We start from the raw sequence: 57,671 nt of genomic DNA, 5'->3' as shown, positions 1-57,671 counted from the left end.
GCTACAAAGTGAAGCGGCACAAACCGTTAATACCATGAATAACTCTTGCGAAGAAGCAGACGAAAGAGCTGTGCAAGTTAAGCAAGTAGCTAAAGCATTACGTGATATTTCTTCACAAATGAGTGAGATAAACCAACTTAACGTGCAAATTGCTGATGCCACTGAACAGCAAAACCTCGCGGCTGAAGAAATTAACCAAAGTGTTATCGCAATTAGTGACAATGCCGAGCACTCATTAGTCGATGCCCATGAAAACCAAAAAGTCAGTGAAGAGCTGTTGTCGTTAGCTCGTTCACTTGATGAGCAAGTAAGACGCTTTAAATTAAGCTAAATTGCGCACTTTTCGTGCAACTGCTAGAGTTGTTTTATGCATTTCATAGTAAATAAGGATGTTTAAATGAAATTTATAACAACTCTTTTAGTCTGTATTGGAATTATTGCGGCGCTATTATTTACCTATCAGCACAGCGTTAACGATACTGCTGATCAACTAAGCACTGTTAATGAATATATACATCGTGATGATATTCAACAGATTGCTCAATCTCTTCTCAGCCAAGATAAAACCTCACAAAGCGATAAGTATGAACAAAGTATTGTTGGTGGTTTTGATAAGCTTATTCAGCACCCTGAATATTTTGAGGTGAAACTTGATTTCTATGCCTGTGATATCAGTCAATGCTTAACACAGGTTAGCGCCCCCATTGATACAACACCTGATAAGCTAAAGATATTAAAAGCAGAAGTGCTATTTAGAGTATTGGCAGAGCTGCCAAGCAGTGAAAGTGTTGCCACCCTCGTAGAGGGTGACAACGCAATGTTGGTTCGAGTGGTTTCAATACTTGATTAAAGCTGCCATTGACGTGCAACTAAATCAGATTCTTTGCTATTTAACCAATCTTGCGGGCGTAAATAGTACTGATATAGCTTAGCTTCTGGGCTATCTGCAGCAGGTACATAGTTATATTCCCAACGAGCTAATGGTGGCATCGACATCAAAATTGATTCAGTACGTCCACCGGTTTGTAAGCCAAATAATGTGCCGCGGTCCCAAACAAGATTAAACTCAACATAACGACCACGACGATACAGTTGGAAATCGCGTTGCTGTTCGGTTGTTGGCGTGTCTTTGCGGCGCTCAATTATAGGAAGGTAAGCATCTAAAAAACCATTTCCTACCGCCTGCATAAAGGCAAAGCTTTGTTCAAAGCCAAGCTCATTTAAATCATCAAAGAATAAGCCACCAACACCACGTGTTTCACTGCGGTGTTTTAAATAAAAGTAATCATCACACCAGTTTTTATATTTATCGTAAACCTCAGCACCGAATGGCTGACATAAATCGCTAGCCACCTGATGCCAATGTTGTACATCTTCAAAAACAGGGTAATAAGGGGTTAAATCAAAACCACCACCAAACCACCAAATTGGCTCTTCGCCTTCTTTTTCGGCAATAAAGAAACGGACATTGGCATGGCTAGTTGGAATATGTGGATTATTAGGGTGAATCACTAATGACACACCACATGCATGAAAACTACGACCAGCGAGCTCTGGACGATGTGCTGTTGCTGATGCTGGCATTGAAGCACCAAACACATGCGAGTAGTTTACCCCACCCTGTTCGATGACATTACCACCTTGGATAACACGCGTACGGCCACCACCGCCTTCTGCACGTTGCCAATTGTCTTCAACAAATTTTGCTTTGCCGTCAGCATTTTCAAGGCCCTGACAAATTGTATCTTGTAAGGCCATTAAGTAGGTTTTAACTTGTTCGAGTAGCTCGCTTTGCATGTTTATCCTCTAAATACTTTACCGGTCGCTGCGTCTTTAATCACACTTGGTTGGCTGTTGCCACCTAACGGCTCATCAACATAAAAATCTACTGTGTCTGCAAATTCGCTTTTCGCTTGTGCGATAGTCATTACCGTTTCTTGACCGGTTAAGTTTGCACTTGTTGAAACCAACGGCTTACCAAATTGCTGACACAGGGCTTTTACTGTTGGGTGATCAGTTACACGCACTGCAATAGTATCAAACTGACCCGTTAACCACTTTGGCGTTTCTTTTGCTGCTGGCATCACCCAAGTGATAGCACCTGGCCATTGTGAAAAGATATCAGCACGTTTATCCATGGGGATTTTGGCATCATCTACATACTTTAATAACTGGCCATAATTGTCAGCAATTAAAATTAAGCCTTTTTCTACAGGGCGTTGTTTGATGGCTAAAAGCTTTTCAACCGCAGCTTGGTTATCAGGATCGCAACCAAGACCAAAAACAGCTTCGGTTGGGTAAACAATTACACCGCCTTGCTGCAAAGCGTCAATTGCATTGGCTGGTTGTGCAACAGGATCAGACAAAGAAACTCTCCTAAATAAACAAATTACAAGTGCATTAAGATTCGACTAACTTATGCATACACGACTTCTGCGGGCATTGTAACACAACACCTGAAGCTGTTTTCTTTTCGGTCATAATTGGCCACTGGCAGGCCGGGCACTCGGTCGCCACAGGTTTGTGATTAAGGGTATATTTACAGCGCGGATAGCCATCACAAGAATAAAAGGTTTTGCCAAACTTATTACTACGCGCAACCAGCTGGCCTTTTTTGCATTTAGGACAAGCAGGTAATTGAGGAGCATCGTCAGGCTCTTCATCATGAGCAATATAGTGGCACTCAGGATAGCCAGTACACCCAATAAACATACCGTAGCGGCCATTTTTAATTACTAATGGCTTACCACACTCTGGGCAGGCACTGTCTTCGAGTACTTTTATTTGTTGGCTATCGTGATGAGCTAATGGGCGGATAAAGTCACACTTTGGGTAACTGGCACAGCCTAAGAACGGCCCTGACTTTGAGTTGCGCATAACCAATTCAGAACCGCATTTAGGGCAAACCTCATACTCTTTTTCGAGTGCATGTTTATCTGCAGAAAAAAGAGAATGGTCGATTTTACTCATAAGATTCCTGTGGGGTTGGCTAATTTTCGCCTAATATACCCAAACTCAACAAAGATACAAGCAAAGTCGAATTAATGTAATACATCGGCTGGCTCGTCAAATATTAAGTCTTCCATTTGTGCGTAAGCTTGCTCTGACCCTGGTACATTAAATAACACCATTAGCACCACCCACTTTAGGTCTTCCAAAGAAATAAATGGTTTATCTAGAGCACAAAGTCTATCTATCACCATTTCGCGAGTTACGGTGTTAATTACACCTATTTGCTCGATAAACATTAAAAAGCCGCGACACTCAACACTTAACATTTGGCATTCACTATCAGTGTAAATACGCATAGCATGTTGTGGTTGGGCATTAAGGTACGGGTAGATATCGCTTTGTTGTAAGTCAGCAAGTTGCTCTAGCCAATCAAGGGCTTTGTAGATTTCAGGTTTATTGAAGCCAGCACGAACCAACTCATCGGTAAGTTCGTTCTCTTCAGTAAAGATTTCAGCTTCACTATGGATATAGTTTTCAAAAAGATACATGAGGATGTCAAACATGTTTATGTCCTCCTAGTCTTATATAACCATCTAGTACTCGTTCGATTTTATCTGCGAGCTCTAGGTCGAGTAACCGAGCTTGTACTTCGTCTACAGGTAATTGGCTGCGCTGTGTTATTTGATCAACACTTGTTACCTCATACCCTATACTTTTGAACACTGGGCAGTCGGGTTCATCTGCAATAGGCTGTTCTATACTATATAGACTGTTTTCACAGAAAAAGCTCACTTCATCAAGAATATCAGTAATATTTTCTGTCAATTTAGCGCCTTGCTTAATTAAAAAATGGCTTGCCTCTGATAGTGGGCTTTTTATCGAACCCGGCACGGCAAACACCTCTTTATTTTGCTCAAGCGCATAGCGCACTGTCACCAATGAGCCACTTTTAATTTGCGCTTCGACAATCAACACTCCTAATGATAATCCAGAGATAATACGGTTTCGGCGCGGAAAATTAGCGGCATTAGCAGCCGTTCCCGGTAAGAACTCAGAAACCAATAAGCCCCGCTCAGCAACCTGTTTAATGAGTAAGCGATGGCGTTTTGGATAAGCAATATCGATACCCGTACCAAGTACGGCAATGGTGTTTCCTGACCCTGCTAATGCGCCTTTATGGGCTGCACCATCAATTCCCATAGCCATACCTGTTGTCACCGTCATGCCAACAGCAGAAAGTTGATGGGCAAACTCAGCAGCGACTTCAAGCCCTGTCGGTGTGGCATTACGACTACCGACAATTGCTATTTGCGGTGACAGTAATAGTTCTGTGTTACCTAAACAAAATAATAAGATAGGTGCATTGGCTATTTGCTTGAGTAAGGGCGGATAGCTGCTATCAAAATAGCTTATGACTTTGATTTTAAGTCTTGCTATTAACTCTTGGTAGTGGGCTACTAACTGCCAGTCAGTATTAACTAAGTTATCGGCTTGGCTTTGTGATAAACCCAGCTGCTGAAGCTCTAAACTAGATAGCTTAAATAGCTCATCCAGTGGCTGTCTTTGACTTAATGCAATAAGGCTTTTTATTCCAAGCCCTTTACATAAATAAAAGGCAAGCCAATGGGATAGCTTGCCTGAAACCTGTGCCATGCTCCCTCCTTAGAGCGCCCAAATTGTGAGTTAGTTTATAACTGCATAATCTCCAACTCGGATCGGGTGCTGATTCTTCACAATCAATGCGTAGCTAACGTTGTCATATACCTTAAACACCATTAACTCACCGACTTTTTTCTTTGGCATGTGCCATACATTACTGTCTTCATCGCTTTCAATTCCTAACACATCATTTGCATCAGTCATGAATTTCTCAAGACTGTTAGAATCTTCGCGGTAACGCGGACCATTGCGGCCGTCATACACTTCAGGTGATTGACGCTGAATATCAAGTACAAAACCTGGTTTCACTTGGTCTGAACCTAAGTTTAGTACAACAATGTCCATGGTACTAAATTCACGCATTTCATTAGCTGCGGCGATAATAGTGCCATCTAAAGTAGCTTCAGGGCGTTTCATAGTGAAATAGGCTGGCAACATTTGCCCTTCCATCGCCGGCATTAAAAAGTCATGCGGCTTAATTTCTTGTTTTACCAGTTCAACTTTAACTGAGGCAGGTACGCCGTTTTCTACGTCACCGCTTCTAAATGCGCGAACAATCGCCACTAATTCCGCTTTATTCGCTAGTACTTCATTGGTATTTGGATCAACAAGATCATTGCCTTTACGGTATACGCCATAAGCTTCGTTAAGTGTTAAGTCACCTTTAACGTAAAGCGTATGGCCCATAGTATTCATTTTGGTATTAACACTGGCACCCAAAATATATGGTTTTTGTGCAATAACATCGGCGCTAATCGCTTGCTCATAACTCAAATATGGGCGCAGCAACTCCAAAGGCAACGTCGGCACTGCTTGCTTGCCTTTTGGTGTAATTCGCCCTTCTGGAGAGAGTTTTTTATAACGCGCATTTTTAACTAAACGAGGATTTCCGTCTTTATCGTAAATTAAAGTGAGCGCATCACCCGGGTATATTAAATGCGGATTCGCAATTTGCGGGTTCATTTGCCATAAATCAGGCCATTGCCAAGGTTCATCAAGATACACGCCCGAGATATCCCAAAGCGTATCGCCTTTTTTGACAACATATTGTTTTGGTGCATCTTTTTTAATTGTTAAAACATCAGCAGCTACCGGAAAAGCACAGCTAATGGCTAACAAAGCCGCAACTAGTGGGTATCTCATTTGGCTTCCTTGAGTTGTTTTTAGATTATTATCGACCAAAACCTGTTAAAGGTGAACACGAATGGCTAAAATAAGAGCATACAATACCCTAAATGAATCACAAGTGTAAAAGGTAACTATGGCTAGGTTAGAAGTTTTGAGATTTCCGGATGAGCGTTTACGTACAATCGCGAAAGAAGTACCAGAAGTAAACGATGAAGTTCGTCAAATCGTAAAAGACATGCTTGAAACTATGTATGACGAAAACGGTATCGGCTTAGCAGCGACGCAAGTAGATATCCACCAGCGAATTGTGGTGATCGACGTATCTGAAGAGCGCGACCAACCGTTAGTGTTAATCAACCCAGAAATCACCAAAAAAGATGGTTCAACGGTGAGTGAAGAAGGCTGTTTATCTGTTCCTTACTCATACGCAAAAGTTGACCGCGCAGAAACAGTTACTGTTAAAGCGCTTAATGAAAACGGTGAAGAGTTTAGCCTTGACGCTGACGAGCTATTAGCGATTTGTATTCAGCATGAGCTTGATCACCTTAAAGGCACCCTATTTATTGATTATCTATCGCCTTTAAAGCGCCAACGTATCCGTAAAAAGCTTGAAAAAGAAGCTAAGCTGGCTGCTAAATCATAAGTTAATCAATAGGAATATCTGTGACACAACCATTACGCATTATTTTTGCTGGTACGCCGGATTTCGCTGCGCGCCATTTACAAGCACTGATTGACTCAGAGCACGAAGTTGTTGGTGTATATAGCCAACCGGATCGACCAGCGGGCCGAGGTAAAAAGCTAAAAGCCAGTGAAGTTAAAGAACTGGCACTTGCTCATGATTTACCTGTATTTCAACCGCAATCACTAAAATCAGATGAAGCACTTGCAGAGCTTACCAGCCTGAACGCCGATATTATGATTGTGGTGGCGTACGGCTTACTGTTACCAAAAGCGATTTTAGATGCACCGCGCTTAGGCTGCTTAAACGTGCATGGCTCTATTTTACCGCGCTGGCGTGGTGCTTCACCGATCCAACGTGCTATTTGGGCTGGTGACAATGAAACCGGTGTAACAATAATGCAAATGGATGAAGGCTTAGATACCGGCGATATGCTGCATATCAGCCGTTGCCCGATTGATAGCACAGAAACCAGTAGCTCTTTATACGATAAATTAGCTGCACTTGGTCCTGATGCACTGATCAGTACAATCAATCGTCTTGCTGCAGGTGAAATCACCCCAGAAAAGCAAGATGACGCACAAGCAAATTACGCCAAGAAGCTATCAAAAGACGAAGCCAATATTGATTGGTCAATGGATGCTGCGCAAATTGAGCGTAATATCCGTGCCTTTAATCCATGGCCTGTTTGCTTTACTGAAATGGCAGGACAAACGGTAAAAATTTGGCAAGCCGAAGTTGTATCGCAAACTGCACAAGCCGGTAAAATCATTGCTGCTGATAAGCAAGGTATTACCGTTGGCTGTGGGCAAGATGCACTTAAAATCACCCTTCTTCAACCACAAGGTAAAAAACCAATGGCTGTTACTGACTTTTTAAATGGTCGCAGTGATTGGGTTGAACCTGGCTCAGTATTAGGTCAAAGCAATGAGTAATGTAAGAGCACTTGCTGCTGAAACCCTCTATAACGTGGTCGATAAAGGTGCATCACTAAATCAAGAACTACCTTTTGCAAGCCAAGGATTATCGCCGAAAGATAAAGCCCTACTACAACAAATTTGCTACGGTGTGCTGCGCTATTTACCTAGCCTAGAAAATTATTGTCAGCAACTTTTAGATCAACCACTTAAAGGTAAGCGCCGTATTTTCCAGTTCTTGTTGTATGTGGGTATTTACCAACTTCAACACATGCGTGTACCGCCTCATGCAGCCATCAGCGAAACGGTTAATGCGCTTCAGCAAATGCGCGCACTGGGTTTAAAAGGCCTGATTAACGCTATTTTACGCAGTTTCCAACGTGAACAAGTTGAGCTTGAAGAAAAAGCAAAGCAAATTCCTGTTTGCAAATTTAACCACCCAGGTTGGTTTATCAAACAAGTAACCGCAGCTTACCCTGATAACTGGCAAGAAATCCTTGAAGCGAATCAGCTGCAAGCACCTATGTGGTTACGTGTAAACCAAGCGCAATATAGCACCCAAGAATACAGCGAGATGCTTAAAGCAAATGATATTGAGCATACCCTTAATGCTGATTTTCCTGATGGTATTAAACTAGCTAAACCGTGTGATGTATACGCACTGCCAGAATTTGATACCGGTGCCTGCTCAGTTCAAGATGCAGCGGCACAATTAGCAGCACGCTTTTTAGATCCTCAAAATGATGATGTCATTTTAGATGCGTGTGCAGCGCCAGGTGGTAAAACGTGTCATATCCTAGAGCTTGCTGATGCCGACGTATTAGCACTTGATAGCGACAGCGAGCGCCTAGAACGTGTTAAGCAAAACTTAGTGCGTATTGGTTTAGCTGCCGATTTACAATGTGCCGATGCTTCACAACCTCACATCTGGTGGGATGAGCAGCAATTTGACCGTATTTTGCTTGATGTGCCTTGTTCAGCAACTGGCGTGATCCGTCGTCACCCTGATATTAAATGGTTACGTCGTGCATCTGATATTGAAGATCTGGCTAATTTACAAGGCGATATCTTAAATAGCATCTGGCCTCTACTTAAGCCTGGTGGTACGTTAGTTTATGCGACCTGCTCTGTATTACCGCAAGAGAACCAACAACAAGTTGCTAAGTTCCTTGCCAATAATCCAAGTGCTGAACACATACCTTTGCATGAAAACGACACCCCTACTTTACCTGGCCTGCAATTATTGCCTGGTGAAAGTGACGGTTTCTATTATGCAAAGCTAGTTAAAAAACACTAATAAGAACAAGCTATGAAAATAATCATACTCGGTGCCGGACAAGTTGGTGGCACACTGGCAGAAAACCTCGTAGGTGAGCAAAATGAGATCACCGTTGTCGATATCGACGGTAACCGTTTGCGTGAGCTACAAGATAAGTACGACTTACAAGGTGTTACTGGCCACAGTGCGCATCCCGATGTATTGCGTCGCGCAGGCGCAGAAGACGCCGATATGATTATTGCCGTAACCAGTTCAGATGAAGTGAACATGGTTGCTTGCCAGGTTGCTTATAGTATTTTTAACACGCCAACCAAAATTGCCCGTATTCGCTCAGAGCAATACTTAAAGTACCGTGAAAAGCTATTTCATAACGACGACTTACCTGTTGACCACTACATTGCTCCAGAAGCGCTGGTAACTAAGTATATTCGTCGCTTAATCGACTATCCGGGTGCTTTACAGGTATTACAATTTGCCGATGGCATGTTATCGCTAGTTGCGGTGAAAGCCTATTACGGTGGTTTGCTGGTGGGTTATGCACTTTCAGCCTTGAAAGAGCACATCCCGAATGTCGAAACCCGGGTAGCGGCTATTTATCGTCAAGGTAAAGCGATTAAACCGCTTGGCACAACGGTTATCGAAGCGGACGATGAAGTGTTCTTTATCGCTGCAACAAAGCATATTCGAGCAGTTATGAATGAGCTGCAAAAGCTCGAACGTTCATACAAAAAGATCATGATTGCTGGTGGTGGTAATATCGGTGCGGGCCTTGCGCGTTCACTTGAGAAAAACCACAGTGTGAAGCTGCTTGAGCGCAATAAAGAGCGCGCAGCACAGCTCTCTGAAATGCTTGATAACACCGTGGTATTTTGTGGCGATGCTTCTGATCAAGAACTGTTATCTGAAGAACATATTGAACAAGTGGATGTGTTCATCGCGGTTACTAACGACGATGAAGCAAACATTATGTCTGCGATGCTGGCAAAGCGTATGGGCGCACAAAAAACCATGGTGCTTATTCAGCGTGGCGCTTATGTAGACCTAGTTCAAGGTGGTGAGATTGATATTGCTATTTCACCTCAGCAAGCCACTATCTCGGCGCTGTTAACACACGTTCGCCGTGGTGACATTGTTAATGTTTATTCGTTACGTAAGGGCGCAGCAGAAGCCATTGAGGCTGTCGCTCATGGTGATGAGCATACTTCTAAAGTTGTTGGCCGAGCAATTGCTGATATCAAACTACCTGCTGGAACAACCATTGGTGCAATTGTGCGTAACGATGATGTACTGATTGCCCATGACGATACGGTTATTCAGTCGGGCGACCATGTAATCATGTTCTTGATTGATAAAAAGCACATTACAGTTGTTGAAAAGCTGTTCCAAGTAAGTGCTATCTTCTTGTAAAAAAGCTTATAAACGAAAAAAGCAGCCATGACAGCTGCTTTACGACTCTTGAAGTGAAAGTACCTAACTTTTCTAAAAGATTCTATTGAATTTGAGCGAACTCTTCTTTTGAAAGTTCGCCATTACCATCACTATCTAGCTCTGGAAATAACTTTTCAAGCTGCATATTTGCAGACGCTTCCTCTTTGCTGATCACACCATCACCGTCAGTATCGAATGTTGAAAAGCTTACGCCTTGTGCAAAGGCTGCTGATGACGTTGCTAGTGCTAAAATTGCGATTGTTGTGCTTAACTGTTTCATAATAACTACCTTAAATTTGAAAAGAGTGAAATCCGTTTCTGAGATCCCTGTTTAGTGGAAATTGGTATAACTACGTATTAATTCAGTTATTCGGCTTCAGAGAACTCAGCTTCTGTAAGAACGCCGTCGCCATTCACGTCTAATGTTTTAAACTGCGACATAATTTTTGCGTCAACGGCTGCTTCACTTTTGCTAACCACGCCGTTACCGTCTACGTCTAAGGTGTCAAAATCAGTTGCTGCAAAAGCTGCTGAAGAAGATGCAAGAGCGATTAAAGCTAATGTTTTGTTTACTGTTTTCATAATCATATTCCTTCAATTTTAAGAGTGTTAGCTGATCACACTTCCAGTGTTGTCCTTTGTCATGGATTCCCTTATCCATTTAGGCTGTCTTTGGCAGCTCAGAACTAATCAGCTAAATAAACTGGTTTTGCTTAATCACATTAAGCTTTTGAAAATTCTTGTTTCGATAACTCACCGTTACCGTCAGTGTCTAATTCACTGAATTTGCTCATTAGCTCTGCATCTACCGATGCTTCGCTTTGGCTGATAACACCATTGCCATCAACATCTAGAGTATCGAAATCACTCATCGCAAATGCTGCAGATGAAGATACAAGTGCCATAAGTGCTAGTGTTTTATTTACTGTGTTCATAATGTCATTCCTTCAAAATGTGCTGTCTTGAGTTAGAAGTCCTTTTCAGCGTGTCCTTACAATGAAATTAAGCTTTTGAGTACTCTTGTTTAGACAGCTCACCGTTGCCGTCTGTATCAAGCTCTTTAAATTGGCTCATTAACGTTTCGCTTACTGATGCTTCGCTTTTGCTGATAGCGCCATCGCCATTAACATCCAGTGTGTCAAAGTCAGCGGCAAACGCTGCTGATGAAGTTGCAAGAGCTACAAGTGCTAAAGTTTTGTGTAACGTTTTCATAATCACTATTCCTTCAATGTTGTCTCAACTGTGATAAAGGATATGTTCCTGAATCAGTTTTTCTCTGTGTTCGCTAAGACTATTTCAACTTCGATGCCAAAGTTAAAAAGAACAATAAAATCAGTGCATTAAATTAAAATATCGAGAATTAGGGGGAAATAACGCGATTTTTTTGTTGCTGTTTTGCAACAAGCTCGGTGGTTGGTTTTACGCTTCTTTTAAAATCAATAAGTTACCAAGATTAAAATGGAGACAATAGCGATTAACTCGGATTAGAAAACAGAAAAATTAGAAATTTGAAAATAAACTCTATCTGAACAACAAAACTTGAAGAAAAAAATCGAAATTAATTTAATTAATAACATATTGATTTAATTTGTTATTTTAATTTATTTATAAATTAATTTTAATATTTATAGGTTTAAATCGAGGAAAATAGCCATTTTGTTGCAAAATGGCGAATTGGTATTAGATATCCAACACAGAAAGGTCAATTAAGTGCTCTTTCATAAACGCTTTCATTTCATCTTCACTCGTATCAAGCTGTACACCGAACATAAAACCGCCTGCTCTTTTGCGCACGCTACATACTGTGCCATTAAACTCACGTTTACTAAGTGTGATTTGGCAGCTTTGCCCTTTAAAAGCGCTTAAGTCCTCCTTGCTATTAAGATCAAACTGCACGCCTGTGAGTGAAATATCTTTAATAAGCCCTGCCAGTTTTTGCTCTGCAATGACTAAGTTTGCAGGGAATAACGTAGGAATACGTGCTTCACTACGTAAGCTATAAAGCTGCACTTGCTTAGGAAACTCGAGAAAAATTAAACGGTGAGGATGCGATGCCAAGGCGCTTATTTGCTGACGAAAAGCAATTACTTGCCCACCACCCGCTTCAAGTACCGCGCGTATAACGACCATCACCCCATCTTTGATGAAATCACTACCATTTGCTAAACGCTTTGCTGATGGGTAATTGATAATGATGTACTGATCATTCATCAAACCAATAAATTCTGTTTTTACGCGTTTACTGTCGGTTGGTGTGGTAATTTCAACATCTACCAAGCTACCCGCAGGGATACAGGTTAGCTTTTCTAGATTACGTTGTTTTTGAGTTTTTGGCACAGTAATGCCTCCACTTCTAGATAATCACCTTACTATGGTTAGCCTCGCCAGAAGGTTGGCGTAAACAACACTAACAGGGTGAATATTTCTAAACGACCAAATACCATCGCAATAGTAAGTAGCCATTTTGCCGTATCAGAAATCGCTCCGTAATGAGCAGCGACTTCACCTAAACCTGGGCCTAAGTTATTTAAGCAAGCAGCTGTTGCTGAGAATGCACTGATGTTATCCATGCCGGTGCCCATCAGCGCCAACATAATAATGACGAACACTAACGCATACGCAGAGAAGAAGCCCCAAACAGCTTCTACAACTTTATCTGGAAGTGCTTTTCGGCCTAATTTAATTGAATAAATAGCTCTTGGGTGCACAAGACGATTGAGCTCACGAATACCTTGTAAGTAAAGTAAGAACACCCGCACTACCTTCATACCACCGCCGGTAGAGCCGGCACAGCCGCCAATAAAACTTGAGAAAATAAGTAAAATAGGTAAGAACAGTGGCCATGCTGAGAAGTTATCAGTCGCAAAGCCCGCGGTAGTACTCATTGATACCGCTTGGAACATAGCTTGGTCGAGAGTCTCATCACCATCGGCATAAATATTATTTGATGACAGCACAGTAAAGCAGACAATGACCAATGCTAATTGAATCAATAAGAACACTTTAAATTCAGGGTCGCGTAAATAAACACGAATATTGCGTGAAGCTACCGCCGCATAATGCAGCGAGAAGTTAATGGCTGCGATCAGCAAAAACACTACGCAAATAAAGTTAATTAATGGGCTATCAAACTGCCCCATTGATGCATCGTAGGTAGAGAAGCCGCCTATCGCAATCGTAGAGAACGCATGACAGATTGCATCAAACCAATCCATTCCTGCAGCCCAATACGCAAGCGTACAAGCTATCGTCAGCGATACATAGATATACCAAAGATGCTTTGCGGTATCGGCAATACGCGGTGTCATTTTTGAGTCTTTAACCGGACCAGGTGTTTCTGCACGGTATAGCTGCATACCACCGACCCCTAGCATAGGCAGTACCGCGACTGCGAGTACGATGATCCCCATACCACCTAGCCATTGCAGTTGCTGGCGATAAAAGAGGACTGATTTAGGTAGGTATTCTATGCCCGTAAGTACGGTAGCCCCTGTTGTTGTCAGCCCAGAAAAGGCCTCAAATACGGAGTCAGCTAAGGAAAGATTAGGCTCTTGTAAGAACACTAAAGGCACCGCAGCGAAGGTACCTAGTACCAACCAGAACAAGACTACAATCAAGAAGCCTTCACGGGCTTTAAGATCACCATGCTCATGACGGTTTGGATAATAAGCTGCTAAACCAATTACAACACTAAAAATGAAAGCGAGAACGAATGGCACACCACCACCGTCTTTGTAGATCAAAGACACCAGTGCCGGAGGCACCATAGTGATACTAAATAGCGCCACCAGCTGGCCGAGAATTTTTATTATGGTACGAAATTGCATCTAGGCGTATCGCTTTCTTATTAAATGTTTAGCTAATACAGTTTATTGTCTTACAGCCTTAATTGTAAGTAAACGGAATGTATTATTTTTACATTTCAAACTTTTCTGACTTTTAGGCTAACTTCGCCATGAGTCAATTCATGGATATCATCAATCGCTTGCTCTGCCTGACGGCTATCGATTTCAATTTGCCATGTGATGTTCTCTGCAAATTGTTTTTCGATATTAAGCACCTGATACTGATTTTTTAATAACTGCTCAATTGCACCTTGTACGCTGTAATCACTTTGACCAACTAGTTCAACACTCGGTACCTTGGTAATGGTTTTAAGCTCGCGCATGGCATTATTTAAACTACCGCCGTAAGCGCGAACTAGCCCACCTGTACCAAGCTTGATGCCCCCGAAATAACGGGTTACCACCGCTGTAATTTCACCAATACCAGAGCCTGTTAATACATTAAGCATTGGCTTACCTGCTGTGCCATTGGGCTCACCATCATCAGAAAAGCCATACACATGACTACCACCGGGATTACCCGCAACATGTGCCCAGCAATTATGACGAGCATCGCTGTATTTATCTTGAATCTCTTTGATAAAGGCTTTTGCTGCCGCAAGATCTGGGGTGTGGGCAATATGCACAATAAACGTGCTTTTTTTAATTTCTTCTTGGTAAAAAACCGGCTCAGCCGGATATTGGTATTCAGACATAATTGCTTATCTAAAAAAATGGGGCCTATTGGCCCCAATATTCACTAACCTTTATCGTTAATCTAAGTGTAGATCACGAGTCATGTTTTCTAGGCTATCTTCATGAACGATAATATTATCTTCAATACGGATACCGCCAAATGGCTTAAACTCTTCAACTTTTCCCCAGTTAATAAACTGTTTGTTGTCAGTTTGCGCAAGGTCACCTAATAACGAGTCGATAAAGTATAAACCAGGTTCAATAGTAAATACTTGGTTCTTTTCGATTAAGCGAGTGCAACGTAGGAACGGATGACCTTCAGGTGGTGCTTGGTGCGCACCTGTATCATCAGCCATAAAGCCACCCATATCGTGAACTTGTAAACCAAGATGATGACCAAGACCATGCGGGAAGAACGTCGACGTAATACCACGCTCAACAATTTCAGCGGCTGGTAACTTCACAATATTAAAGTCGCTTAGTACTTGCGCTACACGCTGGTGACAATCTAAATGCAATTCACCGTATAACAAGCCAGGCTTTAATGCTTTACCTAAAGCGATTTGATGCTCAGTCATTACTTTAATTAAGTCGCTAAACTCACCTGACTTTTTAAAGTCATAAGTACGTGTGATATCAGCAGCATAACCATTAAAGTTTGCACCTGCGTCAATAAGGAAAGAGTGATGCGTTTGCGGCGCTTTAGGCTCAAAATGCGTGTAATGTAAAATTGCACAATTCTCATTTAGTGCAACGATATTGCCGTAAGGCATCTCGTTTTCACTCTGGCGGGTAGCCATGAGGTAAGCTTGCTGAATATCAAACTCTGAACCACCAGCAAAAAACGTATCGCGTGCTGCTTTGTGGCCATCTACCGCGATACGGTTAGCTTGGCGTAAACACTCAAGCTCATACTGCGTTTTATAAGCACGATGAAAATGAAGGTAGTTCATAACTGGCTCTGGGTTCATAATACTAAAGCCCAGCGCTTGCGCTACTTCTAGGTATTCACCGATATAGGCAAACTTTTCTTTATCGTAAGGCAGTAGCTTTTCTACCTGATCTGGCTGTACTAATAATTCAATATCAAAATACTCAGCCCAAAAATCACGTGGTTCGTCAGGCACTTTATGCCAAAAGTCGACAGGACGATAAAAAATCAGTTTCGGCTTAGATGCACCATCAACCACAATCCAACAATGTGGGTTGTCGATCACTGGTAACCAAGCTTTAAATTGCGGATTCACCTTAAACGGATAATACATGTCATCTAAAAACTGACGTTTAGCCTGACCTGAGTGAATTACTAATCCTTCTAAACCTTCACGCTCTGTAATTGTTCGAGTGCGTTGTTGCAAGGTTGCAATATGTTCGGCGTATAACACCGCTAATTTATCCATAGTAAACCCATCTTTAGTAAATTTAACTTGTTGGCAGTCTATCATAGCCAGCACTATCCCCCAACTGAGGGAGGATAGTGTGACAAATCGAGTTTAACCACCCATCGACATATCAAGAATTGGCGCTAGAACATTGCCATCGCGTCCTAATCGAGTGTGATAAACCTGTCTGTAAGCAAATACATTCTTAACGTAGTTTCGTGTTTCTGTATAAGGAATTAACTCAATCCACAGCTCAGCTGGCATAGCTTGCTCTGGGATCCAGCGTTTAATACGATGATAACCCGCATTATAAGAAGCCGTTGCCAAGATTTCGTTGCCATGATTTTTCTTTTTCAAATACTGCAAATACTCACTACCTAGGCGAATATTAGTACGAGGCTGGTATAACTGTTTTCGTGATACAGAGCTTTTATTCATATACTTAGCAGTGCTTGGCAACAACTGCATTAAACCATGGGCATTGGCATGAGAACGCGCATCGGGCGCAAAAGAACTTTCACGGCGTGAAATTGCAATGCTCCAAGCAACATCAATATGGCTGCGACTGCTATATGTTGCAAATACATCTTTGAACGCAAATGGGAAACGTAAGTCGACATAGTCCCACTCTTTTAACTGCGCCAAGGTGTAGATAGTACTGTCGTACCAATCAAGTTCAGCAGCAAGCAATGACGCAGCAAGCTTTTCTTCTTTGGTTGATGTACCCGTTAAATAATTCCACTCACGACGCGCAGATGTAAAGCGCTCAAGCTCATATAAAGCACGAGCTCGCTTAAAGCCTGGAGCATTCGCCACTTCAAGCTTTAGCTTATTACTAATATTTATCTCTTTATTATTTAAGCTAACCGGAATACCTAAGCGTGCAGATGCTAAAAAGCCGTAATAATCACGCTCTTTAGCCACTGTTTGCCAGATTTCACGAGCACGCTCGACTTCACCACGTTGGTTTAAGCTATATGCCAACCAATATTGTTGACCTAGGCTCAGGTTTTCTTTGCCTGTAAAAAACGCCACAATACCAGACCAATCTTGTCTCTCTAACATATTGCCAAGTTGCCATTGCATTAACTTTCTAGTTTGACGGTCTTTAGGCACTTTATTTAACCAAAAGCGCGCTTGTTGGTGGCCACTTGAAGCAAGCGACAAGGCAAAACTGTAGTAAACATCCGCTTTTTGCTCGTCTGTGTAATCGAACATGGTTTCGAGCTTTTCCCAGGCACGCAGTGCAAGGTCTTTATCTCGCCATACTAGGCGCTTAACTCCATAAATCGCAATCTGCCCTTCTTTAGCAGATTTTTTCTTGTAGCGATAAAGGCCCGCTGAAGCACTCGGATCTTTGCGTACCTTTAAATATAAATCAGCTAAATATTGGTCAGCACGAGGCAGTAATGTTTTTAAGTATGGAATTAAACTTGATGAGCCCCCTTCGGCAGCCAAGCTAATGCGCTGCCAAACCCGCTCTTCGGTCTGGTAACCTTTTTTCTTCCAAAGAGAGAACAACTTATCGCACTCTTTTGGTTGTGATTTTCCTACCACCCATAAATCAGTCACTTGATTCATGATGGCTTTTTCAGGCGCACCTAAGTCCAATTGAAAACTTAAATAAGGACAGGTCAATTCGTTATTGCTTGTTTCGCGATAGTTACGAATATAAGCCGCTTTTTTGTTGTACTTTTTTAAGTAATTAAGCCATGCCTTACGTACAGGCCACTCTAGTGGCGTGTTTTGGTAAACATTGAGGTAGTTTTCGATTTCTGTCTGGTGTTTAAGGCTCGGATTACGTTGCCAATAAGCCTTTTCGACATAAGGCTTCAAAGGGTGGTCAAGCCCACTTGCCGCCTCTTTCATGTCTTGATAATCACCGTAACGCGCCTTTTTTTCTGCTTTTAAAAAAGCGTCATGTTTATCGTTGGCTTCAGCTGCAAAAAAAGGAAAAAGTAATGCGGCAGCTGTCCAACCAAGGAGTTGTTTTTTCATGATGACCTTTAACAAAAATTAAAGAATTAATAACAAAAAACTTCTCCTACACCTTAGCACCAAACCAGCTATATTTTAACCAATCGCGATAAAGCGCAGTAAATTTTTCGTTGCATTTTCATTTTAAAGCAAGCACACTGATTGAAATGCAAACTCATCGTACCAGTCTTAGTTAATAAACTAGGGAGAATAATAATGTTATATAAAAGCGATTCATTTGAAGTTGCTTTCATCAAGGACAACATCGCCGAGTTTAAGTTCTGTGCAGACGGCTCAGTAAATAAACTTTCGCAGCAAACCTTGCAAGATTGCGCTTTAGCATTAAAAGAATTGGCAACAAACTCAGATATCAAAGGCATGGTGTTCACCAGCGATAAAGATCATTTCATTATCGGTGCCGACATTTTCGAATTTTTACCTACCTTCACTAAACCTCAAGAAGAACTTGTTGCATGGATCAAAAATGCAACTGACGTTTTTGATGCAATTGAAGATTTACCTTTCCCAACGCTAAGTGCTGTAAACGGCATGGCGCTTGGCGGTGGATGTGAGTGGGCACTTGCTACCGATTACCGCGTTGCTAGCTCTAACGCTAAAATTGGCCTACCTGAAGTTAAACTAGGCATCATGCCTGGTTTTGGTGGTACAGTTCGCCTTCCACGCCTTATTGGCGCTGATAATGCGATGACATGGATCACTACAGGTAAAGAAAACCGCGCTGCTGATGCCTTAAAAGTAGGTGCTTTTGACGCAGTAGTTAGTGCTGACAAACTTTTAGAGTCAAGTATTGCAACACTTGAGCAAGCAATTGCTGGCAAGCTAGATTGGCAAGCAAAACGACAAGTAAAATTACAGCCACTGAAAATGAACCGTGTTGAGCAAGGTATGAGCTTTGCGATGGCTGAAGGCATGGTAATGGGTCAGACAAAAGGTCACTACCCAGCACCTGTTATGGCTGTAAAAACAATCAAAGCTGCAGCAAACTGTGAACGCGCTGAAGCAATGGCGATTGAAAACGCTAACTTTGCTAAATTAGCAGCAACAAGCGAAGCTGCTGCACAAACAGGTATTTTCTTAGCTGACCAATACATTAAAGGTAAAGCGAAGAAGCAAGCTAAACACAGTGAACTTGAGATCAAACAAGCAGCTGTATTAGGCGCAGGTATTATGGGTGGCGGTATTGCATATCAGTCTGCTTATAAAGGTACACCTATTATCATGAAAGACATCAACCAAGATGCACTTGATTTAGGTATGGGTGAAGCATCTAAGCTACTTGGCAAAAAAGTACAACGTGGCCATATGGCGATGGATAAGATGGTTGCTACCTTAGGCAAGATCAAACCAACACTAAACGATGCGGACCTACAAAGCGCAGACATCGTTGTTGAAGCTGTGGTTGAAAACCCTAAAGTGAAGCAAGCTGTTCTTGCGGGCCTTGAAAAAGACTTACCAGCGGGCACTATCCTAACTTCAAATACCTCAACAATTCGTATTGACGAGTTAGCATCGGCACTTGAAAAACCAGAAAACTTCTGTGGTATGCACTTCTTTAACCCAGTGCCAAAAATGCCATTAGTAGAAATCATTCGTGGTGAAAAAACATCAGAAGCTACTATTAATGCGGTTGTTGATTACGCATTAAAACTTGGTAAATCACCAATCGTTGTAAACGACTGTCCTGGTTTCTTTGTAAACCGCGTACTATTCCCTTACTTTGCAGGTTTCAGCAAACTTGTTGTTGAAGGTGCTGACTTCACTAAAGTTGATAAAGTGATGGAAAATGTATTTGGTTGGCCTATGGGTCCTGCATATCTTCTTGATGTTGTAGGTATCGATACAGCTTACCACTGTACAGGTGTAATGGCTGACGGTTTCCCTGAGCGTATGGCTCGCCAAGATAAAGACCCTGTTACTGTATTTGCAAACGAAAAACGCTTTGGTCAGAAAAATGGTGCTGGTTTCTACCAATACGCGCCAGACCGTCGTGGTCGCCTGAAAAAAGCAAAAGATGCAACAGCAACAGAGTTACTAAGTGCTATCACTGATGCACCTAAAGATTTCGACAAACAAGAAATCATTGACCGTTGTATGATCCCTATGATCAACGAAGTACTACTTTGTTTACAAGAAGGTATCGTAGCGTCTCCACAAGAAGCTGACATGGCGCTAATTTACGGCATTGGTTTCCCTCCATTTAGAGGCGGTGCATTCCGTTACTTAGATCAAACTGGTTTAGCGAACTTTGTTGCGACAGCAGACAAATACGCTCACTTAGGTGCGATTTACCAAGTATCAGATGAAACTCGCAAGTGGGCCGAAGAAGGCCGTGTATTCTATAAGGTGGAAGGATAAGAAACATGAATAATCCAGTAATCGTAGATTGTATCCGCACACCAATGGGTCGTTCAAAGAACGGCGTATTCAAAAATAAGCGTGCGGAAGATTTAAGTGCTCACTTAATGAAAGGTTTGTTAGACCGTAACCCAGCCGTTGATCCAGCATCAATTGATGATATTTACTGGGGCTGTGTACAACAAACTTTAGAGCAAGGTTTTAACATTGCTCGTAACGCATCACTACTAGCCGGTATCCCTCACTCAGTACCAGCTGTCACAGTTAACCGTTTATGTGGTTCATCAATGCAAGCATTACACGATGCAGCACGCGCTATTATGACTGGCGCTGGTGATACCTACATCATTGGTGGTGTTGAGCACATGGGTCACGTACCTATGACTCACGGTAATGATTTTCACCCAGGTTTATCAACGTCTGTAGCACAAGCTGCTGGCGTAATGGGTTTAACTGCCGAATACCTTGCTACGCTGCACGGCATTAGCCGCAAGCAACAAGACGAATTTGCTTACCGTTCACACCAACGTGCACACGCAGCAACTGTTGAAGGTCGTTTCCGTCGTGAAATCCTGCCAATGGAAGGTCACGATGCAGATGGTTCTTTAATCTTAGTTGAAGACGATGAAGTAATCCGTCCTGAGACAACTGTTGAAGGCTTATCGCAACTACGCCCTGTATTCAATCCAGCATCAGGTAGCGTAACGGCAGGTACTTCTTCTGCACTTTCTGACGGCGCGTCAGCAATGCTTGTAATGAGCGAAGAGAAAGCAAAAGAACTTGGTTTACCTATTCGTGCGCGTATTAAATCAATGGCTGTTGCAGGTTGCGATCCATCAATCATGGGTTACGGCCCTGTTCCTGCATCGCAAAAAGCACTTCAACAAGCAGGTATCACTATTGACGATATCGATGTTGCAGAGCTTAACGAAGCATTCGCAGCACAATCTCTACCAGTGTTAAAAGACCTAGGTCTGATGGATGTGGTAGATGAAAAAGTTAACCTAAATGGTGGTGCAATTGCACTTGGTCACCCACTTGGTTGTTCTGGTTCACGTATTAGCACAACGCTTGTTCACCTAATGGAAGACAAGAACGCTAAATACGGTCTAGCAACTATGTGTATTGGTTTAGGCCAAGGTATTGCAACTGTATTTGAGCGCGTAGAATAACGAGCTCACACCAAACATCTTGGTGATAAAAAGGCGCACTGAATTGCTCAGTGCGCCTTTTTTATTTGCTTTGCTTTCACTTATTGAAACTGGCGGCAATAGAAAGTTAAAATAGCCGCTTAATAATCGTCTCTTTCACCTAAAAGGTCAGCCATGAGTTTTGATAATCCCGATCACCAATTAGATGCACTTGGCCTTCGTTGTCCAGAACCTGTCATGATGGTGCGTGGCGCAGTACGTAAAATGAAAGATGGCGAAACATTACTGATCATCGCCGACGACCCATCAACCACCCGTGATATCCCAAGCTTTTGTACTTTTATGGATCACACTCTCGTGGCAAAAGATGTAAAAGAAGCACCGTATAGATACTTGGTGAAGAAAGGGTTATAACAACGAGTTTCGAGTTTCGAGTTTCGAGTTTCGAGTTTCGAGTTTCGAGTTTCGAGTTTCGAGTTTCGAGTTTCGAGTTTCGAGTTAATCAATTAAAATTAAAAGTGAGCATTTATCAATATTAAACGCTCACTCGATCGGCTTAAAACTGACAGCTGAAAGCTTAAAGCTATTTCTTTGTTACTGTCACTTTTGGTTGATTACTATTGCGGTAATCAAAGCTCACTACATACACACCTTTTGCAGCGGGTTTAAAGCTGAAATAATTGTAGATGGTATTACAGTCGGCATTGGCGGCTTGGCCTAGAACCAATGATTGCCCTGCTGGGTCCATATCACTGTAACCACAGTTATAGCCTTCGCTAAAATCAGCATCTGCTACTTTGAATTCATATACCTTACCAGGCGTTGAAAACTTAACCTCGGTTTGAAATATGCCTGGTGCAACTTGTTCTAATTTATACTGCGGCTCAGCATCCCACAAGGTAAAATCACCACGTAAGTACATAGTACGGTCAAGCTCTTTGCTTGGCAGAATATCGTCGATGCTTGGCATTTGCATTTGGCTAGAACAGGCTGTTAATAAGCCCGCTAATGCTAAAGTAATTACACGTTTCATTACTGTTCCTTATGCTACAAAAAAGCCAGCACTGAGCTGGCTTTTATTAATTGGCTACTGCTTACTTCTGAAGTACAGAAATATCAGCAATATCTAAAAACAGACGGCTTAGTTGGCTTAACAATGCTAAACGGTTTTGTTTAACCGCTTCGTCATCAGCCATTACCATGACGTTATCGAAGAAGTTATCAACACTCTCACGGATACCCGCAAGTTGTGATAATGCTTCTTGGTAATCGCCATTTGCATACAGAGGTGCAAGCTCAGTTGCAAACTTAGCAACGTGTGATGCTAATACTTTCTCTGCATCATCGCTTAATAGGCTCTCATTTACATCACCTTGTGTTGTGATGTCATTTTTAGCCAAGATATTGCTTACACGTTTATTTGCTGCTGCAAGCGCTTCTGCTGCGTCTAATGTACGGAAGTGACTTACCGCTTTAACACGACGGTCGAAATCAACTGGTTTAGTTGGGCGACGTGCTAGCACTGCTTGAATGACATCAACTTCGATACCTTCATCTTGATACCATGCGCGGAAACGACCTAGCATAAACTCAAACACATCTGTTGATACGTTTAGGTTCGTTAGCTTTTCACCGAATAGCGTTTGTGATTTAGCAACAAGGTCTAAGATATCTAGCGGTAATGATTTTTCAACCATGATGCGTAATGCACCAATTGCTGCACGGCGAAGTGCAAATGGGTCTTTGTCGCCTTTTGGTGCTTGACCAATACCAAAAATACCCACCAGCGTATCAAACTTATCAGCAATTGCGACCGCACAGCTGATCACATTTGTTGGTAAGTTATCACCCGCGAAGCGAGGCATATATTGTTCGTTTTGCGCTAGTGCAACTTCTTCAGCTTCACCGTCGTGACGAGCGTAATGCATACCCATTACACCTTGTACGTCGGTAAACTCCATGACCATTTCGGTCATTAAGTCTGTTTTACTTAATAAACCTGCTCGCTTAGCCAGCTCTGCATCAGCACCTAATTGCTCAGCAATGTAACCTGCAAGTTCACTAATACGCTCAGATTTGTCTTTCAACGTACCAAGTTGCTTTTGGAATAAAACAGTATCTAGAGACTCTAAGCGACTCTCTAGCGTTTTCTTCTTATCTGTTTCGTAGAAGAACTGCGCATCAGCTAAACGAGGACGAACAACTTTTTCGTTACCAGCAATTACCACGCTTGGATCTTTACTTTCGATATTAGAAACAAATAGGAACTTGTTAAGTAAGTTGCCATCTTGGTCTAATAACGGGAAGTACTTTTGATCGTCCTTCATGGTATAGATAAGCGCTTCTGAAGGAACATCTAAGAATGCTTCTTCGAATGTTGCAGTCAACGTTACTGGCCATTCAACCAAGGATGTTACTTCTTCAAGTAAGTCTTCATCCATCGCTACTTTTGCATTTACAGCGCTAGCTGCTGCTTCAATTTGTTCGCGAATTTGTGCTTTACGCGCTTCGAAGTCAGCGACAACGTAAGCAGATTTCAGCACATCAAACACATCATCAGCGTGGTTGATTGTTACTTTTTCTGGATGATGGAAACGGTGACCTTGTAATTGGTTGCCAACTTGCTTACCAAGGATCTCGCCTTCAATTAGCGTGCTACCAAATAAGATAGTCGCTGTGTGCACAGGGCGAATAAATTGTGTTTTATTTGCCCCCCAACGCATTGGTTTAGGGATAGGTAATTTTGCAAGAGCTTTGTTTACTGCATCACTCATAAGCGATGTAGTTGCTTGACCTTCAACCTGTGCTTTATGTAATAACCAAGCGCCTTTATCTGTCTCAAGTGTTTGTGCATCGCTTACATCGATACCACAACCACGAGCCCAACCCATTGCTGCTTTAGTTGGATTACCATCGGCATCAAAAGCTGCTGCAACTGCAGGACCACGCTTTTCTACAACCTTGTCACTTTGTTTTGCTTCAAGTGCACTAACACGTAAACCTAAACGACGTGGTGATGCGTACCAGTTAACGCCTTGGTGATTTAATTCTAAGCTTGCAAGCTCAGTTGCTAAGTTCTCAGCAAACGACTCAGCAAGTTTACGAAGTGCTTTCGGTGGCAACTCTTCTGTGCCAATTTCTACTAATAAATTTTCTGCTGACATGCTAATTCTTAATCCTTACAAAGCGGGAAACCAAGAGCTTCACGGGCATCATAGTAACTTTGCGCACATGCTTTAGATAAAGCACGAACACGTAAGATATAACGTTGACGTTCTGTTACTGAGATAGCGTGACGAGCGTCTAATAAGTTAAACGCATGTGATGCTTTCATTACTTGCTCATAAGCTGGTAATGGTAGGCCTGCTTCAATTAGCTTTTCGCTTTCTTTTTCACAGTGATCGAACTGTGCAAATAAGAACTCAACATCCGCTTGTTCGAAGTTATAAGCTGACTGCTCTACTTCGTTTTGATGGAATACATCACCGTATGTCACACGACCCATAGGACCGTCTGCCCATACTAGGTCATAGATACTATCTACGCCCTGAATATACATAGCTAAACGCTCAAGACCATAAGTGATTTCACCGGTTACTGGTGAGCACTCTAAGCCACCTACTTGCTGGAAGTAAGTGAACTGAGTTACTTCCATGCCGTTTAACCAGATCTCCCAACCTAAACCCCAAGCACCTAGTGTAGGCGACTCCCAGTTGTCTTCTACGAAGCGAACTTCATCAGTTAGTGTATCAATACCAACAGCAGCTAAAGAGCCTAAATAGAGCTCCTGAATGTTTTCTGGTGATGGCTTTAATACAACTTGGAATTGGTAGTAATGCTGTAAACGGTTCGGGTTTTCACCATAGCGACCATCAGTTGGACGGCGGCATGGTTGAACATACGCGCTCGACATTGGCTCTGGGCCAATCGACTTTAAGAAAGTTAACGGATGAAATGTCCCTGCTCCCACTTCCATATCGAGTGGTTGAGCAATCACACAGCCTTGCTGTGCCCAATAGTCCTGTAAAGCCAGGATCAAACCTTGAAAGGTTTTAACGTCATATTTTTGCATATTTGGCTTATAGTATCTGGTGCGTTTAGTCTGAAAATTGCTCTCAGTATACCTTGTGTGCAGTAAGGTTTTAAGCAGTTTGTGCTTTTTCAGCAATAAAAAAAGGAGCCAGTTGGCTCCTTTTTAATTCTTAATTTCGCGTTATACGTCTAGGTTAACTACACGTAGCGCATTCGTTTCGATGAAGTCACGACGCGGCTCAACTTGGTCACCCATTAGAGTCGCAAACAATTGGTCTGCCGCTACTGCATCTTCAATTGTTACTTTCAACATACGACGAGCATCTGGGTCCATAGTGGTTTCCCAAAGCTGATCTGGGTTCATCTCACCAAGTCCTTTATAGCGTTGAATATAAAGGCCACGCTTCGATTCATTGATTAACCACTCTAATGCATCCACAAAGTTATCAACAGCAAGAGTTTTCTCACCGCGTTGAACATATGCCCCTTCTTCAAGTAAGTTAGCAATGTTTACGCCTGTCGCTGCAATGCGTTTGTAGTCACGCGATGTGATGAAGTCATGGTTTAGTACATGAGCTTTATCCACACCATGCTGACGAATATTCACAACAGGATAATACATGTTGCGCTCAGTATCGTGCTCAGTGCCCGCATGGAAGATAGTTGCATCTTCATCACGTGCAATTAAGTCGTCAACTAGAGTATTAGTCCACTCTTTAACTTTTGCTTCATCTGCTAAATCAGCTTCGGTAATTTCGCTTTGATAAATTAAACGTTCCATAACCGAGTTTGGATATTTACGTTTTAAGCGCTCAATCACTTTAACTGTATTTTGATAGTCGTGAACGATTCTTTCTAGCTCTTCACCTTCAAGTGCAGATGCACCTTCGCTTGTATAAAGTGCAGCATTGTTTAATGCTAATGATGTTAAGTAATCAACAAGCGCTGGATCATCTTTAATGTAGCGTTCTTGCTTACCTTTTTTCACTTTATAAAGTGGTGGTTGCGCAATATAGATAAAGCCTTTTTCTACAATCTCTGGCATTTGACGGTAGAAGAAAGTCAGTAGTAAGGTACGAATGTGAGAACCATCCACGTCCGCATCGGTCATGATAATGATACGATGATAACGTAGCTTTTCTGGGTCATATTCATCACGACCAATACCACAGCCTAATGCAGTGATTAGAGTTGCTACTTCTTGAGAAGAAAGCATCTTATCAAAGCGTGCTTTTTCTACGTTAAGAATCTTACCTTTAAGTGGCAAAATTGCTTGGTTTTTACGGTTACGACCCTGCTTAGCTGAACCACCTGCAGAGTCACCCTCCACTATGTATAGTTCAGAAAGTGCTGGATCTTTTTCTTGGCAGTCTGCCAATTTACCTGGTAAGCCAGCTAAATCCATTGCACCTTTACGGCGTGTCATTTCACGTGCTTTACGTGCTGCTTCACGAGCTCGTGCTGCATCAATAATTTTGCCAACAACTGTTTTAGCATCAACAGGGTTTTCTAATAAGAACTCTGTTAATTTTTCTGCCATTGCTTGTTCTACAGCAGACTTAACTTCACTTGATACTAGTTTGTCTTTAGTTTGTGATGAGAACTTAGGATCAGGAACTTTAACACTTACAACCGCAGTTAAGCCTTCACGAGCATCATCACCCGTTGCATTACTTGTTGTTTTCGCTTTTTTGTTAAAGCCTTCTTTTTCCATGTAGTTATTTAGCGTACGTGTTAATGCTGCTCTAAAGCCAGCTAAGTGCGTACCACCATCACGTTGTGGAATGTTGTTTGTGAAACAGTAAATGCTCTCTTGGAAGCCATCGTTCCATTGCATTGAAACTTCTACACTAATACCGTCTTCTTCACGCTCATGGGTAAAGTGGAAAACACTTTTATGTACAGGTGTTTTGTTACGGTTTAGATATTCTACGAATGCTTGGATACCACCGTCATATTTGAAGTGGTCATTCTTAGATTCTTCGCGCTCATCAGTAAGAATGATACTTACACCAGAGTTTAAGAACGAAAGCTCACGTAAACGCTTTGCTAAAATATCGTAGTGGAAGTTAAGGTCAGTGAATGTTTCACCACTTGGCCAGAAACGTAATTCAGTACCTGTGTCTGTTGCATCACCAATTATAGCTAATGGCGCATCTGGTACACCCATAGTATATGTTTGTTGGTGAATTTTTCCTTCACGACGAATGGTCAGTTGCAGCTTTTCAGATAGTGCATTTACTACCGAAACACCTACACCGTGTAAGCCACCAGATACTTTATATGAGTTATCATCGAACTTACCACCAGCATGAAGTACCGTCATGATAACTTCAGCCGCTGAAACACCTTCTTCTTCATGAATAGACGTAGGAATACCACGACCGTTATCTCTTACAGAGACTGAACCGTCTAAGTGAATCGTTACAAAAATATCATCACAATGACCAGCTAAGGCTTCATCGATAGAGTTATCAACAACCTCAAACACCATATGGTGAAGGCCTGTACCGTCATCGGTGTCCCCTATATACATTCCTGGACGCTTTCTTACTGCGTCTAATCCTTTAAGTACTTTAATACTCGACGAATCGTAATTCTCAGACATGGTTAATCCCACTTATCTTGTTATTAGGTTGCCATGTTTCACGTGGAACATTTTTAGTTCTCGTTGCATGGGTTCCACCACAGCAGAAATACTTTCAGATAAAATTGAAGAGATAAAAAGTTGCGAATCGCAATGAGTCAAAAGTTGACCCACTTTTTCTTTTGTATCTTCACCTAGTTCTGAAGGTAAGTCATCTATTAGCAATATAGATTGCTTATCTGTTTCTGACTCAATTAAGCTATTTTGCGTTACTTTTAACGCATAAAGCAAGAGCTTCAATTGACCGCGAGAAAAGGTATTTTCTACACTGTTACCAGAAACACTAAAACTAAAATCAGCTTTATGCGGACCTTTACTTGTGAAACCTTGTTTGGCATCACGTTCAAAGCTTTGCTCAAGCGCCTCTGAGAGCGTTTCACTCTCTTTCCAACCCGCATGAAAGTTAATTTCTAAATCGCTTACAAGCGTTAATTCTGCACACATTTTATCAAAAAACTGCTGCTTAAACCTACTTATATACGCGATTCTTAGATTATTTATTTGTTCAGCTAGTCTAACAAATTCTTTATCCCAAAACTTGATCTGTTCGAAATAATCTCGAGGTTTACTTTTTAATAAAGCATTACGTTGTTTCAGTACTTTATTAAAAGACTGCCACAAGTAAAAAAAGTCATGTTCCACGTGGAACAATCCTAAATCGAGAAATTTTCTACGCTCTTTTGGGCCACCAAAAAACAACGAATAGCTTTCTGGAGTAATAACTTGCACCGGCACTAGTTGAGCTAATTCAGATATTTTACGGCTCGTTTTTCCCTGAATCTTTAAAGACGTTTCACCCGCTTGGTTTTTACTTATACCAATCGGAATAGACAAATCATGCAGCGCTTTGCGACCATGAATCACAAACTTGTCTTGTTGATGCTGAATGATATTTTTATGTTTGGCGGTACGAAATGATTTACCGTGAGAAAGGAAATATATCGCCTCAAGGAGACTGGTTTTTCCGCTGCCATTTTCGCCATAGATAATGTTTATGCCATTAACCGGCTCAAGTGTCAGCGCCTCAATATTCCGAAAATTATTGAGGCTTAAATGACTTAAACTCATATAAGCTTATAGGCGCATCGGCATTACAACGTACATAGCTTCTTCGTCACCTGCACCTTCAATTAGCGCACTGCTATTAGAGTCTGCAAGCGTAAAGGTTACATCTTCTGTTTTTAATGTATTCAGTACATCAAGCACATAAGAAACGTTAAAGCCAATTTCAAGTTCGCCGCCTTGGTACATTACTTCAACCACCTCTTCAGCTTGTTCTTGCTCAGGGTTGTTTGCTGTAATTTTTAATAAACCTTCAGACAGATTTAAACGTACACCACGGAATTTTTCATTCGATAAAATAGACACACGTTGGAAAGCACTACGAAGCCATTCACGGTTAGCAGTAATCACTTTATCACCACCACGTGGCAATACTCGACGATAATCAGGAAAACGACCATCAACTAGTTTACTAGTAAATGTAAACTCAGTATCAATAATGCGAATATGGTTAGCACCAAATTGAATGGTTACTAGCTCATCATCAGCCACCATTAGGCGCATAATTTCTTGTACACCTTTACGTGGAATAATTAACTGACGTTGTGTATTTAAAGACTGTGGCAATTGCTTTTGTGCAATTGCCAAACGGTGACCATCTGTAGCCACTGTTTTGATATCTGCGTTATCAACTTCAAATGACATACCGTTTAAGTAATAACGTACGTCTTGATTCGCCATAGAAAAGTGCGTGCTCTCTAAAAGTTTACGCAACTCTAAACGCGTTAGTTGAAACTCAACTTCACCATCCCACTGCTCAAGATTCGGAAAATCTTCAGCGGCCAGCGTAGTTAAAGAAAAACGGCTTTTACCACTTGTTAGTAGTAACTGATGATCTTGGCTACTTAACGTAAGGTCTGAGCCATCAGGTAAACTTTTACAAATATCGAGTAACTTTTTAGCTGGTAAAGTGAGTTGCGTATCTGTGGTATCTTCACCGACAAACACACTCGCCACTAACTCAATTTCAAGATCGGTACCCGTCATCGAAAGTTGTCCGTTTTCAACAACTAACAGTACGTTCGATAAAATAGGTAAGGTGTGCTTACGCTCAATCGCACCAGACACTTGAACTAAAGGTTTTAAAAATTGCTCTCTTGATATTGTTATTTGCATAATAAAGTCGGCCTTAAGATGACAAGGTTCTTATTAAGTTTTGATAATCTTCTTTCACTTCGTGGCTTTCGTCACGTAGTGATTTAACTTTACGACAAGCGTGTAATACAGTTGTGTGATCGCGACCGCCAAAAGCGTCGCCAATCTCAGGTAAACTGTGATTTGTAAGTTCTTTTGATAATGCCATGGCCACTTGACGTGGTCTTGCTACTGAACGGCTACGGCGTTTAGAGAGTAAATCTGACACACGAATACGGTAATACTCAGCAACAGTACGCTGAATATTATCTATCGTTACCAGTTTATCTTGCAGCGCAAGTAAGTCACGTAGCGCTTCTTTTACAAAGTCGATCGAAATCGGACGACCAGTAAAGTTTGCATTAGCAATAACGCGGTTTAACGCCCCTTCTAATTCACGCACATTTGAGCGTAATTTTTTCGCGATAAAAAAGGCAACTTCGTGAGGTAAATTGATTTTACTTTGCTGCGCTTTTTTCATCAAAATAGCAACGCGCGTTTCAAGTTCTGGCGGCTCAATAGCAATGGTTAAGCCCCAACCAAAACGTGATTTAAGGCGATCTTCAACCCCTTCTATCTCTTTAGGATAGCGGTCTGAAGTTAAGATAATTTGTTGATTTCCTTCAAGTAAAGCATTGAAGGTATGAAAGAACTCTTCTTGTGAGCGTTCTTTATTAGCGAAGAATTGAATGTCATCGATCATCAATGCATCAACACTTCGGTAATAACGTTTAAATTCTTCTATGGCATTATTTTGTAGCGCTTTAACCATGTCTTGCACAAATCGCTCTGAGTGCATATAAACAATTTTCGCGTCTGGCTTATTAGCCATAATACCGTTGCCAACAGCATGTAATAAGTGAGTTTTACCTAAGCCAGTACCACCGTATATAAATACAGGGTTAAATGCAGAACCTGGGTTATCTGCAACTTGAGTCGCTGCGGCTTTTGCTAATTGATTTGATTTACCTTCAACAAAGCTATCAAAGGTATAATTTTCTTTAATGTTTGATTTATAGCCTGATTTTGGTGCAGGTTCGACCGCTGCTTTTTCAGGTTTTGGTTGTTGCTTTTCAGCAGCTTGTTGTGGAACAGATGCACTTGCTTCTGTTGCAGCCGGTGCAGATGCCACTTGGGCATTTAAAATAGGTTTACTACCAACATCAAAACGTAATTCAGGTGCTTCATCACCACAAATTTCAACGAGTAGTTCATTAATACGGTTTAAATACTTTTCTCTCACCCAATCCAAAACAAAGCGGTTAGGTGCATATATAGTCAACGTATCTTCGGTACTTTCTGCTTGAAGTGGTCTTACCCACATACTGAATTGCTGTGAAGGCAATTCATCTTGCAATACATATAAACAACTTTGCCAAACCGACAGATACACAGTTAAACTCCCAGAGATTTAATTTTTATTCCCGTTCATCTTTAATGATGGAAAATCAAACATTTATTGCTAATCTTTGACCAACTTTCTTGGCCCAGACCGACTATTATGAAGGTACTTTATCCACAAGTACAAGATTGATTTTTATGAAAAATATGATCTCAGCAACATAAAACAATAAAACACTGATTTTTAAGAAAATTATTTTTTAAGCTCGAACAGTGATCATAACAAATCTGCAGCCAGATCGCGATCAAATTCTACGATCGAATTGGCTTTTCCCAAGCTTTTATTCACTTTTTATACAGAGGCTGTGGAAAACTTCTTATTTATGATGATCCTATATGATCAGTTAAAAGGATCCTTTATAATTACGGCCTCTGCAGCGTTTTAATGATTGACTTTTGTTGTCTTCATCTATAATATCTCGCGCTCGCAATGGCACCTGTGCCAGGATCGCGACCTGCATAGGATGTTTTAACCTTAACCGATCGGATGGAATTGTTATGAAAAGAACTTTTCAACCTAGCGTTTTAAAACGCAAACGTACACACGGTTTCCGTGCTCGTATGGCAACAGCAAATGGCCGTAAAGTATTAGCTCGTCGTCGTGCTAAAGGCCGTAAAGTTCTTTCTGCTTAATATATAAGTGGAAGACTTTAGCTTCAGCAGGGAGTTACGTCTGTTAACTCCCTCGCATTACTCTCGAATCTTTAATGAACCAGCACGCGCTGCGACTCCTTTCTTTACCCTATTAGCTAAACGCAATGACCAAACTAATCCTCGATTAGGTCTTACGGTCGCAAAAAAACGCGTTAAAAAAGCCTGTCAACGTAATCGAATTAAACGACTTGCTCGCGAAAGTTTCCGTTTAAATCAACATAAACTCGATAACATTGATATTGTGCTTATGGTTAAAAGTGGTATTGATGAACAGTCCAACGAAGAGCTAACAAAGCAACTAAATAAATTGTGGCGAAAAATTAACGAACGCTGCAAGCCTGGTGCACCTAAACCACCACCATTTAAAAAACGCCCGAATAAATCAGCTAAATCTAATAAACAAGCCTGATAGCAATAGAATTACAGGCTTAATTAAGGTATCTTTAGCTCACCTTTTAATCATGCATTTAAAATTCTACGATGGGAATTTAAATTCATGGTATCCATTGACTAAATTAACGCAGGGGCAGACACATCATGAGGTTACTTAAACCACTTGTTGCTATTCCAAAGCGCTGTTTAGTCATGCTAATACGCGGCTATCAAAAATGGATAAGCCCACTATTAGGCCCGCATTGTCGTTTTAATCCAACCTGCTCTAGTTACGCTATTCAAGCAATTAATTTGCATGGAAGTGTAAAAGGCAGTTGGTTAGCTGTTAAACGCATATTAAAATGCCACCCTTTACATGCTGGTGGGGATGATCCCGTACCGGCAAAAAATCATATTAACCACCAACACGAGAAATAAGAGCTGTTATGGAATCGCAACGCACGTTTTTATTAATCGGCTTGATGCTTGTGTCGTTTTTATTATTTCAAGAATGGAATAACGACTACAACGCACCAAAGGCTGATCCAAGTGCCACAACACAAACACTAGGCGCAACAACACCAGAATCTGATGACTTTATTCCTGCATCATCTGACGGTGAAGTTCCAGCTGTAACGACAGCAAAGCGCTCAGTTATCGATGTAACAACTGATGTATTCACTGTTAAAATTGACACCCGTGGTGGTGACATCATTGAAACAGACTTACTTCAGTACGAAGAAGAAAAAGGCAGTAACACACCTTACATGCTATTAGGTGAGTTCGATGGTAAGCAATACTTCTCGCAAAGTGGCTTAATTGGTTTAAATGGTCCTGACGCAACTGTTGCTGGTCGCCCTGTTTATAAAACCACACAAAAAGCATTCACTTTAACGGGTGATGAGCTACGTGTAACACTTGAGTTTACTGACAGTAAAGGTGTGACGTTTACTAAAACTTATATCTTCAGAAAAGGCGACTACGCTGTAGATTTAGAGTACACAGTAAACAACGTAACAGCTGATCCAATTCAAGTTCAGTTATACACGCAAGTAAAACGCACAGTACAAGAAAAAGGTAGCTTAGTAGATCAAAACTACTTAGGCGCAGCATTTGGTACTGAAGAAGAGCCATACGAAAAGTACAGCTTCTCAGACATGGCTGATAAAAACCTTAACATCACTACAGCTGGCGGCTACATTGCATTTATCCAACACTACTTTGTAAGTGCGTGGGTACCAAAGCAAGACCAACAAAATACCCTTTACAGCAAATTAGTTGCTGGTAATGCGGCAATTATTGGTACTAAAGGTGAAGCAGTTAACGTACAAGCTGGTACGCAAGCAACACTTAGCTCAACTTATTACATGGGCCCGAAAGAGTCTGACGTACTAGAAGCAATCCACCCAGACTTAGACCTAACTGTAGACTATGGTTGGTTATGGTTTATCTCACAACCATTATTCGTACTACTTAAGTGGTTACACAGCATCCTAGGTAATTGGGGTCTAGCTATCATTGCAATCACGGTTATCGTTAAAACGGCAATGTACCCGCTTACTAAAGCACAATACACGTCAATGGCTAAGATGCGTGCCTTACAGCCTAAAATGGCTGCACTAAAAGAGAAGTATGGTGATGACCGTCAAAAATTCGGTCAAGCTATGATGGAAATGTACCGCAAAGAAAAAGTGAACCCTATGGGTGGCTGTTTCCCACTGTTACTACAAATGCCAATCTTCTTAGCGTTATTCTACGTATTCTTAGAATCAACTGAGCTACGTCATGCTGAATTCGTTTTATGGTTAAATGACTTATCAGCAATGGACCCATACTACGTATTACCTGTTTTATTTGGTTTAAGTATGTTCATCACTCAAAAGCTGCAACCTATGACGGTTACTGACCCTATGCAGCAAAAAATGATGACCTTTATGCCAGTTGTATTCTCTATTTTCTTCTTATGGTTCCCATCTGGCCTAGTACTTTACTGGTTAGTATCGAACCTTATCTCAATCGCACAGATGCTAATCATCTACCGCGGTATGGAGAAAAAAGGTATTAAGGTAAGAGGCTAAACTCTTAACCCAATAAAAAAGGCGCTAACTGCGCCTTTTTTAATGCCTGAAAAAAAACTAACCGAGAATAGGAGAATAAACTTGATTGGGCACACTGCGTTCAGTAAAGCTCAAACTTGTTGTTAGTAACGAAGCAACTACCAAACCGATTGCAACCACCCCAGATAAACCAAGCCACTTTACAGCCGTTGATTTACGCTTAACCCTAAGCCAACTCATATAGATGCCAGCAGCGCTTACAAAGCTCATCAATGCACCAAATAGCCCCCAAATAAGCTTGGTACCAATTCCTGCAAAGTTACCAAAGTGCAGCGGATCAGCGGTGTCTTTAATTCGTGGAAGCAGGTTGAGTTCTTCCCCTTTTTGTATGCCTAGAACTTCACCGGAACTTGGTTTTAAATAAACCCGGTTAGCACGAAGGCGTAGTAAAATATCATCGTTATAACCACGTACTTCAATAGGCTGTTCCGCTTTATTAGGATAACGAATATAGCGAATATCAAGGCTAGGAAATGCCTGTTGAGCAGCTGTATAAGCTGTAGCTAAACTAATTGGCGATAGATCTTTGCGAGGGCTTTGTTTCTTAAACTCACTCACGGCTGGTGGACTAGAGACATAGTGAGGTACCTTCGCAGTTTGCAGCCCATGTTCTACCAGATACCAAATCCCTGTGATGGCCATCACAGCAATAAACCATAAACTCCAAAGCCCTAACAGCTTATGCCAATCAGACCAACTACTACGTTTATCAAGGCTTAGCGCAGCAGGCTTTTTCATAAAGCCTTGCCACCAGCGCCGATACACATAAAAACTCGAGACCAATAAAATAACGAGTAAAATACTCAAACTGGTGACGATTAGTTTACCCATCCAGCCCATCGACAAGTTCATATGCCAGTTACGTAAAAACCGCGATATCCGCGCCCACTCTCCTTCACCGAGTAAGCGACCCGTTGCAGCATCTAAATAAACAAAGCGAAATGAATCACCGACTTTAAGAGCCGCTTCAATGGCAAGGTAATCTTGCTTATGACGTTGGATATAAAGTAACTGAGCTTGCGGATAATGCTTATTAAGAGTGTTTTCGAGAGCTGGGTAGTTAGTCGAAGCAGAAGAAGTTAAAGCACGGTACTTAGCGTCTGTTAAGTACTCGAGTTCATGACTTAACGTAGCGAGTGTTCCCGATACGCAGGTAACAAAAAGCAGGACTCCAACAAAGAGTCCTGCCCAAGAATGTAAGTTAAACCAACTTTTAGCGTTCACACGCCACCATTAAAAACTGTATTTAGCACTTAAATAGACACGGCGTGGCTCACCAGGAAAGTGCCCTGTTCGCTCGATAAAGCCACTGCTTGCGTATTCTTTATCAAATAGGTTCTTAACTGATAGCTGCCATTGCCAGTTATCAACGGTTGTTTGCCACGCCATGTTGTAAACAGTGTAAGGTTTAACACGTTGACCACCTAAACTAAGCTGTTCATCAACATAATCTAAGCCAGCAGAAATAGATGACGATAAGCTAGGTAGCTCATAGCGTGTCCATATACCTAGGGTATTTTGCGGCGCGTTAGCAAATTTATCGCTATCAGGAATTTGGTTACGAATGCTGTCGTTGGCTTTAGTAATACGGGTATCATTATAAGCGTAGCTTGCAGTAACTACCCAGCGCTCAGTGATGTCACCAACCACTTCAAGTTCAAAACCCTTACTTTGTACTTCACCAACGGCAACTAGGTCATCAACGCCGTCACCTGCAACATCACCTAATAAGCTAGGCTGCAGGATGTTTTCGCGGACAATATCGTACACAGCCATATTAACAGCAAGTGTGTCTGCTAATAGCTTGGTTCTTAAACCTAACTCGTTAATGCGGCTAGTCTCCGGCGAGAACGGACCGCCCTTTGCTGTTTCTTGATTACTCGCACTTTGCGGCACAAAGCCAGTGCCATGTAGCGCATAAGGGAAGAACATATTATTAATGTTATAGCTAGTACCAATACGGTAAGTTAAGTCGCTATCAGAAAACTCGGTTTGATTTAACAGATCTTTATCTTCAAAGCGGTCATACCTTAAGCCAGCTGTCACACTCCAATTAGCGGTGATATCTAGCTGATCTTGCAAGTAGGCACCAAAGCGGGTGCTATTCGTTTTGCCAAGCCTAGGTGTAATACTATCAAGGTTATAATCATCAGCAGAGGTTAAACCATACTCAGGGTTGTTAAGATCAAGTCCTGGTACTGGGCCACCTTTACTTTGTTGCGTAGCTGTACGGTAAACGCTTTCAAAATCATGTTCATACCAGTCACTACCAAACAACACTTGATGCTGCATGTCTGCAACTATAAATTCTGCAATCGCATTAGCTGTTAAGCTAAAACCTTCGTTCTCACGTACTTGATCACGAAATTCACGATGACTCCAATCAACAATACCGTCGTCATCTGTATCTACGAGGCCTCTTGGTTCATGGTAGTTTTGCACTTCTTTGTTATCAAAATAACGTGCTGTGACATCTGTGCGCCAAACATCATTAAACTCATGTTTTAAAGTTGCCTGATAGACATGGGCTTCAACATTTTGAAAGTCTGTTGCCTCGTTATGGTTCCAGCTAATGTCAGTTAGAAAATTGCCATTATCATCAGCAGGGACACCACGTAAACGTGCCCCACCCAACTCCTGCTCTATATAGGTATACTGCGTGGTTAATTCAGTTGCACTATTTATAAGCCACGTATATCCAAGATCAACAATGGTATTATCGCTGCTAGTATTTGCACGGAATGGTTTTTCAGTATCACGGTAAAGACCAACACGGTAAGCATGATTATCAAGTGATTCACTCAATGTTCCTGTGCTTTCTAATGCACCACTGAAGAAGTCATCATTACCTACTTCAACTTCAATACTGTGTTCACTGGTGAATTTAGGCTTCTTAGTTACATAGTTAATAATACCACCCGGATTACCACTACCGTATATAGCGCCAGCAGGTCCTTTTAAAACCGCAACTTGTTCAATATTAAATAATTGCGGTACAGCAAAGCCATTGAAAGGGTCGCCCTTTACGCCATCATATAAAATCTCATCTTGGCGGAAACCACGGAATGTCACGCCTGAATAACTAAAGGCATTAACACCAGCTATATTGCTATAAAGGTCGGTAATTTGGCGAGCAGCCTGATCACTGATCAGCTCCTGCGGCAAAATTTGAATTGACTGAGGAATTTTCTCTAAAGGTGTATTGGTACGAGTAGCAAAGCTAGACTCGGTTGGGCGATATAAAGAAAACGCACGGCCAACAACTTCTATTTTTTCGAGTTCTTTAGAATCATTTTGATCAGAAGTAGTCACTTCAGTTTGAGCATGGGCAACGCCCGAAAAACCAGCAGCAAGTGCAATAAAAACAGCAGAAAGACGCATAATAAAAAACGATAAGATATAGAATGCGCAACATGGTAATGAATATAATTATCATTTGCAATGGTCGTTTATTATTAATTAAAGCTAAATAAAGTATTACTTACATCAGACTTTTGCTACCTCATTACTCAAACAGCTATTCGCATGAAATTAAGCCATAGGTTACAATAGAGCCAGCATTCATTCTTTTATTGGCATTATTTCATCGCATGATTAATCAAGACACAATTGCAGCACAAGCGACCGCACCAGGACGTGGTGGGGTTGGTATTATTCGCGTCTCTGGCAGCTTAGCTAAAACAGTGGCAGAACAGATTATTGGCCGTTGTCCTAAAACACGTTACGCAGACTATGTACCATTTAAAAGCTTGAGCGGTGAACAGCTTGACCAAGGTATTGCTATTTACTTCCAAGGGCCAAATTCATTTACCGGCGAAGACGTACTAGAACTACAAGGTCACGGCGGCCCTGTCGTATTAGATATGCTATTAAAAGAAATTAGCCAAATTGACGGTGTACGTTTAGCAAAACCAGGTGAGTTCTCTGAGCGCGCATTTATGAATGATAAGCTTGATTTAACTCAAGCAGAGGCAATTGCCGATTTAATTAATGCAACCAGTGAACAGGCAGCAAAAAGCGCCCTCCAATCACTGCAAGGTGAATTCTCTAAACATATTGAAACGCTGGTGGAGAAAGTCATTCACCTACGTATGTATGTTGAAGCCGCTATTGATTTTCCAGATGAAGAAATCGACTTTTTATCAGACGGTAAAGTATCAACAGATCTCAATGCCATTATTGATCAGTTAGAGAATGTAACTCAGCAAGCTAAACAAGGTAGCATCATGCGTGAAGGTATGCGTGTTGTTATTGCGGGTCGCCCTAACGCAGGTAAATCAAGCCTACTTAATGCGTTAGCTGGCCGTGATGCAGCCATCGTTACCGAAATAGCTGGTACAACACGTGACGTATTACGCGAACATATCCACATTGATGGTATGCCACTACATATTATTGATACCGCAGGCCTGCGTGAAAGCCCAGATAAAGTAGAGCAAATTGGTATTGAACGCGCATGGGATGAAATTAACCAAGCCGATCGCGTACTATTTATGTTAGACGGCACAGACACAGCAGCCACTGATCCTCATGATATTTGGCCAGAGTTTATGGCCAAATTACCAGAGGGTATGGGTGTTACTGTGATCCGAAATAAAGCCGATATTTCCGGTGAAAATGTCGGTATGGATGAACATGAACAATATCCGGTGATCCGTTTAAGCGCTAAAAATGCAGAGGGTATAGAGTTAGTTCGTACTCACTTAAAGGCATGTATAGGTTTCCAAGGCGCCACTGAAGGTGGATTTATGGCACGCCGTCGTCACTTAGACGCACTTGATCATGCAGCCTATCATTTAAACACAGGTAAAGAGCAACTAGAGATGCATATTGCTGGTGAGATCTTGGCTGAAGAGTTACGCCTAACTCAACAGTTCTTAAATGAGATAACAGGTGAATTTACCTCTGATGACCTACTAGGGAAAATCTTTAGTTCGTTCTGTATCGGTAAATAAGTTCCGGTCATCAATATTATAAAAAAGAGTCTTGCGACTCTTTTTTGTTTTTAGTCCAGTAAGCAATTATCGGTTCAGGGCCGAAACCAGCCAGTAATTAACCTCATATCAATTAGTCTAGCGATGTCATTAAACGGAGGACATCATGGACAAATATCAACTCTTTCACCAATTACACCACCAGCATGGGGGCTTTGTACTTGCTAATGCGTGGGATCTTAGTTCAGCACAATTCATCCAAGCTGCGGGAGCTAAAGCAGTAGCAACAACCAGCTGGGGTATTGCGGCAAGTTTAGGGTTAGCTGATGGTGAAAACATTTCTTTTAAAACTCAATTAGCACTAGCTAAAAGCTTAACCGAACACCTTCATATTCCACTCTCTGTGGATTTAGAGTCAGGCTACAGTAATGATCCGCTGCAAATTAGCGAAAACGTTTTGGCGTTAGCAAGATTAGGAGTTGTAGGCATCAACATAGAGGACTCAGATAAAGACACTAATGCACTGAGATCTATCGAACAACAATGCACTATTATTAGTGAGATAAAAAAAGCACTTAACGAAAATGGCTTCGGTGGTTTATTTATAAACGCCAGAACCGATACCTACTTTGTTAGTGACTCCCCTTTTCAAGCAACATTAGAGCGTGCGAAAGCGTATCAAGATGCAGGTGCAGACGGTCTGTTTGTGCCCGGCTTAACTAACATAGAGCACATAACCAGCTTAGCTAACACAATAGATATGCCATTAAATGTGATGGCAATGAGCAATTTTAACTCAGCAAAAGCCGCTTTCGCTGGTGGTGCAAAACGGTTTTCATTGGGTAATTCACTCTATGATCTAGTCGGTAATACGATAAAAACCAGTTTAACTCAGATCGAAAACTAACTTAGCGAGCTAAAAATTAGATCAAAACAGCTTTTAAGATCGAATTTAGCTAAAAATGTTATCCACATTTGGGGCTTTTTTAGATCTAAAGGCTGATTTGATCATAAAAAAACGCGGAAATTTGAATTTATTTTCATACAACAGCCCTTTTTGATAACTAATTTTCTTAAAAACAGCCTTTATTAGCGCTTATTTAAGTTTTTTCCGATCTATTTTATTGATCGCAAATTGCAAACCGATCGTTATCAACAAGCGATCTATCCACAAAACGATCATACTCACTATTTTTATCAGATCTGAAAAATTAAGCGCTTACACATAATTAAAGATCAACAACTTAGCAAAGTTATACAGTTTCCAATATTTAGCTTGATCAGAACTTTCCCCAAATTTATTAACAGCTTGATCAAAGGGTTTAATTTATGAATAAATATAAAAAACTATTAAAAACAGTAGATTATAAAAAACAATGAATTAAAGCTGTCATTTTAAGCAGAAAAACTTATTCAGATCGTAATTCAACGCTTTACTCACACCCTAACTTAGTTATCATGTGGCCACTTATTTCTATACATGATCAATCACATGCAATCAGTAAATATCATCGTTGGCAGCCAAATGGGATCTGCAGAATACGTGGCAGAGCAACTAGCAGAAGCCCTTGAACAACAAGGGATCCAAGTGCAGCTTCATGAACAGCCTGTATTTGATGATATTGATCAGCAAGATACTATTTGGTTGTTATGTACTTCTACATACGGCGCGGGAGACTACCCAGAGAACCTACTGCCATTTGTTGAGTCTATTAACCAACAGGCTGATCTTAAAGGATTAAACTACAGTGTGATCGGATTAGGTGACACTAGTTACGACACCTATAACTATGCAGGCCGTAATCTAGATGAGTTATTAGCTAATAAAGGCGCAAACCGCGTGGCAGAACGCTTAGAGCTAAATATTCTTGATGAAGCATTGCCAGAAGACACGGCATTAGCCTGGTTACCAAGCTGGATCGAATCAGCAGGGCTCAATTAAGCCGATCGGTGTTGATCGTTGTTATAAAAGTTACCCACAATTTACTGATAATTTAGATCGGATTGTGGATAAACACTGATCTAACTGCGATTTTAACCTAGTTTATCCCTTGGATAAGATCCAATCGATATTGCCCTGTGTATAAACAGCCCTTTTGATCAAAGCTTTTACGCGGGAAGATCCGATCATATTAACACCTTTAGATCTGCGTTAAGATCATGTTTTAAATAGTAAAGCGAACATTATCAACAGATCTAGCCGTTACTAGTAGTAAGAGTAATAAAAGATCTCTTTAAAAGATCCTTTATATTATTAGAGATCACCCACTTAGATCTTGAGCACTGTTTAATCATTTATCTTCTCTAAATTTCTAGGTAGAATACGCTCCCTTTACAAAGTTTTGCTGGTCGATTAAGTAGGATCCCATAAATGATTTTTCACGAACGTTTTGATGTTATTGTTGTAGGTGGTGGACATGCAGGTACTGAAGCTGCATTAGCATCTGCTCGCATGGGCATGAATACCCTATTGCTAACTCATAATATGGATACCCTTGGTCAAATGTCTTGTAATCCGGCAATTGGCGGTATTGGTAAAGGCCATTTAGTTAAAGAGATCGATGCACTTGGTGGTGCAATGGCTCAGGCTATTGATAAAGGCGGTATTCAATTTCGTACTTTAAACTCATCTAAAGGCCCTGCAGTACGTGCTACACGTGCTCAAGCTGACCGTGCTTTGTATAAAGCAGCTATTCAACACACTTTACAACATCAAGAAAACTTAAAGATCTTCCAACAATCATGTGACGATCTAATCGTTGAAGGTGATCGAGTAATCGGTGTTGTAACGCAAATGGGTCTACGTTTTAGTGCGCCTTCTGTGGTTCTTACCGTAGGTACTTTCTTAGGTGGTCAGATCCATATAGGTTTAGAGAACTTCAAAGGCGGTCGTGCAGGTGATCCACCTTCAATTGCACTTGCAGAGCGTTTACGTGAATTACCTTTCCGTGTTGATCGTTTAAAAACAGGCACGCCTCCTCGTATTGATGCGCGAACTGTTGATTTTAGCAAGATGCAAGAACAGCCTGGTGATACCCCTACGCCTGTATTCTCATTTATGGGTAAACAATCGGATCACCCACAGCAGATCCCGTGTTACATCACTTATACAAATGAAAAAACACATGATGTGATCCGCAATAACTTACATCGCTCACCTATGTATTCAGGTGTAATTGAAGGTATTGGTCCACGTTACTGCCCTTCAATCGAAGATAAGATCGTACGTTTTGTTGATAAAGACAAACATCAAATCTTTGTTGAGCCTGAAGGTTTAACATCATACGAATTATATCCAAATGGTATTTCAACGAGCTTACCGTTTGATGTACAGCTTGAAATTGTGCAATCAATCACTGGTTTTGAAAATGCACATATTTGTCGTCCTGGTTATGCTATTGAGTATGACTTCTTTGATCCGCGCGACTTAAAGCAATCATTAGAAACTAAGTTTATTAATGGTTTATTCTTCGCAGGCCAAATCAATGGTACAACCGGTTACGAAGAAGCCGGCGCGCAAGGTTTAATTGCGGGTATGAACGCCGCATTACAAGTACAAGGTAAAGAGTCTTGGACACCTCGTCGTGATGAAGCATACACAGGTGTACTCATTGACGACCTAGCAACATTAGGTACTAAAGAACCGTACCGTATGTTTACTAGCCGTGCTGAATACCGTTTATTACTTCGTGAAGATAATGCCGACATTCGTTTAACTGAGAAAGGCCGTGAACTTGGCTTAGTTGACGATGCTCGTTGGGCTGCCTTTAACGAAAAAATGGAAATCATCGAAAAAGAAACGCAACGTTTAAAAGAAACATGGATCCACAAAGATCACGTTGCTGTTGATCAAGTAAATGCATTATTAAAAACACCACTGACTCGTGAAGCGAGCCTTGAAGATCTGATCCGCCGTCCTGAAATTCGTTATAACGACTTAATGGCGATCGATGGTTTAGGTTCTGAGTTTGATAACCAAGCTGCACTTGAGCAAGTTGAGATCCATACTAAGTACGCAGGCTATATTGCTCGTCAGCAAGATGAGATCAATAAGCAGCTACGTCATGAACAAACTGTATTACCAAAAGACTTTGATTATTCAACTGTTTCTGGTTTATCAAATGAGGTTATCGCAAAGCTTACTGATAGTCGTCCAGATACAATTGGCCAAGCGTCACGTATTTCAGGTATCACCCCTGCTGCTATTTCGCTATTATTAGTCTATCTGAAAAAGCAAGGCTTACTGCGCAAGACTGCGTAGTTGGTGAGGAATACAGTGTTACAACAACAATTAACTTCGCTGTTAGCGCAAACTGATATTGCGCTAACAGAAAAACAGCAACAACAACTTGTGCAATATGTTGAATTATTAGACAAGTGGAACAAAGCGTATAACTTAACCTCTGTTCGTTTACCTGAAGAAATGATGGTTAAACATATTATGGATAGCTTAGTTGTTGCACCACACCTTAAAGGCAAACATTACATTGATGTAGGTACGGGTCCTGGTTTACCGGGTATCGTATTAGCCATCGCTTTACCTGATACACAATTTGTATTGTTAGATAGTTTAGGTAAACGCGTGCGCTTTTTGATGCAGGTAAAACATGCACTTGGTCTTGAAAATGTAACCCCAGTGCAGTCTAGAGTTGAAGAATATCAACCAAGTGTTAAATTAGATGGTGTATTAAGTCGTGCATTCGCCTCTTTACAAGATATGGTTGACTGGTGTGCGCACTTGATTGATCATTCAGGTAAATTTATCGCCTTAAAAGGCGTATTTCCGAGCGAAGAACTAGACTCATTACCTAAAGGTATTAAGTTTGATGAAAAAATCAGCTTGGAAGTACCTGAGTTAGATGCGCAAAGACATCTAATCATTCTATCTAAAGACTAGGGATCAGAGCACTGTGGCAAAAGTCATCGCATTAGCAAACCAAAAAGGTGGTGTTGGTAAAACAACCACCGCTGTGAATCTCGCGGCATCGATGGCCGCGACGAAGCGTAAAGTGTTATTAATCGATCTTGATCCGCAAGGAAACGCTACCATGGGTAGTGGTGTCGATAAATACGGTGATGTTGCGACTATTTACGATTTATTGATTGAAGAAACACCAATCGATGAAGTGATCAATAAAGAAACCTCAGGTGAGTATCACTTAATTGCTGCTAATGGCGATGTGACTGCCGCTGAAGTTAAACTAATGGAATTGTTTGCTCGTGAAGTGCGTTTACGTAATGCGCTTGAACAAATTCAAGACCAATACGATTTCATTTTTATCGACTGCCCGCCTTCACTTAACATGCTTACTGTTAATGCAATGGCTGCCGCAGATTCGATTTTAGTTCCGATGCAATGTGAGTATTATGCCCTTGAAGGTTTAACGGCATTAATGGATACCATTACGCAGCTATCTAAGCTAGTAAACCCAGCGTTAACAATTGAAGGGATTTTGCGCACCATGTATGATCCGCGCAATCGCCTTGCAAATGATGTATCAGAACAACTCAAACAACATTTTGGCGATAAAGTATATCGTACCGTTATCCCACGTAATGTCCGTTTAGCAGAAGCGCCGAGTTTTGGTGCCCCTGCCATGTATTATGATCGTGCATCAAGTGGTGCTAAAGCTTACTTAGCCCTAGCCGGCGAAATGTTACGTAGAAAAGAGAAAACATCTTCAGCAGTAGCCTAACTTCGAGGTAAAAAAATAACATGTCTGCTAAAAAACGCGGTTTAGGCCGAGGACTCGACGCTTTATTAAGTTCATCAAAACCTGCCCCAAGTGCAAATAATCAGCAACAAGCGACAGCAACACCAGAGCAAGTCTCTGAAGTTGTTGCAGAGCAAAGCAAAGGTGAGCTGCAAAAATTAGCGATTGAGTTTTTACAATCGGGTAAATATCAACCGCGTAAAGACATGTCTGAAGAAGCGCTAGAAGAGTTAGCCAGCTCAATTCGTGCTCAAGGCATCATTCAGCCAATTGTTGTGCGCCAAATTGGTGCAGACAAATATGAAATTATTGCTGGTGAACGTCGTTGGCGTGCTGCTCAACTTGCAAAATTAGATGCTGTTCCATGTATCATCAAAGATGTACCAGATGAAGCAGCCGTTGCAATCGCATTGATTGAAAATATCCAACGTGAAGACCTAAACGCGATGGAAGAAGCGATTGCATTGAATCGTTTACTTAACGAATTTGAACTCACTCATCAACAAGTCGCCGAAGCTGTTGGTAAATCGCGTACGACTGTGACTAATTTACTACGTCTAAATAATCTTAACGAAGATGTTAAAATCTTGTTAGAGCATGGCGACATCGAAATGGGTCATGCACGTTGTTTATTGGCACTTGAAGGCGAAGCGCAGTCAGATGCTGCTAGATTAGCGGTTGCTAAAGCGTTGACTGTTCGTGAAACTGAGAAATTAGTTCGCTCTATCTTAGAACCAGCCCCGAAAAAAGAAGTGCAAGAAAAAGATCCGGATGTCAAACAGTTAGAACAAAAACTTGCTGAAAATTTAGGCGCCAAAGTAGAAATAAACTACAATAAAAAAGGCAAAGGCAAACTGGTTATCTCTTATACAACTCTTGATGAGTTGGATGGCATTTTAAGCCGTATAAATTAAGACTATTCCCGTCATTAATTAATAACATGTCCAAAAAGAGACATTTGTGGTGTTTTTGCACTACAAAGGGTCGACTCAAGTTGCAAAACTGGTAGGAATCAGTATAATTTCGCCAGTTTTCATACCCTGACAATTTAACGTTCTAAAGGTTAACAAAACGTGACTAATAGGTTAGCAAGGCCGTATAGGCTTGCCGCATTTAAATTAATTTGTCTTCAGGGTATCGTAGCATTAATCGCTGCAGTAATTGTTTTTATAGGTTGGGGAGTCAATGCCGGCCAGTCAGCGCTTGCTGGCGGAGCTGTTGCACTACTCCCTAATTTTGTATTTGCTGTCTATGCATTCCGTTATATGGGTGCAAGTCGAGTAAATCAAGTGTATGCCTCGCTAAAGCGCGGCAACGGATTAAAATTTATGCTAACAATCGTTTTGTTTGCACTGATACTGAAGTCTTACACGGTCGTTTTATTACCGTTTTTCTGTGTTTATGTATTGGTGTTATTTAGCGGATTGTTTGCGCCCGTTTTTTTTAATCATTAACTTTTGGGATATAACATGGCTGCAGAAGAAGTAACTCTATCAAGCCATATTCAGCACCACTTAACTAACGCTAAGATGTGCTCGACCGACGCTGGTCTTGCCTTCAACAAAGCGTGTGCAGACAGTGGTTTCTGGACATGGAATATAGATACCCTCGCATGGTCAATCGGTCTAGGTCTTGTATTTTTATGGATCTTCCGTAGTGCCGCTAAGAAAGCAAATACCGGTGTACCTGGTAAATTTCAGTGCTTCATTGAAATGATCGTTGAGTTCGTTGGCGACAACGTACGTGACACATACCACGGTAAAAGCGCATTAATCGCTCCATTAGCTCTAACGATTTTCGTTTGGGTGTTCTTAATGAACTTAATGGACTTGATTCCGGTTGATTTCCTACCTGCATTCGCTGGCTTCGTTGGCGAGCAAGCATTTGGTATGGATTCTCACGATGTTTACATGAAGATTGTACCTACAACAGACATCAACATGACTGCTGCACTTGCTATTGGTGTATTCATTCTGATGATCGGTTACGCAATCAAAATCAAAGGGATTGGCGGATTCTTAGCTGAATTAACGCTTCACCCGTTTAGCTCTAATAACAAGCTAGCAATGGTGTTCTTAATCCCATGTAACTTATTACTAGAAACAATCGCTTTAGTTGCTAAGCCGTTCTCGTTAGCACTGCGTTTATTCGGTAACTTATATGCTGGTGAGTTGATTTTCATCTTGATCGGCGCAGTTGGTTTAATGCAACTACCGTTGCACTTTATTTGGGCTGTATTCCACATCTTAGTAATCGTACTGCAAGCATTCGTATTCATGATGCTTACAATCGTATACCTAAGCATGGCAAGCTCAGATAATCACTAATTTTTTACACTTTTAAAATTTAATTTTAATTTACAATTGAAACTTTGGAGAAAAAAATGGAACTAGTATTAGGTCTTAAGTATATCGCTGTTGCTCTACTTATCGGCTTCGGTGCAATCGGTACTGCAATCGGCTTCGGTAACATGGGTGGTAAATTCCTAGAAGCTTGTGCTCGTCAACCTGAACTTGCACCTTCATTACAAGTTAAGATGTTCATCCTTGCTGGTCTAATCGATGCCGTAGCTATGATCGGTGTTGGTATCGCAATGGTATTGTTGTTCGTACTTTAATATTATTTTTTGAACAGCTTACTATTTTAAGGAGGAGCGGTCGTGAACTTAACAGCCACTCTTATCGGTGAATTAATTGCATTTACGGTTTTCGTACTTTTCTGTATGAAATACGTATGGCCACCACTAAATGGTGCAATTGAAGCTCGCCAGAAGAAAATCGAAGATGGTTTAGCTGCCTCTGATAGAGCCGAAAAAGACTTAGAACTTGCGCAAAAGAAAGCTGCTGAGCAGCTTAAAGAGGCAAAAGCTCAAGCGGCTGATATCATTGAACAAGCTAAAAAGCGTGCCACGCTAATCGTTGACGAAGAAACTGTTCGTGGTCAACAAGAGCGTGAAAAAATTATTGCTCAAGGGCACTCTGAAATCGAAGCAGAGCGTAACCGTGTAACAGAAGAACTACGTAAACAAGTAGCGACGCTGGCAGTGGTTGGTGCTGAGAAGATTTTAGAGCGCGAAATCAATCAAGCCGCACACAGTGACATCGTTGAAAAACTTGTCGCTGAGCTGTAATTAGGAGGGTATGAGCATGTCTGAATTGGCTACTATCGCTCGCCCATACGCTAAAGCGGCTTTTGAACTTGCCGTTGAAAAAGGCACTGTTGAAAGTTGGAACGACATGTTGTTCTTTGCTGGCCACGTTGCCAGCAACGAGCAAGCCGCTGCCGCGCTAGCTGGATTGCCTACTGCTACTGAACAAGCAGATCTGTTTATCAAGATCTGTGCAGAGCAGCTCAACGAACAAGGTCAGAACCTAATCAAGGTGATGGCTGAAAATGGACGTTTAGTTGCACTGCCTGCTGTTGCTGAGTTATTCGCTGAATTTAAAGCGGACTACGACAAAGAAATCGACGTTGACGTGATTTCTGCAACACCGCTTGCTGCTGAGCAGCAAGCAACATTGGTAGCGGCACTTGAAAAACGTTTCGCACGCAAAGTTAAGCTGAATTGTAGTGAAGATACTACAGTTGTTGGCGGTCTTATCATTAAGGCGGGTGACACTGTAATCGACGGCTCAGTACGTGGCAAATTAGCCCGCTTAGCTACATCACTACAATCGTAATTGGGAAAAAGAGCATGCAACTTAATTCCACTGAAATTTCAGATCTGATCAAACAACGTATTGAGCAGTTCGAAGTTGTAAGTGAAGCTCGTAACGAAGGTACTATCGTATCTGTTACTGACGGTATCATCCGCATCCACGGTCTTGCTGACTGTATGCAAGGTGAGATGATCGAGCTTCCTGGCAACCGTTATGCTATCGCACTAAACCTTGAGCGTGACTCAGTAGGTGCTGTAGTAATGGGTCCTTACGCTGACCTTAAAGAAGGCGTAAAAGTTAAATCAACTGGTCGTATCCTAGAGGTTCCTGTTGGTCGTGGTCTACTTGGTCGTGTTGTTAACACACTAGGTGCACCTATCGACGGTAAAGGCGCTTTAGATAACGACGGTTTTGAACCTGTTGAGAAAATCGCACCAGGCGTTATCGAACGTCAATCAGTAGATGAGCCAGTACAAACTGGTTATAAATCTATCGATGCGATGATCCCAGTAGGTCGTGGTCAACGTGAGCTTGTGATCGGTGACCGCCAAACTGGTAAAACTGCATTAGCAATCGATGCTATCATCAACCAAAAAGGTACAGGCGTTAAGTGTGTGTACGTTGCAGTTGGTCAAAAAGCATCTACTATCGCTAACGTAGTACGTAAATTAGAAGAGCACGGTGCATTAGAAAACACGATTGTTGTTGTTGCATCTGCTTCTGAATCTGCGGCACTTCAGTACCTAGCACCATTCTCTGGTTGTACTATGGGTGAATACTTCCGTGACCGTGGTGAAGACGCGCTAATCGTATATGATGATTTATCTAAGCAAGCTGTTGCTTACCGTCAAATCTCATTACTACTTAAGCGTCCACCAGGCCGTGAAGCATACCCTGGTGACGTATTCTACCTTCACTCACGTCTTCTAGAGCGTGCATCACGTGTAAACGCTGATTACGTTGAGAAGTTCACTAATGGTGAAGTGAAAGGTAAAACAGGTTCATTGACGGCATTGCCAATCATTGAAACTCAAGGCGGCGACGTTTCTGCGTTCGTACCGACAAACGTTATCTCTATCACCGATGGTCAGATCTTCTTAGAAACTGACTTATTCAACTCAGGTATCCGTCCAGCTGTTAACGCTGGTATCTCGGTATCTCGTGTTGGTGGTGCAGCGCAAACTAAAATCGTTAAGAAACTAGGTGGTGGTATCCGTCTAGCGTTAGCTCAGTACCGTGAATTAGCTGCGTTCTCGCAGTTCGCGTCTGACCTTGACGATGCAACACGTGCTCAATTAGAGCATGGTGAGCGCGTAACAGAGCTAATGAAGCAGAAACAGTACGCACCAATGTCTGTTGCTGAAATGTCTCTGTCGCTATTTGCTGCTGAAAAAGGCTACCTAAAAGACATCGAAATCGCGAAAATCATGGATTTCGAAGCTGGCCTAATTTCTTATGCAAACAGCACATACGCAGAGCTAATGGCTCAAATCAATGAAACTGGTAACTACAACGCTGAGATTGAAGCTCAACTTAAAGAACTTCTAGAGAAGTTCAAGTCGACGCAAACTTGGTAATTTAGTTATGAATGGTGAGCTTTAGGCAACTAAAGCCCACCTGATTCGGAGAGAGAGTCATGGCCAGCGGAAAAGAGATTAAAAGCAAGATCGGGAGTATCAAGAATACTCAAAAGATCACCAGCGCAATGGAAATGGTTGCTGCGTCTAAAATGAAAAAAGCGCAGGAACGTGTGGCGTCAAGCCGTCCATACGCTGAAAACTTACGCCAAGTGATTGGTCGTGTTGCTCAAGCAAATCTTGATTTTACTCACCCTTTCTTAGAAGAGCGTGAAGTAAAACGAGTTGGTTATATTGTTATCTCTACTGACCGTGGTCTATGTGGTGGCTTGAACTCAAACGAGTTCAAAAAAGTTGCCCTAGATGTTAAAGCGTGGAAAGAAAAAGGCGTTGAAGCTGAATTTACTACTTTAGGTAGCAAAGCAGCTGGCTTTTTCCAACGTTTTGGCGGTAAGTTAGTCGCTAAAAAAGCGAACTTAGGAGATACACCTTCACTACAAGACGTTATTGGTCCTGTAAAGACAATGCTAGATGCATACTCTGAAGGTAAAATTGACCGCTTATACGTAGTATTTAACAAGTTCGTTAATACTATGAAGCAAGAGCCAACAATCGATCAGTTACTCCCTTTGCCAAAAGCTGAAGAAGAAGTATCTCAACATTCTTGGGATTACTTATATGAGCCAAACCCAGAAGCGATTTTAGAAGCTCTGTTAGTACGCTTTATTGAGTCTCAAGTATACCAAGGTGTAGTTGAGAACGCTGCCTCTGAACAGGCTGCCCGTATGGTTGCAATGAAAGCTGCAACTGATAACGCTGGCGACCTTATGGATGAGTTACAGCTTGTTTATAACAAGGCTCGTCAAGCTGCAATCACACAAGAAATTAGTGAGATTGTTGGCGGTTCGGCAGCAGTTTAACGCTTCGGCAAAGTTTAATGAGAGGAATAGACATGAGTTTAGGTAAGGTCGTCCAAATTATCGGCGCCGTTGTGGATATCGAATTTCCACAAGACAACGTGCCAGCCGTATATGACGCACTAAAAGTAACAGATGGCGACTTAGCTGGTTTAACTTTAGAAGTTCAACAACAGCTAGGTGGCGGTGTGGTACGTGGTATCGCACTTGGTACTACTGACGGTTTACGTCGTGGTACTGCAGTAGAAGGTACAGGTCAGCCAATCCACGTTCCAGTAGGTACGAAGACACTAGGTCGTATCATGGACGTATTAGGTAACCCTATTGATGAAGCTGGTCCAATTGGTGAAGAAGAGCGTATGTCTATTCACCGTGCAGCACCTTCTTATGAAGAACAATCAAGTTCAGTAGAACTTTTAGAGACTGGTATCAAGGTAATCGACCTTGTATGTCCATTCGCTAAAGGTGGTAAAGTTGGTCTATTCGGTGGTGCCGGTGTTGGTAAAACCGTAAACATGATGGAACTTATCCGTAACATCGCAATCGAGCACAGCGGTTACTCAGTATTCGCAGGTGTTGGTGAGCGTACTCGTGAGGGTAATGACTTCTACCATGAGATGAACGACTCAAACGTACTAGATAAAGTATCTCTAGTATACGGTCAAATGAATGAGCCACCGGGTAACCGTTTACGCGTAGCGTTAACTGGTCTTACTATGGCTGAGAAGTTCCGTGACGAAGGTCGTGACGTACTTTTCTTCGTTGATAACATCTACCGTTATACTCTAGCGGGTACAGAGGTATCAGCACTTCTAGGTCGTATGCCTTCAGCAGTAGGTTACCAACCAACTCTTGCTGAAGAAATGGGTGTACTTCAAGAGCGTATCGCATCTACTAAGACGGGTTCAATCACTTCAATCCAAGCGGTATACGTACCTGCGGATGACTTAACTGACCCATCTCCAGCAACAACGTTTGCTCACTTAGATGCAACAGTAGTACTTTCTCGTGATATCGCTTCACTTGGTATCTACCCTGCGGTAGACCCACTTGATTCATCTTCACGTCAACTTGACCCACTAGTAATCGGTCAAGAGCACTACGATACTGCGCGTGGCGTTCAAACAGTTCTTCAACGTTATAAAGAACTTAAAGACATCATCGCAATCCTAGGTATGGACGAGCTTTCTGACGAAGATAAGCAAGTTGTATCTCGTGCACGTAAAATCCAGCGTTTCCTATCTCAGCCGTTCTTCGTTGCTGAAGTATTCACAGGCGCGCCTGGTAAATACGTGTCACTTAAAGACACAATTGCTGGCTTCAAAGGTATCTTAAACGGTGAGTTTGATGATATGCCAGAGCAAGCGTTCTACATGGTTGGCTCTATTGAAGAAGCTCAAGAAAAAGCCAAAAGCATGTAATTAGGAGGGTAGTATGGCGGCTATGACTGTACATCTTGACGTAGTAAGCGCAGAAGAGAGCTTGTTCTCTGGTCTGGTTGAATCGATTCAAGTGAGTGGTAGTGAAGGTGACCTTGGTGTTAACTATGGTCACGCTCCATTATTAACTGCCCTAAAACCTGGTATGGTACGTTTAGTTAAGCAATTTGGTCACGAAGACGTGATGTATATTGCTGGCGGCACGCTAGAAGTTCAACCTGATCGCATCACGATTCTTGCAGATACTGCAGTACGTGGTGAAGACCTAGACGAGCAAGCGGCTGAAAAAGCTAAACGTGATGCTGAAGAGCAAATGGCGAATACGTCAACTGCTGAGTTAGATTATCAACAAGCTGCAGTACAGCTTGCTGAAGCAATCGCTCAACTTCGCGTAATTCAACAATTACGTAAAAAGTAAGCCTACTCGGTTTTCGAAAAGCCCACTTAACGTGGGCTTTTTTGTGTCTAAAATTCACTGTTTTATACCCTATTCTGATCATTGTACTTATAACCTGCACTTTTCCCCGCTACAATGTGTTAATTGATAATGAGCTAAGCTTTTATACAAGGTTCTTTCCTTCAAGCTAGGATTGAGTATTTGCACATGATGTGACTTGCGCAACTTTGCATGTTTATAGCTAAATTCATTACGTCCCACTAAAACAAAGAAAGAAGGATATTGTTTTAATGTCTCTGACTACCGTTATTCTCGCTGCGGGTAAAGGCACCCGTATGCGCTCTGCTCTACCTAAGGTATTACACAAAGTTGCTGGCAAACCTATGGTTCAGCACGTTATTGATAATGCCACTGCCCTTGGCGCTCGTGAAACAAATCTTGTTTACGGTCATGGCCGTGAGCAGCTTCAAGAAGCCCTATCGCACAACCAAGTAAACTGGGTATTACAAGAAGAACAACTCGGTACAGGTCATGCTGTCGCTGTTGCTAAAGAACACATTGCCGATGATGACACCGTATTAATTCTCTATGGTGATGTGCCACTAACAAAACGCGCAACCTTAGAAAAGCTTCTTGCTGCGACTCCAGAAAAAGGCTTAGCAGTATTAACGGTTACCTTAGATGACCCATCAGGTTATGGCCGAATGATCCGTGAAAATGGCAAGCTAGTAGGTATTATCGAACAAAAAGATGCTTCACCTGAGCAACTTGCGATTAAAGAAATCAATACCGGTATTATGGCTGCTAATGGTGCGCTACTTAAACGCTGGTTAGGTAACCTATCTAATAATAACGCCCAAGGTGAATATTACTTAACAGATATTGTGGCGATGGCACACAGTGAAGGTGTTGAAATTACTTCTGCACAGCCTGAGCATCCGATGGAAGTTGAAGGTGCTAATAATCGCGTACAACTTTCAGCGCTTGAACGTGCATATCAAGCATGGCAAGCAGAAGAGCTAATGCTAAACGGCGCAACACTTGCTGATCCTGCTCGTATTGATGTACGTGGTGAAGTAACGACTGGCGAAGACGTACTGATCGACGTTAATGTTATTTTCGAAGGTAAAGTAACGCTTGGTAATAACGTACAAATTGGCCCAAATTGCGTACTTAAAGATTGTACTATCGGCGATAACGTTGTTATTAAAGCTAACTCACTAGTTGAAGAAGCCAGTGTTGCTGCTAAATGTACTTTAGGTCCTTATGCCCGCCTTCGCCCTGGTGCGATTATGGAAGAAGACTCACACATTGGTAACTTCGTTGAGATGAAAAAGACTCGCTTAGGCAAAGGCTCAAAAGCAAACCACCTAACCTACTTAGGCGACACTGAAGTTGGCGAAAAAGTTAATATTGGCGCAGGTACTATTACTTGTAACTATGATGGCGTAAATAAATCAAAAACCATTATTGGAGATAACGCCTTTATCGGTTCTAACTCATCACTGGTGGCCCCTGTTAATATTGGCTCAATGGCAACGATTGGCGCAGGCTCTGTTATCACTAATACTGTTGAAGATGAGCAGCTTGCAGTCGCTCGTGGTAAACAACGTAACCTTACTGGTTGGAAGCGCCCAACTAAAAAGTAATGAGCTACCCTACTAATTTATAAATAAAAAGCGAGTTTATACTCGCTTTTTTTATGACTAAATTTTGTTCTCATAAAAGTGCCATATAGTTGTAATGCCTGCGTGTTGTAATTGCCTCAATACAACTCCAAGGAAAAATAATAATGTTAAAAAGATCAATTATTGCGCTATCACTTTTAACCATTCTTTCTGGCTGCTCATTAGACGGTGACGACGGCAAAGACGGCCTACAAGGTGAACAAGGTCCTGCAGGTCAAAATGGTACTAATGGAACTGATGGGGTAAATGGCACCGATGGTGCAAACGGAACTGACGGAGCAAACGGTACAGATGCAAACGCTGCTTTAACTATAAATCTTATCGGCCGTGCAGTGCTGAACGCAGAAAGCCCTGAAGGTGCTGCGGAAATTGTTGCTTACCAAGCATCTAAACAACGAATATTTGCTATCAATAGTTCCGGTGATTCTGCGGTCGTTAATATCATGAAAGCCGATAGCTTTGATCGTGAAGTTTTAGTTAAAGATAACGAAGGGGTAATAAACGGCACTAATTTAAGCTCAGAGATTACCCTTGCACTTAATGAGCACAGTGTGGGCGATGCAAACAGTATCGCTATTGATGCTAATAATGAACTTTTAGCAGTCGCTATGGCTGCAAGTAATACCGGTGATGCCGGTTTAATCGCATTTTATGATATTAGTGGCGACGAGCCTCAGTTTATTAAAAATGTTACTGTAGGCGCCCTGCCCGACATGGTTACTTTTAGCCATGATGGCAATAAAGTATTGGTTGCAAATGAAGGCGAACCCAATGGTGATTACAGTATTGACCCTGAAGGCTCTATCAGCATTATTAATATTAATGATGGTGTAATTGCAGATACTGCTATTAGCCTTACTTTTTCAGCTTATAACGACAAACAAGCAGAGCTTGAAGAACTTGGGATTGTATTTGCTAACCCGACAGGTCGAACAATCAACGGTAACTTGATTAATACAACCGTAGCTATGGATTTAGAACCTGAATACATCAGCGTTTCGAAAGACAATAAGTTTGCCTACGTGTCACTACAAGAAAATAACGCCCTTGCTATCGTCAATCTTGAAGATAATAGCCTAGAGCTTAAAGGCTTAGGATTTAAGGATTGGTCTAATTTACTTTTTGATGCATCAGATAAAGACGGTGGCGTTAACTTTAAATCGTACCCTGGTCTCTATGGCATGTATCAACCAGATACTATTTCAAGCTTTACCTGGAAAGGTGCTAACTTTATTGTCACAGCGAACGAAGGTGATGCACGAGAATACTTCTTTGATACAACCGACGAAGCTGATTGTTTAGCAAAAGGTGGTCTAGATTACGATGAAGATGATGGTTGTTTATCATATATAGATGAAACCAGAGCTAAAGACTTAACACTGGCAAGCAATTTTGATTACCTGAACAATGACAACAGTGATATTGGCCGTTTAAAAGTGACCACTGTTAAAGGTGATGAAGATAATAATGGCGAATATGAATCACTCTATGCATATGGTGCCCGATCTTTTACCATTTGGGATAGTAACGGCATGGTGGTTTTTGACTCGGGCGATCAAATCTCACGTATTACTGCATCAGTTCACGGAGCAGCATTCAATAATAACGAAGATGAAAATGACGGTGATAGTCGCTCTGATGACAAAGGTGCAGAACCAGAAGCGTTAGCACTGGGTACGATTGGCGAACGTACATTTGCATTTATCGGGTTAGAGCGTATGGGTGGCATTATGGTGTTTGATATTACTAATCCATACAATGTGACATTCCAGGATTACTTTTTTAATCGTGGCCTAGAAGCTGATGCAGATATAACAGGTGATCTTGCTCCTGAAGGTATGGCATTTATACCTGCAGAACAAAGTGCAACGAATGAAGCATTGCTAGTTGTTGGTAATGAAATTTCGGGTTCAATCGCTGTTTGGGAAATTTCTACTAACTAATCCGCCTTATAAAAATAAAAAGCGACATAGCTAATTTAAAGTATGTCGCTTTTTCTATGCCATTTTATTCTCACAAAAATGACTGCTTTTTGAGCTAAAACCCCTCTGCAGCCCTTTATTTGTATGGTTATTGTACTAATTTGAAAATAATCAAAAAAACCTTCAAAAAGTGCTTGCGTTAATTCTTCGCATCCCTATAATGCGCATCCACTGACACGGCGGGCAGCAATGAAAAGCGCTGAACAAGGTGACAGAGAGTTAAGTAAAACTTCGGTTTAAAACGGTCTAAAAAGAAAGTTTAAAATTAAGTGTTGACTCGAAAAATTAAGGATGTATTATACGCATCCCTAGCGACAACGTCGCAACGTTCTTTAACAATATAAAGCAATCATCTGTGTGGGCACTCGTGCAGATTGAGTTCTAACAGCGAAGCTTAGTTTACTAAGTAACGCAAACAAATTTAGAGTCTCAATTGAACTGAGTGACCAACGGAAACAAGTTTACTTGTTTCAGCACAGTCAATTCGATATCGA

General features: G+C 41.6%; 55 protein-coding genes (1 of these 55 running past the window's edge). 31 read left to right on the top strand and 24 right to left on the bottom strand.

The window, feature by feature from the left end; genetic code table 11:
* Nucleotides 1-331, top strand: partial view of a methyl-accepting chemotaxis protein gene (locus PASHI_RS03605; RefSeq protein ID WP_054563785.1) — the final stretch only. It extends 1,265 nt beyond the left edge of the window; 331 of the gene's 1,596 nt are visible here — the last part of the coding sequence; its start codon lies off the left edge, out of view; it ends in the stop codon at nucleotides 329-331.
* Between the two features lie 66 nt (nucleotides 332-397).
* Nucleotides 398-850, top strand: a complete 453-nt coding sequence (locus PASHI_RS03600) for a hypothetical protein (protein WP_062564612.1) — start codon at nucleotides 398-400, stop codon at nucleotides 848-850.
* Here PASHI_RS03600 and hemF read toward each other — a convergent pair.
* The 6 genes from hemF to PASHI_RS03570 all read right to left on the bottom strand — a co-directional run bounded on the left by hemF (nucleotide 847) and on the right by PASHI_RS03570 (nucleotide 5,754).
* Nucleotides 847-1,797: an oxygen-dependent coproporphyrinogen oxidase gene (hemF, locus tag PASHI_RS03595; protein WP_062564611.1), complete on the bottom strand. Its 951-nt coding sequence runs from the start codon at nucleotides 1,795-1,797 to the stop codon at nucleotides 847-849. The two genes, PASHI_RS03600 and hemF, sit on opposite strands and share 4 nt — an antisense overlap.
* Nucleotides 1,798-1,799: 2 nt before the next feature.
* Nucleotides 1,800-2,366: an L-threonylcarbamoyladenylate synthase type 1 TsaC gene (tsaC, locus tag PASHI_RS03590; RefSeq protein ID WP_062564610.1), complete on the bottom strand. Its 567-nt coding sequence runs from the start codon at nucleotides 2,364-2,366 to the stop codon at nucleotides 1,800-1,802.
* Nucleotides 2,367-2,400: 34 nt separating this feature from the next.
* A complete protein-coding gene (locus PASHI_RS03585) occupies nucleotides 2,401-2,970 on the bottom strand; it encodes a DNA topoisomerase family protein (RefSeq protein WP_062564609.1) in 570 nt (189 codons plus the stop codon).
* Between the two features lie 71 nt (nucleotides 2,971-3,041).
* Nucleotides 3,042-3,515: a DUF494 family protein gene (locus PASHI_RS03580; RefSeq protein WP_054563780.1), complete on the bottom strand. Its 474-nt coding sequence runs from the start codon at nucleotides 3,513-3,515 to the stop codon at nucleotides 3,042-3,044.
* The gene (gene dprA, locus PASHI_RS03575; RefSeq protein ID WP_062564608.1) at nucleotides 3,508-4,605 is read right to left on the bottom strand and encodes a DNA-processing protein DprA; all 1,098 of its coding nucleotides are present in this window, start codon (nucleotides 4,603-4,605) and stop codon (nucleotides 3,508-3,510) included. Before dprA ends, PASHI_RS03580 begins: the two co-directional genes overlap by 8 nt.
* Before the next feature lie 30 nt (nucleotides 4,606-4,635).
* Complete coding sequence (locus PASHI_RS03570) at nucleotides 4,636-5,754, bottom strand: LysM peptidoglycan-binding domain-containing protein (RefSeq protein WP_062564607.1); 1,119 nt, start codon at nucleotides 5,752-5,754, stop codon at nucleotides 4,636-4,638.
* A 118-nt stretch (nucleotides 5,755-5,872) separates the two neighbouring features.
* On the opposite strand from PASHI_RS03570, the gene def reads away from it, so the two are divergent.
* From def to trkA, 4 genes are read left to right on the top strand one after another with little or no spacing between them, the layout of a single operon-like run.
* Nucleotides 5,873-6,382 (top strand): peptide deformylase, encoded by a 510-nt coding sequence (gene def, locus PASHI_RS03565; protein ID WP_054554770.1) that lies wholly within the window; start codon nucleotides 5,873-5,875, stop codon nucleotides 6,380-6,382.
* Nucleotides 6,383-6,402: 20 nt separating this feature from the next.
* Nucleotides 6,403-7,356, top strand: a complete 954-nt coding sequence (fmt, locus tag PASHI_RS03560; RefSeq protein ID WP_062564606.1) for a methionyl-tRNA formyltransferase — start codon at nucleotides 6,403-6,405, stop codon at nucleotides 7,354-7,356.
* On the top strand, nucleotides 7,349-8,635 hold the full coding sequence (rsmB, locus tag PASHI_RS03555; RefSeq protein ID WP_054563776.1) for a 16S rRNA (cytosine(967)-C(5))-methyltransferase RsmB: 1,287 nt from the start codon (nucleotides 7,349-7,351) through the stop codon (nucleotides 8,633-8,635). The genes fmt and rsmB overlap by 8 nt, the downstream gene beginning before the upstream one ends.
* 12 nt (nucleotides 8,636-8,647) lie before the next feature.
* On the top strand, nucleotides 8,648-10,024 hold the full coding sequence (gene trkA, locus PASHI_RS03550; RefSeq protein ID WP_054563775.1) for a Trk system potassium transporter TrkA: 1,377 nt from the start codon (nucleotides 8,648-8,650) through the stop codon (nucleotides 10,022-10,024).
* 82 nt (nucleotides 10,025-10,106) lie between these two features.
* Here the strand turns inward: trkA and PASHI_RS03545 are convergent, their stop codons facing one another.
* From PASHI_RS03545 to PASHI_RS03505, 9 genes are all read right to left on the bottom strand, one after another.
* Nucleotides 10,107-10,325 (bottom strand): EF-hand domain-containing protein, encoded by a 219-nt coding sequence (locus tag PASHI_RS03545; RefSeq protein WP_054563774.1) that lies wholly within the window; start codon nucleotides 10,323-10,325, stop codon nucleotides 10,107-10,109.
* 86 nt (nucleotides 10,326-10,411) lie between these two features.
* Nucleotides 10,412-10,627 carry an EF-hand domain-containing protein gene (locus PASHI_RS03540; RefSeq protein ID WP_055022185.1) on the bottom strand — a complete coding sequence of 72 codons (216 nt, stop codon included), beginning with the start codon at nucleotides 10,625-10,627 and terminating at the stop codon, nucleotides 10,412-10,414.
* Between the two features lie 140 nt (nucleotides 10,628-10,767).
* Nucleotides 10,768-10,980: an EF-hand domain-containing protein gene (locus tag PASHI_RS03535; RefSeq protein ID WP_054554776.1), complete on the bottom strand. Its 213-nt coding sequence runs from the start codon at nucleotides 10,978-10,980 to the stop codon at nucleotides 10,768-10,770.
* A gap of 67 nt (nucleotides 10,981-11,047) precedes the next feature.
* Nucleotides 11,048-11,257: an EF-hand domain-containing protein gene (locus PASHI_RS03530; RefSeq protein ID WP_054563772.1), complete on the bottom strand. Its 210-nt coding sequence runs from the start codon at nucleotides 11,255-11,257 to the stop codon at nucleotides 11,048-11,050.
* 468 nt (nucleotides 11,258-11,725) lie between these two features.
* A complete protein-coding gene (locus tag PASHI_RS03525) occupies nucleotides 11,726-12,382 on the bottom strand; it encodes a flagellar brake domain-containing protein (protein ID WP_055022186.1) in 657 nt (218 codons plus the stop codon).
* Between the two features lie 38 nt (nucleotides 12,383-12,420).
* The gene (locus PASHI_RS03520) at nucleotides 12,421-13,872 is read right to left on the bottom strand and encodes a TrkH family potassium uptake protein (protein ID WP_054563770.1); all 1,452 of its coding nucleotides are present in this window, start codon (nucleotides 13,870-13,872) and stop codon (nucleotides 12,421-12,423) included.
* A 95-nt stretch (nucleotides 13,873-13,967) separates the two neighbouring features.
* Nucleotides 13,968-14,585 carry a YigZ family protein gene (locus tag PASHI_RS03515; protein ID WP_062564605.1) on the bottom strand — a complete coding sequence of 206 codons (618 nt, stop codon included), beginning with the start codon at nucleotides 14,583-14,585 and terminating at the stop codon, nucleotides 13,968-13,970.
* Between the two features lie 57 nt (nucleotides 14,586-14,642).
* Nucleotides 14,643-15,965 (bottom strand): Xaa-Pro dipeptidase, encoded by a 1,323-nt coding sequence (pepQ, locus tag PASHI_RS03510; protein WP_062564615.1) that lies wholly within the window; start codon nucleotides 15,963-15,965, stop codon nucleotides 14,643-14,645.
* 93 nt (nucleotides 15,966-16,058) lie between these two features.
* Nucleotides 16,059-17,945 (bottom strand): transglycosylase SLT domain-containing protein, encoded by a 1,887-nt coding sequence (locus PASHI_RS03505; protein WP_054563767.1) that lies wholly within the window; start codon nucleotides 17,943-17,945, stop codon nucleotides 16,059-16,061.
* Nucleotides 17,946-18,140: 195 nt separating this feature from the next.
* Between PASHI_RS03505 and fadB the strand changes: the two genes are divergently transcribed.
* The 3 genes from fadB (at nucleotide 18,141) to tusA (ending at nucleotide 21,865) form a co-directional block, all read left to right on the top strand.
* A complete protein-coding gene (fadB, locus tag PASHI_RS03500) occupies nucleotides 18,141-20,300 on the top strand; it encodes a fatty acid oxidation complex subunit alpha FadB (RefSeq protein ID WP_054554783.1) in 2,160 nt (719 codons plus the stop codon).
* Nucleotides 20,301-20,305: 5 nt separating this feature from the next.
* Complete coding sequence (gene fadA / locus PASHI_RS03495) at nucleotides 20,306-21,472, top strand: acetyl-CoA C-acyltransferase FadA (RefSeq protein WP_062564604.1); 1,167 nt, start codon at nucleotides 20,306-20,308, stop codon at nucleotides 21,470-21,472.
* Nucleotides 21,473-21,625: 153 nt separating this feature from the next.
* Entirely contained in the window at nucleotides 21,626-21,865 is a 240-nt protein-coding gene (tusA, locus tag PASHI_RS03490) for a sulfurtransferase TusA (protein WP_055199314.1), read from the top strand.
* A gap of 169 nt (nucleotides 21,866-22,034) precedes the next feature.
* On the opposite strand, the gene PASHI_RS03485 is transcribed toward tusA, so the two are convergent.
* The 7 genes from PASHI_RS03485 to dnaA form a co-directional block, all read right to left on the bottom strand.
* Complete coding sequence (locus tag PASHI_RS03485) at nucleotides 22,035-22,484, bottom strand: early set domain-containing protein (protein ID WP_062564603.1); 450 nt, start codon at nucleotides 22,482-22,484, stop codon at nucleotides 22,035-22,037.
* A gap of 61 nt (nucleotides 22,485-22,545) precedes the next feature.
* Entirely contained in the window at nucleotides 22,546-24,615 is a 2,070-nt protein-coding gene (glyS, locus tag PASHI_RS03480) for a glycine--tRNA ligase subunit beta (protein WP_062564602.1), read from the bottom strand.
* 8 nt (nucleotides 24,616-24,623) lie between these two features.
* The gene (glyQ, locus tag PASHI_RS03475; RefSeq protein ID WP_054554789.1) at nucleotides 24,624-25,523 is read right to left on the bottom strand and encodes a glycine--tRNA ligase subunit alpha; all 900 of its coding nucleotides are present in this window, start codon (nucleotides 25,521-25,523) and stop codon (nucleotides 24,624-24,626) included.
* Between the two features lie 141 nt (nucleotides 25,524-25,664).
* A complete protein-coding gene (gene gyrB / locus PASHI_RS03470) occupies nucleotides 25,665-28,091 on the bottom strand; it encodes a DNA topoisomerase (ATP-hydrolyzing) subunit B (RefSeq protein WP_054563762.1) in 2,427 nt (808 codons plus the stop codon).
* A 12-nt stretch (nucleotides 28,092-28,103) separates the two neighbouring features.
* Complete coding sequence (recF, locus tag PASHI_RS03465; protein ID WP_054563761.1) at nucleotides 28,104-29,198, bottom strand: DNA replication/repair protein RecF; 1,095 nt, start codon at nucleotides 29,196-29,198, stop codon at nucleotides 28,104-28,106.
* 6 nt (nucleotides 29,199-29,204) lie between these two features.
* Complete coding sequence (gene dnaN / locus PASHI_RS03460) at nucleotides 29,205-30,308, bottom strand: DNA polymerase III subunit beta (RefSeq protein ID WP_054563760.1); 1,104 nt, start codon at nucleotides 30,306-30,308, stop codon at nucleotides 29,205-29,207.
* A 13-nt stretch (nucleotides 30,309-30,321) separates the two neighbouring features.
* Nucleotides 30,322-31,719, bottom strand: a complete 1,398-nt coding sequence (dnaA, locus tag PASHI_RS03455) for a chromosomal replication initiator protein DnaA (protein WP_062564601.1) — start codon at nucleotides 31,717-31,719, stop codon at nucleotides 30,322-30,324.
* A 506-nt stretch (nucleotides 31,720-32,225) separates the two neighbouring features.
* Here dnaA and rpmH point away from each other — a divergent pair.
* The 4 genes from rpmH (at nucleotide 32,226) to yidC (ending at nucleotide 34,831) form a co-directional block, all read left to right on the top strand.
* Complete coding sequence (rpmH, locus tag PASHI_RS03450) at nucleotides 32,226-32,360, top strand: 50S ribosomal protein L34 (RefSeq protein WP_008488847.1); 135 nt, start codon at nucleotides 32,226-32,228, stop codon at nucleotides 32,358-32,360.
* Nucleotides 32,361-32,367: 7 nt separating this feature from the next.
* A complete protein-coding gene (rnpA, locus tag PASHI_RS03445) occupies nucleotides 32,368-32,790 on the top strand; it encodes a ribonuclease P protein component (RefSeq protein ID WP_058583673.1) in 423 nt (140 codons plus the stop codon).
* 128 nt (nucleotides 32,791-32,918) lie between these two features.
* Entirely contained in the window at nucleotides 32,919-33,191 is a 273-nt protein-coding gene (gene yidD, locus PASHI_RS03440) for a membrane protein insertion efficiency factor YidD (protein WP_054563758.1), read from the top strand.
* A gap of 8 nt (nucleotides 33,192-33,199) precedes the next feature.
* Nucleotides 33,200-34,831: a membrane protein insertase YidC gene (gene yidC / locus PASHI_RS03435; protein WP_062564600.1), complete on the top strand. Its 1,632-nt coding sequence runs from the start codon at nucleotides 33,200-33,202 to the stop codon at nucleotides 34,829-34,831.
* A gap of 57 nt (nucleotides 34,832-34,888) precedes the next feature.
* On the opposite strand, the gene PASHI_RS03430 is transcribed toward yidC, so the two are convergent.
* On the bottom strand, nucleotides 34,889-36,094 hold the full coding sequence (locus PASHI_RS03430; protein WP_062564599.1) for a PepSY-associated TM helix domain-containing protein: 1,206 nt from the start codon (nucleotides 36,092-36,094) through the stop codon (nucleotides 34,889-34,891).
* A 9-nt stretch (nucleotides 36,095-36,103) separates the two neighbouring features.
* The gene (locus PASHI_RS03425; RefSeq protein WP_062564598.1) at nucleotides 36,104-38,251 is read right to left on the bottom strand and encodes a TonB-dependent siderophore receptor; all 2,148 of its coding nucleotides are present in this window, start codon (nucleotides 38,249-38,251) and stop codon (nucleotides 36,104-36,106) included.
* A gap of 209 nt (nucleotides 38,252-38,460) precedes the next feature.
* Here PASHI_RS03425 and mnmE point away from each other — a divergent pair, with 209 nt between their 5' ends.
* From mnmE to PASHI_RS03335, 18 genes are all read left to right on the top strand, one after another.
* Nucleotides 38,461-39,825: a tRNA uridine-5-carboxymethylaminomethyl(34) synthesis GTPase MnmE gene (gene mnmE / locus PASHI_RS03420; protein WP_062564597.1), complete on the top strand. Its 1,365-nt coding sequence runs from the start codon at nucleotides 38,461-38,463 to the stop codon at nucleotides 39,823-39,825.
* Between the two features lie 145 nt (nucleotides 39,826-39,970).
* Nucleotides 39,971-40,711, top strand: coding sequence for an isocitrate lyase/PEP mutase family protein (locus PASHI_RS03415; protein WP_062564596.1), 741 nt, complete (start codon nucleotides 39,971-39,973; stop codon nucleotides 40,709-40,711).
* 585 nt (nucleotides 40,712-41,296) lie between these two features.
* Nucleotides 41,297-41,746 carry an FMN-binding protein MioC gene (gene mioC, locus PASHI_RS03410; RefSeq protein ID WP_054554800.1) on the top strand — a complete coding sequence of 150 codons (450 nt, stop codon included), beginning with the start codon at nucleotides 41,297-41,299 and terminating at the stop codon, nucleotides 41,744-41,746.
* Between the two features lie 429 nt (nucleotides 41,747-42,175).
* Nucleotides 42,176-44,065 (top strand): tRNA uridine-5-carboxymethylaminomethyl(34) synthesis enzyme MnmG, encoded by a 1,890-nt coding sequence (mnmG, locus tag PASHI_RS03405; protein WP_062564595.1) that lies wholly within the window; start codon nucleotides 42,176-42,178, stop codon nucleotides 44,063-44,065.
* Between the two features lie 15 nt (nucleotides 44,066-44,080).
* Nucleotides 44,081-44,701: a 16S rRNA (guanine(527)-N(7))-methyltransferase RsmG gene (gene rsmG, locus PASHI_RS03400; protein WP_054554802.1), complete on the top strand. Its 621-nt coding sequence runs from the start codon at nucleotides 44,081-44,083 to the stop codon at nucleotides 44,699-44,701.
* A gap of 13 nt (nucleotides 44,702-44,714) precedes the next feature.
* A complete protein-coding gene (locus PASHI_RS03395; protein WP_054554803.1) occupies nucleotides 44,715-45,500 on the top strand; it encodes a ParA family protein in 786 nt (261 codons plus the stop codon).
* 20 nt (nucleotides 45,501-45,520) lie between these two features.
* Nucleotides 45,521-46,432: a ParB/RepB/Spo0J family partition protein gene (locus PASHI_RS03390; protein WP_054554804.1), complete on the top strand. Its 912-nt coding sequence runs from the start codon at nucleotides 45,521-45,523 to the stop codon at nucleotides 46,430-46,432.
* A gap of 159 nt (nucleotides 46,433-46,591) precedes the next feature.
* Nucleotides 46,592-46,972, top strand: a complete 381-nt coding sequence (locus PASHI_RS03385; protein WP_054554805.1) for an ATP synthase subunit I — start codon at nucleotides 46,592-46,594, stop codon at nucleotides 46,970-46,972.
* 15 nt (nucleotides 46,973-46,987) lie between these two features.
* Complete coding sequence (gene atpB, locus PASHI_RS03380; RefSeq protein WP_054554806.1) at nucleotides 46,988-47,845, top strand: F0F1 ATP synthase subunit A; 858 nt, start codon at nucleotides 46,988-46,990, stop codon at nucleotides 47,843-47,845.
* Nucleotides 47,846-47,901: 56 nt separating this feature from the next.
* On the top strand, nucleotides 47,902-48,135 hold the full coding sequence (gene atpE, locus PASHI_RS03375; RefSeq protein ID WP_004335261.1) for a F0F1 ATP synthase subunit C: 234 nt from the start codon (nucleotides 47,902-47,904) through the stop codon (nucleotides 48,133-48,135).
* A gap of 42 nt (nucleotides 48,136-48,177) precedes the next feature.
* Nucleotides 48,178-48,648: a F0F1 ATP synthase subunit B gene (gene atpF, locus PASHI_RS03370; RefSeq protein ID WP_054554807.1), complete on the top strand. Its 471-nt coding sequence runs from the start codon at nucleotides 48,178-48,180 to the stop codon at nucleotides 48,646-48,648.
* 16 nt (nucleotides 48,649-48,664) lie between these two features.
* Nucleotides 48,665-49,198 (top strand): F0F1 ATP synthase subunit delta, encoded by a 534-nt coding sequence (gene atpH, locus PASHI_RS03365; RefSeq protein WP_054554808.1) that lies wholly within the window; start codon nucleotides 48,665-48,667, stop codon nucleotides 49,196-49,198.
* Between the two features lie 14 nt (nucleotides 49,199-49,212).
* On the top strand, nucleotides 49,213-50,754 hold the full coding sequence (gene atpA, locus PASHI_RS03360) for a F0F1 ATP synthase subunit alpha (protein WP_054554809.1): 1,542 nt from the start codon (nucleotides 49,213-49,215) through the stop codon (nucleotides 50,752-50,754).
* A gap of 59 nt (nucleotides 50,755-50,813) precedes the next feature.
* Nucleotides 50,814-51,674 (top strand): F0F1 ATP synthase subunit gamma, encoded by an 861-nt coding sequence (atpG, locus tag PASHI_RS03355; RefSeq protein ID WP_054554810.1) that lies wholly within the window; start codon nucleotides 50,814-50,816, stop codon nucleotides 51,672-51,674.
* Nucleotides 51,675-51,706: 32 nt separating this feature from the next.
* A complete protein-coding gene (atpD, locus tag PASHI_RS03350; protein ID WP_054554811.1) occupies nucleotides 51,707-53,092 on the top strand; it encodes a F0F1 ATP synthase subunit beta in 1,386 nt (461 codons plus the stop codon).
* Between the two features lie 13 nt (nucleotides 53,093-53,105).
* Nucleotides 53,106-53,528 (top strand): F0F1 ATP synthase subunit epsilon, encoded by a 423-nt coding sequence (locus tag PASHI_RS03345; protein ID WP_054554812.1) that lies wholly within the window; start codon nucleotides 53,106-53,108, stop codon nucleotides 53,526-53,528.
* A 269-nt stretch (nucleotides 53,529-53,797) separates the two neighbouring features.
* A complete protein-coding gene (gene glmU / locus PASHI_RS03340; RefSeq protein ID WP_062564594.1) occupies nucleotides 53,798-55,156 on the top strand; it encodes a bifunctional UDP-N-acetylglucosamine diphosphorylase/glucosamine-1-phosphate N-acetyltransferase GlmU in 1,359 nt (452 codons plus the stop codon).
* 143 nt (nucleotides 55,157-55,299) lie between these two features.
* Nucleotides 55,300-57,138 carry a choice-of-anchor I family protein gene (locus PASHI_RS03335; RefSeq protein WP_062564593.1) on the top strand — a complete coding sequence of 613 codons (1,839 nt, stop codon included), beginning with the start codon at nucleotides 55,300-55,302 and terminating at the stop codon, nucleotides 57,136-57,138.
* The last annotated feature ends 533 nt before the right edge of the window (nucleotides 57,139-57,671 follow it).

The sequence above is a fragment of the Pseudoalteromonas shioyasakiensis genome, assembly GCF_001550135.1.
Taxonomy (GTDB): domain Bacteria; phylum Pseudomonadota; class Gammaproteobacteria; order Enterobacterales; family Alteromonadaceae; genus Pseudoalteromonas; species Pseudoalteromonas shioyasakiensis.
The sequence above is the reverse complement of the archived record's forward strand: the minus strand, read 5'-3'. Positions and strand labels throughout refer to the sequence as shown.

Bases quoted from the DNA above. Each gene is read 5' to 3' on its own strand.
- atpE (WP_004335261.1), top strand. From the start codon at position 47,902: ATGGAACTAGTATTAGGTCTTAAGTATATCGCTGTTGCTCTACTTATC.
- def (WP_054554770.1), top strand. From the start codon at position 5,873: ATGGCTAGGTTAGAAGTTTTGAGATTTCCGGATGAGCGTTTACGTACA.
- atpH (WP_054554808.1), top strand. From the start codon at position 48,665: ATGTCTGAATTGGCTACTATCGCTCGCCCATACGCTAAAGCGGCTTTT.
- PASHI_RS03545 (WP_054563774.1), bottom strand. From the start codon at position 10,325: ATGAAACAGTTAAGCACAACAATCGCAATTTTAGCACTAGCAACGTCA.
- mioC (WP_054554800.1), top strand. From the start codon at position 41,297: ATGCAATCAGTAAATATCATCGTTGGCAGCCAAATGGGATCTGCAGAA.
- fadB (WP_054554783.1), top strand. From the start codon at position 18,141: ATGTTATATAAAAGCGATTCATTTGAAGTTGCTTTCATCAAGGACAAC.
- atpB (WP_054554806.1), top strand. From the start codon at position 46,988: ATGGCTGCAGAAGAAGTAACTCTATCAAGCCATATTCAGCACCACTTA.
- mnmE (WP_062564597.1), top strand. From the start codon at position 38,461: ATGATTAATCAAGACACAATTGCAGCACAAGCGACCGCACCAGGACGT.
- PASHI_RS03520 (WP_054563770.1), bottom strand. From the start codon at position 13,872: ATGCAATTTCGTACCATAATAAAAATTCTCGGCCAGCTGGTGGCGCTA.
- recF (WP_054563761.1), bottom strand. From the start codon at position 29,198: ATGAGTTTAAGTCATTTAAGCCTCAATAATTTTCGGAATATTGAGGCG.
- PASHI_RS03425 (WP_062564598.1), bottom strand. From the start codon at position 38,251: ATGCGTCTTTCTGCTGTTTTTATTGCACTTGCTGCTGGTTTTTCGGGC.
- yidC (WP_062564600.1), top strand. From the start codon at position 33,200: ATGGAATCGCAACGCACGTTTTTATTAATCGGCTTGATGCTTGTGTCG.
- rsmB (WP_054563776.1), top strand. From the start codon at position 7,349: ATGAGTAATGTAAGAGCACTTGCTGCTGAAACCCTCTATAACGTGGTC.
- PASHI_RS03530 (WP_054563772.1), bottom strand. From the start codon at position 11,257: ATGAAAACGTTACACAAAACTTTAGCACTTGTAGCTCTTGCAACTTCA.
- PASHI_RS03535 (WP_054554776.1), bottom strand. From the start codon at position 10,980: ATGAACACAGTAAATAAAACACTAGCACTTATGGCACTTGTATCTTCA.
- PASHI_RS03600 (WP_062564612.1), top strand. From the start codon at position 398: ATGAAATTTATAACAACTCTTTTAGTCTGTATTGGAATTATTGCGGCG.
- PASHI_RS03415 (WP_062564596.1), top strand. From the start codon at position 39,971: ATGGACAAATATCAACTCTTTCACCAATTACACCACCAGCATGGGGGC.
- atpD (WP_054554811.1), top strand. From the start codon at position 51,707: ATGAGTTTAGGTAAGGTCGTCCAAATTATCGGCGCCGTTGTGGATATC.
- atpG (WP_054554810.1), top strand. From the start codon at position 50,814: ATGGCCAGCGGAAAAGAGATTAAAAGCAAGATCGGGAGTATCAAGAAT.
- dprA (WP_062564608.1), bottom strand. From the start codon at position 4,605: ATGGCACAGGTTTCAGGCAAGCTATCCCATTGGCTTGCCTTTTATTTA.
- rpmH (WP_008488847.1), top strand. From the start codon at position 32,226: ATGAAAAGAACTTTTCAACCTAGCGTTTTAAAACGCAAACGTACACAC.
- tusA (WP_055199314.1), top strand. From the start codon at position 21,626: ATGAGTTTTGATAATCCCGATCACCAATTAGATGCACTTGGCCTTCGT.
- glyS (WP_062564602.1), bottom strand. From the start codon at position 24,615: ATGTCAGCAGAAAATTTATTAGTAGAAATTGGCACAGAAGAGTTGCCA.
- mnmG (WP_062564595.1), top strand. From the start codon at position 42,176: ATGATTTTTCACGAACGTTTTGATGTTATTGTTGTAGGTGGTGGACAT.
- PASHI_RS03515 (WP_062564605.1), bottom strand. From the start codon at position 14,585: ATGTCTGAATACCAATATCCGGCTGAGCCGGTTTTTTACCAAGAAGAA.
- PASHI_RS03585 (WP_062564609.1), bottom strand. From the start codon at position 2,970: ATGAGTAAAATCGACCATTCTCTTTTTTCTGCAGATAAACATGCACTC.
- PASHI_RS03485 (WP_062564603.1), bottom strand. From the start codon at position 22,484: ATGAAACGTGTAATTACTTTAGCATTAGCGGGCTTATTAACAGCCTGT.
- fadA (WP_062564604.1), top strand. From the start codon at position 20,306: ATGAATAATCCAGTAATCGTAGATTGTATCCGCACACCAATGGGTCGT.
- glmU (WP_062564594.1), top strand. From the start codon at position 53,798: ATGTCTCTGACTACCGTTATTCTCGCTGCGGGTAAAGGCACCCGTATG.
- pepQ (WP_062564615.1), bottom strand. From the start codon at position 15,965: ATGGATAAATTAGCGGTGTTATACGCCGAACATATTGCAACCTTGCAA.
- PASHI_RS03580 (WP_054563780.1), bottom strand. From the start codon at position 3,515: ATGTTTGACATCCTCATGTATCTTTTTGAAAACTATATCCATAGTGAA.
- hemF (WP_062564611.1), bottom strand. From the start codon at position 1,797: ATGCAAAGCGAGCTACTCGAACAAGTTAAAACCTACTTAATGGCCTTA.
- PASHI_RS03540 (WP_055022185.1), bottom strand. From the start codon at position 10,627: ATGAAAACAGTAAACAAAACATTAGCTTTAATCGCTCTTGCATCTTCT.
- PASHI_RS03335 (WP_062564593.1), top strand. From the start codon at position 55,300: ATGTTAAAAAGATCAATTATTGCGCTATCACTTTTAACCATTCTTTCT.
- trkA (WP_054563775.1), top strand. From the start codon at position 8,648: ATGAAAATAATCATACTCGGTGCCGGACAAGTTGGTGGCACACTGGCA.
- PASHI_RS03505 (WP_054563767.1), bottom strand. From the start codon at position 17,945: ATGAAAAAACAACTCCTTGGTTGGACAGCTGCCGCATTACTTTTTCCT.
- PASHI_RS03345 (WP_054554812.1), top strand. From the start codon at position 53,106: ATGGCGGCTATGACTGTACATCTTGACGTAGTAAGCGCAGAAGAGAGC.
- glyQ (WP_054554789.1), bottom strand. From the start codon at position 25,523: ATGCAAAAATATGACGTTAAAACCTTTCAAGGTTTGATCCTGGCTTTA.
- dnaN (WP_054563760.1), bottom strand. From the start codon at position 30,308: ATGCAAATAACAATATCAAGAGAGCAATTTTTAAAACCTTTAGTTCAA.
- PASHI_RS03390 (WP_054554804.1), top strand. From the start codon at position 45,521: ATGTCTGCTAAAAAACGCGGTTTAGGCCGAGGACTCGACGCTTTATTA.
- PASHI_RS03570 (WP_062564607.1), bottom strand. From the start codon at position 5,754: ATGAGATACCCACTAGTTGCGGCTTTGTTAGCCATTAGCTGTGCTTTT.
- gyrB (WP_054563762.1), bottom strand. From the start codon at position 28,091: ATGTCTGAGAATTACGATTCGTCGAGTATTAAAGTACTTAAAGGATTA.
- atpA (WP_054554809.1), top strand. From the start codon at position 49,213: ATGCAACTTAATTCCACTGAAATTTCAGATCTGATCAAACAACGTATT.
- yidD (WP_054563758.1), top strand. From the start codon at position 32,919: ATGAGGTTACTTAAACCACTTGTTGCTATTCCAAAGCGCTGTTTAGTC.